This window comes from Achromobacter sp. ISS7, assembly GCF_056523125.1.
The window spans coordinates 2,421,547-2,476,450 of record NZ_JAWRZD010000001.1 but is presented as its reverse complement, the minus strand read 5'-3'; the positions used below and the strand labels follow the sequence as shown (position 1 = coordinate 2,476,450).

Genomic DNA, 54,904 nt, shown 5'->3' with positions numbered 1-54,904 from the left:
TGACCGCGCCGGCGGCGGAGAATGCTGGCAATCCGGTGCTGGCCGAGGTGATGAATCGCTATATGCGGCGCGAGTTCACCGTGCTGCAGATTGGCACGGCGCGCTGATCGGACCCCGCTTGGGGGAGCGCGCCGTGCGTCGCGATCAGGCGGTCGTGGCGTTCGCCAATTCCCCCACCGCAATCGCGATCTTCCCCCGCAACCCATTGTTCGCGCTCTCCAGCCGCGCGTGCGCCGCCGGAATATCGGCAAGCGAATACACCGCGCCTACATGCGGCCGCAGTTGACCGCGCTCCACCAACGCGCTCAGCTCATCCAGCTTGCCGCGATTCTGCCGCGTGAACACGAAGTGGAAGCTGGCGTTCTTGCCCCATGCCTGGATCAGGTTCTGCGGCTGGGCGATATCGACAATCGAAACCACGCGCCCTAGCTGCGCCAGCACGTCGGGGCTGCGCGACAGCGTGTTGCCGCCGATGGTGTCGAACACAACGTCGACGCCGCGCCCGCCGGTCTCGCGCAGGATCGCGTCGACGTAGTCTTCCTTTTCGTAGTCGATGGTGACGTCGGCGCCCAGGCCGCGCACGAATTCGGCATTGTCGTCGCGCACGGTCGTGAAGACCCGGGCGCCGATGGCCTTGGCGAGCTGGATCGCTACATGGCCGACGCCGCCGGCGCCGCCATGCACCAGGATGCTTTCGCCGACGCGCAGCCCGGCGCGCACGATCAGGGCTTCCCAGGCGGTGCCGCCGACCAGCGTCAGGCTGGCCGCTTCCAGATGGCTCAGGGAGGCGGGCTTCTTGCCGACGATGCTTTCGGCGGCGACGTGGTATTCGGCGTAGCTGCCGGGGCCGTCGAAGATCTGCGGGGTGTACCAGACCTCATCACCGGGGGCGAAGGCGGTCACGCCCGGCCCGACAGCTTCGACCACGCCGGAGACGTCGTGGCCGGTGATGGCGGGCAGGGGCACCAGGTCGGGGTAGTCGCCGCGGCGGACCTGGTAGTCGAGCGGGTTGATGGAGGTGGCGTGGACGCGGACCAGGACCTGGCCCGGTTGCGGCACGGGCTTGGGCACGTCGCGCAGTTCAAAGGATTCAGGGCCGCCGAAGGCGGTGAGGACGATGGCTTTCATTGAGGAGTTCCTTATTTCGATAAAACGGGATATCGGGAAATGCCGATGTCAAAGGGCAAAAAAAAGGCAACGGTAGGGCAAAGCCACGACACCCTACAGCTCTTTTCCGATGATCTCGGCCAGGGCGCTGATGGTGGCTTCGTTGCGCTTGTAATACGTCCACGAGCCGATGCGCGTGGCTTCGACCAGGCCGGCGCGTTGCAGCGTGGCCAGGTAGTCGGAGACGGTGGACTGGGACAGCCCGACGCCTTCCTGGATGCTGCTGACGCAGACGCCGACCGTATGCACGTCCCCTTCGTCCTGCGGCGGGAAGCTGTTCGCGGGATCCTTCAATCCCTTCAGGATTTCAAGGCGCGTGCGGTTCGAGAGGGCTTTGAAGACGTCGAGCAGGTCCATGGATTGGCATGATATCGGAAATTCCCGATATGTCAATATGAAGATCCGGCGCGACCGGATCTTCGTACGTGACGGGGCAGGGCGATGGCCAGCCACGTCCGCAAAACCCGTCGGCCCATCAGCCCATCAGCCCGGATTCATCGCCGCGAAAATGGCGTCGTACGTGCCATCGCGTTCCGCCCAGCGCCGGGCCTGATCGCGTTCAAGCAGCAGTTCGCCGTTGGGATGCTCGCCGCGCTCGAGCCGCTGCATCACTTGTTGGATGTAGTCGTGGATCGGCATGGCGCGGGGATCGGTGGCCTGCCGGGCGCCCGTCAGGGCCGTCTGGACGTAGGGCGGGGACAGCTCCAGCACTTCCACCGGCACGTTGCGCAACTGGTGGCGCAGCGAGGTCAGCCACGAATGCAGGAATGCCTTGCTGGCGCAGTAGGTCGGGAAGCTGGCCAGGGGCAGGAAGGCCAGTGCCGAACTGGTGGCCATCAGGGTCGCGTTCGGCTGGCGCTTGAGTTGCGGCAGGAAGGCGGCGGTCGCGCGCAGCACGCCGAGGATGTTTGTGTCGACGATCTGTTCGGCGTCGGCGCCGTTCCAGTCGTCCTGGGTGACATCTTCGGGGCGCGAGATCCCGGCGTTGGCGATGAGCACGTTCAATTCGGGAAAGCGCGCGCGGACCTTGTCGGCCAGGCGCGCCAGCGAGGCGGGGTCGCCCAGGTCCAGCGGCAGGCCGATGAGGCCGGGGCGTTCGGTGGCCAGGGCGTCGAGCTGGCGCGGGTCGCGGCCGGTGACGATGACGCGGTTGCCGCGCTCGTGGAAGGCTTCGGCGAGCGCGCGGCCGATGCCGCGGGTGCCGCCGGTGATCAGGATGGTGTTGCCAGTCATCTTCATGGGGTTGCCTTTTCAGCAGGATGTTCGAGGAACAAGGCTGCTGCGGCGCGACGTCTGTGCGCGCGGGCGCCGCGAGGCGCGCGCGTGGTCAGGCCCGTCGCGTGTCGGGCGAGCGGGCAGGAACGAAGCGGGGAGTGCATTGCCGCAGCACTTGTGCTCCGGGTTTCCTCTGCTGAGGCCCTCCCGGTCGTGGGCGCGTTGGATGACGATAACGCCTGCGGCGAAGCCATGGACATGGCTGCAGGCGGACTTTAACCGCGCGGCCCGCCAGCGTCAACGGGTGGCCGGGCGCGCCAAGGCGCGGGATCTAACGTGGCAAGCGGTAGATGCGCCCGGAGGATCCCGACACGGAGGTCACGTAGATTTCCGGTTTTCCCGTGACCGAGACCGCCAGGTTGGAGTGATGGTCGCCGGGCACGTCGACCGACTTCAACAACGTCCCGCGCGCGTCCAGCACCCAATACCCGCCACCGTTGAACAAGGCGATGTACATCGATCCGTCCGCTCCGATGCGCACGCCGTCGGGCGTATGGCGGCCACGGGACGTGGCGGGCGCCAGGGCATCGAGGCGCGCGAAGATCTCGGGAGGGTTCAGCGACCCGCTGGCGGCGATGCGGTAGCGCAGGATGCTGTCCGTGCCGCTTTCGCCGACATACAGGAGCTGTTCATCGGGCGATAGCGCGATGCCGTTGGCGTTGTCCAGGCCGCTGGCGACTTCCTCGGCGACGTCGCCGCCGGCGCGCGCGAGGAATACCTTGCCTTGGCCGGGGCGGTCGCCCGACGCGGTGAAGTAGAGGTCGCCGCGACGGTTGGCGACGAGGTCGTTGGGCCGGCTGAATCCTTCGCCGCCTGCGTGGCGGATCGTGCCGAGACGGGCGCCATCGAGCGCGAGTTTCTCGACCACGCCGCCGTCATAGCAGGCGACCCACAGCGTGCCGTTGGCGGCGGCCAGGCCGTTGGCGCCGCAGCCGGGTAGGCGGGCGACCACCTTGTAGCCGCCGGCAGCGAGCTTGTTCACGGTCGAGGCCTGGTAGTCGACGAAGTAGAGGGTCTGGTCGACGAGGATGGTGCCTTCGGGAAAGCCGAGGCCGTCGGCGGCGACGTTCGGCGCCGTGGATTGGGCGCAGGCGCTGGCGGTCAGCGTCGCGGCGAGAAGCAGGCTGGAGAGCAGTCGGGACATGGGGGAATTTCGCAACGTGGGGTGAGGAGGACCGGCCGGCGGCCGGGCGAGGCCGCCAGCCGGGTGGCTCATGGCCGCATGATGACGCGACCGAAGGCCTGTCGCGACATGACGTAGGCGTGCGCGGCCTGCGCATCCCGCAAGGCAAACGTCCTGTCGATCACGACTCGCAGTTCGCCGCTGGCGACGCGTTCCAGCAGCGTCTGCACGCTGGCATGGACGCGGGCATGTTCGCGGTCGAGCAGCGTGGGGAAGAAGACCCCATGCAGGCTGAGGTTGCCGCGCCACAGGCTCACCGGATCCAGTTTGTCCTGGTCGCGTCCGGAGACGCCCACCGTGACTAGCTTGCCCTTGTAGGCGAGCGCCTGGACGCCTCGCGCCAGGGTGCTGCCGGCGATGCTGTCGATGATGAGGTCGACGCCGCGGCCATGGGTCAGCGTAGCGACTTCCTGGACGAAATCCTGGCGGGCGTAGTTGATGCCGGCTGTCATGCCGTAGTCGGTGAGCCGCGTCAGGCGGGTGTCGTCGGAGGCGGTGGCGTACACCGTCGCGCCGGCGCGATGCGCCAGTTGTATCGCGGCCAGGCCGAGCGCGCCCGCTCCGGCGTGGATCAGGACGGATTGCCGGGCCGTGAGGCCGCCCGCCGCGAACAGGCACTCGTGGGCGGTGCCCCAGGCGACGGGCACGGCGGCGGCCACGCTCAGGTCCAGCGCGTCCGGAATGATCCAGGTGTCGGCGGCGGGTGCGGCCACGCGTTGCGCATGCGAGCCCCAGCCGAGCACCGCCACCACGCGGTCGCCGGGCTTGCGGTCGCGCACGTCGGCGCCCACGGCAATGACGGTCCCGGCGCATTGATAGCCGACGATGTGCGGCACGCGCGCCAGGGGGCGGATTTCGCGGTTGATGAGGTCGCCGCCCTCCACCGAGATCGCCGCGATGTCGATCAGCACGTCGGCGGGGCCGCACAGCGGGTCATCGACGGTTTCATAGCGGAACACGTCCGGGGGACCATTCTCGTAGTAGACAGCTGCTTTCATGGAGATGCTTCCTTTTATGGGGATGGCTATTGCGCGGCGATGGGCACGATCGCGCCGATGCGCCAGCCCGCTGGCGTGCGCACCGCGACTTCGTACACCAGGTAGGTGGCGGTGCGCGCGTCGGCGGGAGATTGCCCCAGGGTGATCCGCGTGGGGGCGTAGAGCTGGGCCACGTCGGCCGTCAGGGGAATGACGCGTAGCTGCGCCAGGTCGGGCTCGAATTTCCACACCCCTTTGAAGGTCTCGCGGAAATGCTCGATCACGGCGGGCTTGTTCCAGAACTGGTAGGGCCGCGCCACGAAGGTTACGGGGTCGCCAAATTCACCCGGCGCCACGAAGACCGCGCTGAAGGCGTCGAGGTCGTGCGCGGTGGCCGCCTCGGCCTGCCGCTCGAAGACCGCCCGGACCTGCTGCCGGTCCGTCTCGGAAAAGGTGCCTGCCGCCGCGCCGGCGGTGGCGCTGGACAACGCGGCGCTTGTGAGGCCTGCCAGCAGCACGGCCCTGAGTGTCGTTTTCATACGGGTTCCTCGTTATTGCGCGGGCACGGGCAGGATGGCGGTGAAACGCCAGCCCTGCGCGGTGCGCACGGCGAACTGGTTGATGAGATAGGAAGCGGTGGTCGCCGCTTTGCCGGGCGCGCCGAGCGTGACCCGGGTGGGCACATAGATCTGCATCGTGTCATCGCTCAGCGCGACGATGCGGCTGCGCGACATGTCGGGATCGAGATGCCAGGTGCCTTTGAAGGTCTCGACAAAATGCGCCATGACCGCGCGTTTGCCCCAGAACTCGTAGGCGCGGGCCACGAAGGAGACCGGCGATGACGCGTCGTCCGGGCTGTCGGCCAGGACGGCGTCGAGCCTGGCGAGGTCGTGCGCGTTTTCCGCGTCGACCTGTTGCAGGAACAGCGCGCGGACGGCCGCGCTGTCGGGGGCGGGAGCCGCGTGGGCGTATGCGCTGGCGCCCAAGGCGGCGCCAATGACCGCGGTCGCCGCCAGTCGGATCACGAGGAATCTGCTGAACATAAATGGCCTTATATGCCCATATTGAGAAGATCGCGAGGACGTGGGCGCGCCGCGCGAAGGGGTCGGTATCGTGGTGGGGAGGAGAACTAGCCGGGGACGTCCAGGTCGAGGGTGGTGATGCGATGCATGATCCGGCGCATGGCCAGCGCGTCCTCTTTGCCGAACGCGGCTTCGAATTGCTGCTGGGCGCGTTGCCAGGCCATCCGGCCGGCGGTCTCGGCGTCGCGCCCGGCGTCGGTCAGGGCGATCTCCCGTTCGCGGCGGTCCTGCTTGCCGATGGCAATGCGGACCAGTCCATCGCGTTCCAGGGGGCGCAGGTTGTGGCCCATGGTCGCCCGATCGGTGACCAGGGATTCGGCCAGTTCGGCGATGGTGAGCGGGCCGCGCATGGCAAGCAGGTTCAGGACCGCGTACTGGGTGTTGCGCAGGTCGACCTGCGCCAGGCACGCGTCATAGAACCGTCCCAAGTGACGCGCCGCCTTGCGGATGGCGGTGCTGTTGCAGATGCCGGGGGGAAGGTCTTTGGGGCTCATGGATCAAATCGGTTGCGGTGTGCGGAAATATTATGGGCATATAAGTCTATTTGTCAACGCACGGCGGTCGCGGCGCGGCATAGTGGCAGGCAGCAGGGTACAGTTGCACTAGACTATCGCGACATTGAACCGCCGGCCGACGTTGTGACCGGCTCCCAAATACATTGCCGAGATGATGCCTTCCCTGTTCCGTACCAGCGTTCTCCTTGCCGGCCTCCTGATGAGCGCGTCGGCCCTCGCGCAGCAGCCGGCGGTCGGCGCCTGGCGCAAGGTCTCCGATGCCCAGCTCGACAAGCAATTCCATTTCTCCATGCTGCCCGCCGCGGCGCCGGTGGCCAGCAAATGGGCGGTCTATGACGCCAAGGCCGGCAAGGTGGTGTGCTGCCTGATCGTGCAGGGCGAAGCGCTCACCGAGGCCGAGCTGGAAAGCCGCTACGACATTCCCGGTCCGTGGATCACCGACCTGACCAACGGCTGGAACCTCGATGCCGCGCCGTACCGGCCGCGCGTGCAGCTGCTGCGCGCCGAGGGGGCGTTGGGCGCATATGAATTCGAGGAGATGGCGGATGCGCTGGGCGGCCTGCTGATCCCCACTGATGCGCGCGCGGTCGCGGCGCATGCGCTGGAGATCGGCGGCCAGCGCTACAACGTGGCGCGCAAGAATGCCTCGCTGGCCGACGACGATGGCGGCGTGACGACGTATACCCTGCGTCCGGCCGCCGGCGGCGGCGAGGCATTGAAGGTGGAAGTGCCATTCGCGACGTATTGAGCGAGCATGACCGATACCCCGCGGATCGAAACAGCCCCCCTGACCGATGACGACATCGCGTTGCTGCGCCGATGCAGCCGCGGCAAGGCGCTATCCGCGGTCTTCGGCGCGTTCGCCTTCCTGCTGCTGGTCTGCGTCTTGCTGACCATCGCGGTCCTGATCGTGTCTGAATGGCGCTCGCTGCGCGGCGGTGACAGCGTGATGGTGCTGTTGACCGGCGCCGGCGCGGGGGCGGCGGCCGTTTTCTTCGGGCGCCGGCTGCTGCGGACGCCGCGCGCCTGGCGCAGCGTCGATCGTGCGCTCAAAGGGCGTGTGCCCAAGCAGATCGTGTCTGGCCATTTGACGGCATTCGGACCGGGCCAGCTGTCGGGCGTCAGTTATGCGTTTGGCGAGCATCGCGTGGATGTGGCGGTGCCGTTCTGGAACGAGGTGACGAGCGATACCCGCAGTGGCGCTCGGCCGGTCAGCGCGGTGGCGTTGACGGATCTGCCGGTGCGGGTGCATGTATTGCCGCTGCTGCCCGACGCGCCGGGCCTGTTGCTGCGGGTGGATTACCCGATGAGCGGGCAGGCCTGGACGTCGGTCGAGGAGATCAGCGACGCCGACCGCGCAAGCGTGCGGCGCGAAGAGCGGGGCGTGCGGAAGTTCTTTTTCCTGGCCGCGCTGGTGCCGCTGGCCGCCAGCCTGTTCTTCGGGCCCCTGCTGTTGTTGGCGGCGGTGCTCGCGCTCCTGGGACTGCTGCTGGGCATGCGAAGTCCGCGCTTGAAACGCGCGCACTACAAGCACGGGGTTCGCGGCGTGGTGGAAGAGGCCGTGACGTATCGCCGCCATACGCCGAATTCACCCACCGTGACGCCGGTCCACCATTATCGCGTGGGGGGCGTGATGTACCAGGTCGAGCACTTCGGCGAGGTCGCGTTGCCGGGGCAGCGCGTCGAGTTCGAGTACGTGGACGCCGGCCTGCTCGGGCGCCGTGAATTGTCCTTCCGCATTGAAGACCAGCCCACCATGACGTTGTGATGCCGCGCCTTGCGGGCGCGGCGAGTCCAGATAAACAAAGGGAGTACTGCGTGTCCGAACCGATCGATGTGTCCGGCGAACCCGCGGGTTCGGTGATTCGCGATGGCCGTTTCCTGTTGAGCTTGACCGGACCGGGCAGCCACGTGCTGGTCACGGAGCCGGGGCGCGGCAACGTGATCATCGGACCGGCCAGCATGGGCAAGAAAGCCGACCTGCGGGCGGGGTCCGACGACACCGTGCATTGGCCGGCGTTCGATCCGTTCGCCACGCCGGCCGGGTCGCCGTGGCCGCGCCACATCGACTATCACGGCAATGACAGCGGCTTTTTGCGCTGGTCCGAGCAGCGTCCGATCGAACAGTTCACCTGGGCGCCGGCCTTTGCCGACGCGCGCCGCGTCGAGGCCGGCGCGGCGCGGATCCAGACCTTGCAGATCCGGCTCGATGCGGTGGCGGGGCATCTGGGCATCGCGGTGCCGGCGGACATGGATCTGGGGCTGTTTGGCGATCTTTCCCGGATCACGGTCACGGGGGCCGTGCCGTCCTTGTTGGCGCTGCATCCCGCATTGGGGCGACGGGCCGGGCAGACGCCCTATGTCCTGCCCGAGCTGGGCGTGCTGCAAGGCGTCACGACGCTGGCCCTGTACGGAGAGCCGTTGGCCCAGCCCATCTCGCTGCGGGGCCTCGAACGCTTTCCCGCGTTGACGCATTTGTCGTTGTGGGGCGGCTTTGCCGATTGGGACGCGCTGGCGCGGCTGCCGCGTCTGCAGAGCCTGGAGATCCGCTTCACGCCCGATCTGGCGGGCCTGCCGCCGCTGGATACGTGGCCGCTGCTGGAGCGGTTCATCGGCTTCAACGTCGATGACGGCGCCGGCAAGCGATTGAAGGCGCAACTGAAGGCGCGCGAGAAGGTGCGGGCGTGGACGGGCTACACCTCGGTCACCAAGTTGCGCAAGCCAGAATGGTGGCAAAGCGAGTACGGACGGCCGTTCTCCGCTTGGAACAGCCGCATGGCGAAGTCGGCGAATGCGGCCTATGACGTTGCCCGCGAGGCGCTGGCGGGCGCCCACGACGGCGCCGCGGTCGAGGCGGCCCTCAAGGCTTTCGCCAGCCATTTCAACGACATGAAGGGCATCGAGACCGCCGAGCGCGAAGACATCGGCGAAGCGGTGTGGCAGTTCAGCCAGATCGGGCGGGTGGTGGAACTGGGGGTGACGGAAGAACAGGCGCAGCGTTGGTTCGATGAGGTGCGGGACTATTGAGGCGGATCGGCGCTTGCCTCAATGGGGCGCCGCCAACCCTTCCAGCCGCGCCGCCGGCAACAGCGAGAACACCGCCTTCATTTCGCGCGCCTCCTCGCCGGGGCTGCGGCCGAAAAACCGCTTGAACTCACGGTTGAACTGCGACGCGCTTTCGTAGCCTACGCGCGCCGAGGCCGCGGCGGCGGTCAGGTTGTCGCGGATCATCAGCAGGCGGGCCTGGTGCAGCCGGATGGACTTGATGTACTGGATGGGCGAGGTGCCGGCGATGGTCTTGAAGTGCGCGTGGAAGGCCGGCGCGCTCAGGCCGGCCTCGCGCGCCAGCGTCGCCACCTCCATGGGCTGGGCATAGTCATCGTGGATGCGCCGCAGCACCCTTGAGATGCGGCCGAAGTTGCCCTGGCTGGCCAGCGCCGCGCGGATCGCGCCGCCTTGTTCGCCGACCAGCACCCGGAAGCACAATTCACGCACGATGCCGGGCCCGAGCACCTGGGCCTCCAGTGGCGAGGCCAGCGCCTGCAGCAGGCGCATGGTGATGTCCTGCAGCGGCGCGTCCAGCGGCGTGGACGCGATGCCCTGCGGCGCGGGCGCGGCCTGCGCGCCGTGGCTGTCCAGCGCGATGACCAGGTCGGCGAGGGTGGTCGGGTCCAGCCGGATCTGTATCGCCAGCAGCGGCTCTTCGGGGCTGGCCTCGGTTTCCGTCGAGAACGGCAGCGGCACCGACAGCACCAGGTAGTGCTGGGCGTCGTAGTGGTAGACCCGGTCCGCCAGGTAGCCGCGCTTGCTGCCCTGGCAGACGATGACGATGCTCGGCTCGTACAGCACCGGCGTGCGTCCCAGAGGGTGGTTGGCGCGCATGAAGCGCACGCCGTCCAGCAGCGACCGGGTGTAGCCCTCGTGGGGCGCGAGCCGGCCCATCAGGGCGGCCATCGGATGCGGCGGGTGGGTCATGGTGCGATCCCCGAGGAAAGAGTCTTGGGCATCATTTTGCCCGCTATCCGGAAAAAATAAAGAGGTGAAAAGAGTAATAGGCAATCATCGGATAGCTGTGTGCCTATCGGGCGACGGCCGGCGCGCCTAGCATTCGATCCTGCAATCCGCCCAACCAAGGAGCACAGGAAAATGCAAGACACTCGTGATATTCAAGACAGCAAGACGTGGTTCATCACCGGCGCGGCGCGCGGCATCGGCCTGTCGCTGGCCCGCCAGCTGCTGGCGCGCGGCGACCGGGTGGCCGCCACCTCGCGCATGCTGGCCAGCCTGCACAAGGCATTGGGCGCGGACCAGCCGCGCCTGCTGGCGCTGGAAGTGGACCTGGTGAGCGAAGCCAGCGTCCAGGCCGCCATCGAACAGACCATCGCGGCCTTCGGCCGGATCGACTACGTGGTCAACAATGCCGGCTACGGCCAGCAGGGCACGTTCGAGGCGCTGGACGACGACGAGGTGCGCCGCAACTTCGACGTCAACGTGTTCGCGCCTTTGCACGTGCTGCGCCATGTGTTGCCGCAGTTGCGCAAGCAGCGCGGCGGCCATGTCTTCAACGTCGCGTCGATCGCCGGGTTCGGCGGCGGCTACGCGGGGTGGGGCTGCTACGTGGCCACCAAGTTCGCGCTGGCCGGCCTGACCGAGACCCTGGCCGCCGAGGGGGCGGAACTGGGCATCAAGGCCACGGTGGTGTATCCGGGCCCGGTGCGCACCGACTTCCTGAACGACAACAGCCTGGTGATCGCCAAGCGCACCATCGCCGATTACACCGCCGCGCAGGCGTCGCTGGACCTGCACCAGAAGGGCATGGCGGGCAAACAGGCCGGCGATCCGGAGAAGCTGGCCGCGCTGATCGTGCAGGTGGCCGACCTGGACGAACCGCCGCTGCATCTGTTCGTGGGCCAGATCGCGACCGAGCTGGCGGCGCAGAAGCTGGAGACGGTGCGCGCGGACTTCGAGGCGTGGCAGTCGCGGGCAGGGGCGGCGACGGACTTCGCCTGATCGGGCGGGTGGTCCGCGGCGCGGGAGCCGCTTGGGCGCGTTGCCGGGTATGCTGCGGATTCCCTTCCAATTCGTGAATGCCTGCCCAGCGTGAGTCCCGCAATGCCGCAAGACCACCGAGGCCGGGAGTGGCGGCGTATCGAGACGTCGCCGCTCAAGCGGCTGCCCCGGCGCGTGTACTTCCGCGCCTACCGCATCGAGGCCGGAACCTGTGTCCAGTCGCACCGCCACACCTGGTGGCAGTTCCTGTTCGCTCGCGACGGCCTGATGCAGGTCCAGGCGGGCGAGATCACCATCACCCTGCCGCCGGAATACGGCATGTGGATCCCGCCGCATTGCGCGCACACGCTCTGGCTGGGCGAGGAGGCGGAGGTGGAAAGCCTGTATATCGAGCCGGCGGCGATCACCATGCCGGATCAGAGCCTGCGCGTGGTGATGGTGAGCGAGTTCGTGCGCGCCTTCATCCACCACGGTTGCACGTCGGTCGCCGAGAAATACGACGAGACCGGGCCGGAAGGTCGCAAGGTCGAGGTGCTGCTGGACCTGATCCAGGCGCTGCCGGCCGCGGCCTTCAACCTGCCATTTCCGACCGAAGAGCGGCTGTTGCGCGTATGCCTGGCGATCCAGGCGGCTCCGGACCAGCCGCATACCCTGGATGATGCGGCGGCGATGGCCCATGTGTCGCCTCGCACCTTTTCGCGGCATTTCCTCAGGGCGACCGGTTTGCCTTTCCATACCTGGCGCCAGCGCATGCGGCTGCTGGGTTCGCTGGAAATGCTGCGCGCCGGCACATCGGTGACCACGGTGGCGCTGACGATCGGCTACGCCACGCCCTCGGCATTCATCCACGCCTTCAAGCAACTTTTCGGCTTGCCGCCCAGCCGTTTTGCGACCTCGAGCCATTGAGTCCGGGAACCGGACGGCGGCACTGAAGCCGGGGTTAAAGGCCGGAACATCAGTAAAAATCCAATTGGCAGCTATTCGACATATTAAGGAATTTTGTCGAAAGCGCTAATCTGCCGCGCTGCCTACGCTGGAGTCCTTCTCGCACGATTTGACGAAAGGAACTCCGATGAAAACGAAACGATGGCTTCCGTGGCTGATGATATTCGGCGCCGGGCTTTGCCTGCGCACGGGCATCTCCTCGATCTCCCCCTTGCTCGATACGATCCAGGCAGCGCTGGGCATCAGCGGCAGCGCCCTGGGCCTGCTGACAGCGGTTCCCGTGGTCTGCATGGGGGTGTTGTCCCCGCTGGGCCACGCGTTCGACCGGCGCCTGGGCATGAAGCGCGCCATGATCGCGGCGCTCGTCATCCTGACGCTCGGCCTGGCGCTGCGCCTGCGCGCCGACGGGTTTGGCCTGCTGCTGGCCACCGCGGCCCTGGTGGGCATTGGCGACGCGATCATCCGGCCGCTGTTGAGCGGCTTCATCAAGGAGACGTTCCACGACCGGACCCATGCGGCCATGGGGCTCTATGCCACCGCGATGGGGGTGGGCTCCGCGGCCGCGGCCTACGCGACGCCCATGTTGTCGTCCGGCGCCATGGGTTGGCAGGGCGGCCTTGCGTTCTGGGCGATTCCCGCGGTGGTCGCCGCGGCGCTCTGGGCCGTGTGGCCCGGCCCGGCGCAGGAGGCGGCGCAGACGGCGCACCGGACCGGGCGCGGGTTGCGCGGGTTGGAGGTGGTGGCGTTGACGCTGTTCTTCGGCCTGCAGGCCGGCATGAACTACACCGCCGTCGCATGGCTGCCGAGCCTGTACCAGGCGGCCGGCTTCACCCAGCATGCCAGCGGCGCGCTGATCGCGCTGTTCCTGATCCTGCAAACGGCGACCAGCCTGTTCTTTCCCGCCATCATGCGCGCCTTGCGCCTGGGGATCGTGGGCGCGATGGGGCTCTTCACGGTCATGGCCATTGCCGGAGCCGTCATGTTGTGGTGGCTGCCACTGACGGCGTGGGGCGCGGCGGTGCTGCTGGGCGTGGCGACGGGCGCCTTGTTTCCCATCGCCTTGCTGCTGCCGCTCGAATTCTCGGCGTCGCGCGCCGAGGCGACCCGCCTGAGCGGCCTGACGCAATCCGGCGGCTATCTGCTGGGCGGCGTCATGCCGTGGATCGCCGGTGTCGCGGCGGATCAGGTTGGCGCCGTTGAGGGAATTGGGGGGGTGAGCCTGCTGATGGCGGTCGCGCTGTTCGCCGTGATTGTGCAGGTGGGGGCGAGTTATCGCCGCCATGTCCGGCAGGCTGGGGGAAAGCGTTAGCGGCGCCGCCCGCGCGTGGCCGGCGCCGTGACCTCCTGCGCGATCTCCAGCAGCGGCATATCCCCGAACGCCGCCATCAACGCCGCCTCCGCCGACGCCAGCGCCGCATTGATCCGCCGGTTCACCGCTGCCTCCACCGGGCAGGCGTCATTGTCCTGGGCCGGCCCCACGGCGAACAAGGTGGCGTGGGCGATGGCTTCGCACACGTCGCGCACCGTCAGCCGCGCCAGGTCGCAAGCCAGCGTCCACCCGCCGCCCGGCCCGCCGGTGGAGGTGACGAAGCCGGCGTCGCGCAGCGCGCCCATCGTGCGGCGCACGACGACGGGATTGGTGTGCAGCATCAGCGCGATGGTCTGCGACGTGGTGGCGCCGCCGCGCAGGTGCATGTGGATCAGGACGTGCAGCAGCCGCGCCAGGCGGGTGTCTCGTTGCATGGATCTGGGGATTTGAAAATGTGCAACTTTTGATGTTACTCTTTTGGCGGACGTTTGTGTCATTCCCTTTATCGAGAGCCCACATGCCTGCTTCCCGCCATCGCCATATCGAGACCAACGGCATCCGCCTGCACATCGCGGAGCAGGGCGAAGGGCCCTTGGTCATCCTCTGCCACGGCTTTCCGGAGACCTCGCATGCCTGGCGGCACCAGCTGGACGCGCTCGGACAGGCGGGGTTTCATGCGGTCGCGCCGGACTTGCGTGGGTACGGCGATAGCGACTGTCCGCCGGACGTCGCGCAGTACTCCGCGCTCGATGTGATCGGCGACCTGGTCGGGTTGGTCGATGCCCTGGGGCAGCGCCAGGCAGTGCTGGTCGGCAACGACTGGGGCGCGTCCATCGCCTGGCAGACGGCGCAATTGCGGCCGGATCGCTTCCGGGCCGTGGCGGCGTTGGGCGTGCCGATGATGGGCCGCGCGCCGATGGCGCCGAGCCGGTTGTTTCCGCAGAACGAGCAGGCATGGTTCTACACGCATTACTTTTCCGCGCCGGGGTTGGCCGAAAGGGAGTTCGAGCGGGACGCCGAGGCCGCTTTGCGCAAGATCTATTTCTGCGCGTCGGGCGCCCTGGGGCCGCGCGATGTGACGACGCCCAATCCCTTCGGCATGGTGCCGCGCGATGGGGGGCTGCTGGACGCGCTGACCGATCCGCAGGCGCTTCCCGCGTGGCTGCCGTCCGCCGACCTGGCCGAGTTCGCGCGGGCATTTGGCGTGTCCGGTTTTCGCGGCGGCCTGAACTACTACCGCAACCTGGACCGCAATTGGGCCGCGCAGGCGGCCTTCGAGGGGTTGCGGGTCGAGGTGCCGGCGCTATACCTGGTCGGCGAGCGCGATACGGGCCTGGCGATTCCTGGCATGCGCCAGATCATCGATGCCATGCCCGCGCTGGCGCCGGACCTGCGCGCCAGCGAGGTGCTGCCGGGTGCGGGCCATTGGCCGCCGCAAGAGGCGCCCCAAGCCGTCAATGCCGCGCTGCTGACGTTCCTGCGAGGCCTGTAGGCCGGGCGCTCAGCGCCGCATGCGCAGCATTGCGCGCATGCCCTGCAGGAAGCCTTCATCGGTCTGGGTCCAACGCGCGTTCGCCAGTTGCGCGCTGTCGGGGCCGGCGGGAAAGCGCAGGCGGTCGCTGTCGTCGGTGGCGGCCGCGTGGATGGCGTGCGCGACCTCGTCGGCCGTCGTGATGGCGGCAGGCTGCGCGAACGACGTCATCAGCTGTTCGGCGTAGCCCTGGTAGGCCGGCGGCAGCAGGCCATCCATCCGAGCCTGGCCGTTGGCGGTGAAACGCGTGCCGGGCCCGTAGCCGGGCTCGACCAGTTTGACGCGCACGCCGAAAGGTTCGAGTTCGAAGAACAGGGCCTCGGTGAATCCCTCGATGGCCCATTTGCTGGCGGCGTAGGGCGCCACCAGCGGCATGCCGGCGAAGCAGACGCTGGAGGTGACGTTGACGATGGCGCCCTGGCCGGCTTCGCGCAGGTGCGGGATCAGGGCGCGGGTCATGGCCATGGTGCCGAAGGTATTGGTCTCGAACAGCTCGCGGGTGATGGCCGGGGGCGTGGCTTCGAATGCCGAGAGCAGGCCGATGCCGGCGTTGTTGACCAGCACGTCGATGCCGCCGAAGGCCTCGATGCCCTGGTCGATGGCGCGGGCGATGCTGGTCTCATCGGTGACGTCGAGGGCCAGGACGCGCAACTGCCCGGATGGGCGAAAAAGCCGCGGGTCGGGCGTGCGCATGGTCGCGATGACGCGCCATCCCTGCCGCAGGAAGTGTTCGACGGCGGCAAGGCCGTAGCCGGAAGACGTGCCGGTGATGAGGACGGTGGGCATGCGAAGCTCCAAAATGAGGGTGAGCGCTATGCTGCGGCATGCTGGCAAGACGGCCAATAGCGTATAGTCTTTGAATCATGCGAGATCGTCTGAATAACGACCCCCTGGCGGCCGTGGTGGCGCTGCTGCGGCCACGTACGGTGCTGTCGAAATTCGTCAGCGGATCGGGCCGCTGGGCGGTGCGCTATCCGAGCCACGGCCACCCGAGCTTCTGCCTGATGACGGCGGGCGAGTGCTGGCTGGCGGTGGCGCAGGTGCCGCCGTTCCTGATGCGGGCGGGGGACTTCGTGCTGCTGCCGGCCACGCCGGCGTTCCGCATGGGCAGCGACCTGGAATCGTTGAAGCGCCCGACGCCCCGCATCGCCAAGGACGGCGAGACCGATGAAGTGCGCCATGGCGTGTCGCGGGACGAGCCGGCGGTGCGCATGCTGGGCGGCTATTTCCTGTTCGATCCGCTCAATGCGCCGTTGCTGGTGGGCATGCTGCCGGCCGTCATGCACATCCAGGCGAGCGACCCGGGCAGCGCCCGGCTGGGCTGGATCGCCCGCGCGATCGGCGAGGAAACGGCCGCACAGCAGCCCGGCGCGGATGCCATCCTGGCGCGCCTGGTCGAGGTGATGCTGATCGAGGCGCTGCGCTGGAAGCCGGCGGCGGACAGGGCGCCGGTGGCGGGCCTGTTGGCGGGGTTGGCCGATGCGCGGCTGGCGCGGGCGTTGCGGCGCATCCATGACGACGTGTCGCGGCGCTGGACCATCGCGGACCTGGGCGCCGAGGCCGGGCTGTCGCGCGCGGCGTTCGCGGCGCGCTTTACCCAGGTGCTGGGCGTGCCGCCGATGGAATATGTGTCGCGCTGGCGCATGACGCTGGCCAGGGATCTGCTATGGCACGACGGGCTGTCCCTGGGCGAGGTGGCGCACGCGATTGGCTACCAGTCCGCCAGCGCGTTCAGCGCCGCGTTCAGCCGGTCCATGGGAATGGCGCCGGGGGCGTTCGCGCGGCGGGCCAGGGCCGGTTGAGCACCGCGGGCATCCGCTACGCTTGCGCGCAGATCTCCGTGCAGAAATCCAGGAACGCCTCCACCGCCGCCGGCGCCAGGCGCCGCGATGGCCGGGTGATGTACAGCGGGTAGGTTTCGCCATTCCACTCCGGAAACAGTTCGACCAGCTTGCCGTCGGCCAGCAGCTCCCGCACGTTCAGCGCCAGCACCTGCGCGACCCCGGCGCCATTCAGGCACGCCTGCACCATCATGTCCACGTCCGTCGTCGTCAGCGCGCCTTGCGTGTCCACGCGCAGCACCTCTCTTGCCCGATGAAACTCCCAGACGAAAGGCCGGCCGCGCCGTGGATCGATGTACTGGATGCAGTCGTGCCCGGCCAGCTTCTCGGGCCGCTTGGGCCGGCCGTGCCGGGCCAGATAGGCGGGTGACGCCACCGTCAGGACGCGCGTCTCCAGCAGCAGGCGCGAGGTCATGGTGGACGGCGGTTGCGGACCGAAGCGCACCGCGACGTCGATGCCCTCGGTGACCAGGTCGCCGATGTCCGGCGCCTGCACCACCGTCAAGGCCAGGCCGGGATGGCGCTGGCGCAGCAGCGGCAGGTTGGGCGCCAGCACGTAGCGGGCGAAGATCGGGTTGAGGCTGACCCGCAGGGTGCCGCGCACGGTCACGGCGGCCCCCGAGACGTAGCTGGCGGCTTCCTCGATGCCTTCCAGGTGCGGCGCGGCGCGCTCGTACAGGTTGGCGCCGTCGCTGGTCAGGTGCAGGGTGCGGGTGGTGCGGTCGAGCAGGCGCACGCCCAGCCGTTGTTCCAGCCGCGAGATCGAGCGGCTGACGCCCGAGGCCGACAGGCCCAGCACTTCGCCCGCGCGGCTGAAGCTGCCCGCTTCGACCACGGCGGCCAGCACGCTCATTCCCGACAGCAGTCGTCCGTCGAAGCTCATGGCGTCTCCATCTTTGATTTTCAGCACAAATGATTTGATCGAATCTACCTTTATCAAAGATGACGCGCAACCTATCGTGGCATCCGTGACGGCGTGATGGGCGGATTTTCCAGGGCAGGTCCTCGAGAACCGCGATCGCGCCGACCGGTTCATTTCAATTTCACGGAGTCATTCCATGACTGCAACTCGCACGCTTTTCCAGGGCGGCACCATTCTGACGCTGGACGCCAAGGTTCCCAATCTCGCCACCGGCGACGTCCTGGTCGAAGGCGACCGCATCGTCGCGGTCGGACCGGCGCTGCCGGCCGATGGCGCGCAGGTCATCGACGCCGCCGGCCATATCGTCATGCCGGGGCTGGTCGACGCCCACCACCACATGTGGCTGGGCGCGATGCGCCGCATGCTGCCCAACGTGGATGACCTGTTCGCGTACATCGACGTGGTGGCGCAGCAGTTGGGCGCGCACTACCGCCCGCTGGACATGTACCTGAGCACCCGGCTGACGGCCGCCGCCTCGCTGGACGCGGGCATCACCACGGTGATCGACGCCTGCCACAGCTCGCGCAGCCCCGAACATACCGATGCGGCGCTCGACGCCTTGGCGGAAACGGGCATCCGCGCGCTGCACATGGTGGGGCCGGCGATGGACAAGGGCGCCTCCAGCGCGCACCTGCCAGGCGATCTGCGGCGCCTGGCGCACAAATGGAACACCGAGGGCAGCCGGGTGCGCGTGGGCCTGTTCGGGCAGCTCAACTTGCCCTGGTGGCAGGCCGCGCGCGAGCTCGACATGCGCATCCTGACCGAGTTCATCGGCGACCTGGCCAAGCTGTCGCCCGAGTTCGCGCAGCCGGGCGTCCTGGGGCCGCACAACATCTTCAATCACTGCACCCGCGTGCCGCGGGAGACGTGGAAGTTGCTGGCGGATGCCGGGGTGAACATCACGATCAACCCGCGCTCGGATGCGCTGTTCGGTTTCGACGACGACACGTTCGCGTACCAGCAAGCGGTGGACCACGGGCTGGCGCCGGCGCTTGGGATCGACCTGGACACGGCGTTCGGCAGCGACATGTTCGGCGAGATGCATGCGCTGTTCGGCCAGCAGCGTTCGGCGATGCGCTACCGGCGCTTCCGTGGCGAGGCCGGGGTGCCGGCGCCGATTTCGGTGGAGGCCGTGCTGCGCGCGGCCACAGTGAACGGGGCGCGCGCGGCCGGGCTGGAGGATCAGGCCGGCACGCTGACGCCGGGCAAGCAGGCCGACATCATCATGGTCCGCACCCAAGGGGTGGCGGTGTTCCCGGTGAGCAATGCGATCGGCACGATCGTGCAGGCGGTGGAACGCGCCGACGTGGACACGGTGATGGTGGCGGGCCAGCTGCGCAAGCGCGCGGGGCGGTTGCTGGGCATCGACCTGGCCAGGCTGAATGCCGAGGTCACGGCTTCGCGTGACTACCTGATCGAGGCCAGCGGCTACCGCAACGCGCTGTTCGGCGCCGCCGCGTGAAGGCGTGGGCGGCCTGGCATGCCAGGCCGCCGTTCTTCCCACATTCATCTCATACAGGAGGCTGCCATGCCAGCTCTTGTCTCGACGCGCGCCTCGCGGGTGGATCCCGCGGCCGCGCTGTTGTCCCGCCCGGCCCCGGGCATCATCGCCGCGTTGTTCTGCGGCTATCTGGCGGTCGGCCTGCCGCTGCCGGTCATTCCCTTGTTCGTGCACGCGCATCTCGGTTTCAGCAACCTGGTCGTGGGGCTGGTGATCGGCATCCAGTTCCTGGCCACGGTATTGACCCGCGGCTACGCGGGCCGGGTGACCGACCAGCAGGGCGGCAGGCGGTCGGCGCTGCAGGGCGCGTGGGTGATGGCTGTGGCCGGCCTGCTGTATCTCGTGGCCGCCATGCCGGGGCTGTCGTCCACCGCCAGTCTGGCCATCATCGTCGTCGGCCGGTTGGCGGCGGGCCTGGGTGAAAGCCAGTTCGTGACAGGCTGCGTGTCGTGGTCGATCGCGTCGGTCGGTCCGCAACGCGCGGGGCTGTCGATGTCGTGGACCGGCATCGCGATGTTCGCGGCGCTGTCGATCGGCGCCCCGGTGGGCATGGCGATGTACCAGGACCATGGACTGGCGGCCGCCATGGCGGCCTGCATTGCCGCGCCGTTGCTGGCCGCGGTGATCGCGCTGGGGTCGGTGGCATACCGGTCGCCCGGGGGCGAGCGGCTGCCGTTTCATCGCGTGGTCGGCCGCATCTGGCGCGAGGGGCTGGGGTTGATGCTGCAAGGCGTCGGCCTGTCGGGCCTGACGGCGTTCGCGTCGCTGTACTTCGCGGCGCGCCATTGGAACAGCGCGGGATGGGTGATGACGGCGTTCGGCGCCGGCTTCATCGCCGTGCGGATGCTGCTGGGCCATCTGCCGGACCGGCTGGGCGGTTATCGGGTGGCGGCATGGTCGCTGGCGGTCGTGGCAATCGGCCAGGCGTTGCTGTGGCTGGCGCCGGGCGTGGGCGTGGCGCTGGCCGGCGCGCTGGTCACGGGCCTGGGCTGCGCGCTGGTGTTCCCGGCGCTGGGCGTCGAGGCGCTCAAGCGCGTGCCGCCCGCCAACCGGGGCAGCGCCATGGGCGCGTTCGTGGCGTTTCTCGATATCGCCTATGGGCTGGCGGGGCCGGCGGCGGGCGTCATCGCCGGCCGCTTCGGCTATGCCGCCGTTTATCTGTTCGGCGCCGCGTGCGCGTTGCTGGGCGCCGCGCTGGCCCTGGCCTCGCGTGCCTCGCATGCTTGAACGTCACGGCCGGCGGCCGTGGGCGGCGCGCCGGTCTTTCTCAGGAGCAAACCATGTCTCGTATTTTCATTTCCGGCTCGTCGGCCGGCCTGGGCCTGATGGCCGCGGAATTACTGCTGCGGCAAGGGCACCGGGTGGTGCTGCATGCCCGCAACGGCGCGCGGGCGGATGACGCCCGGCGCCTGCTGCCGGCGGCGGAGCAGGTCGTCGTCGGCGACCTGGAGACCATCGCCGGCGCTCGCGACGTCGCGGCGCAGGTGAACGCGCTGGGCCGTTTCGACGCGGTGATTCACAACGCGGCGGTGGGGTATCGCGAACGCCATCGCCTGACGGCGGACGGCCTGCCGCATGTGTTCGCGATCAATACGTTGTCCGCCTATCTGCTGACGGCGCTGATCCATCGGCCGCAGCGGCTGGTCTACCTGAGCTCCGGCATGCATCACCACGCGCAGGCCAATCTGGCGGATCTGCTGTGGCGCGAACGGCGCTGGAACGGTTCCGAAGCGTATGCCGAGAGCAAGCTGCACGACGCCATGCTGGCCTTCGCGGTGGCGCGACGTTGGCCGCGGGTACGCGCCAATGCTTTGGAGCCGGGCTGGGTGCCGACCCGGATGGGAGGACCGGGCGCGCCGGATGACCTGGATCAGGCGCACCGCACCCAGGCGTGGCTGGCGGTGGGAGAGGACCGCCGGGCCGATGTGACGGGCGCGTACTTTTTTCACCTGAAACGCATGGCGCCGAATCCGCAGGCGCTGGAGGTGGCGTTGCAGGAGGATTTGCTCGCGCGCTGCGAGGCGCTGTCGGGGGTGGCAATGCCGCCCGGCGAGGTTGGCGGGGGAGACAGTGGCGATGAGTAAACAGCTGTAGACTTTCTGGGGAAAATGAAGTATACAGGTGTTTACTTGGCGTCCAAGGCGGGCGCCACCGCCGTTAAACGAATCCTAAAAAGCGCGCCGCACAATTCGCGGGGCCGCCGCCGGCCTGCCCGCAGGGCGGTGGGCCGGCGGCCGTGCCCAGCCGAAAAGGAAAGCCTCTTGAACCTGTTGCTTGTCGAAGACGATGCCTTGTTGGCGGACGCCATCTGCGACGGCGTGCGCCAGCAGGCGTGGGCCATCGAGCACGCGACCCATGCCGGCGCGGCCCGGGTCATGCTGCTGCAGCACGCGTATTCGGCCATTCTGTTGGACCTGGGGCTGCCGGGTGAGTCGGGCCTGTCGGTGCTGGCCTGGCTGCGCGAACGCTATGACTCGACGCCGGTGCTGATCATCACGGCGCGCGGGCAACTCAGCGAGCGCATCAAGGGGTTGGACAGCGGCGCCGACGATTACCTGATCAAGCCGTTCGAGCTCGACGAACTTCTGGCGCGGGTGCGGGCCTTGATCCGCCGCAGCCAGGGGCGGGTGCTGGGCGACATGGTCTGCGGCGACGTCAAGGTCGATCCGGAGCGGCGCGTCGTCACGCGGGCTGGCGAACGCGTGCTGCTGAGCGCCTATGAGTACCGCACCCTGCTGGCGCTGATCGAGCGCCCCGGACGCGTGGTGACGCGCGACTATCTGGAACAGGTGGTCTACGGCAACGACATCAACATCGGCAGCAACACCATTGCCGTATTCATCCACCAGTTGCGCCGCAAGCTGGGCGAGCACATCGTCGTGACGGTGCACGGCTACGGCTACAAGATCGGGGAGCCGCGAGCATGAGCGGGTCGCTCAGGGCCAGGATGTTCCGGGCGCTGGCGCTGTGGGTGCTGTTCGCCTGGAGCCTGTCTCTGGGCGCGATGTACATTTTCAGCACCAACAGCCAGACCAGCAATTGGGACGACAAGCTGCAATCCATCGCCATCAAGCTGTTGCAGATGACGCCCTCGGACCTGGATGCCGCGGGCCGGGCGGGTGCTGGCGCGCCGTTGTTGCAATCGGCGGGGGAGGCGCACAACAACGAGTTGACGTTCCAGGTATGGGGGCCGGGCAATCGCCTGCTCGCCAGCACGCCAGACGCGCCGCGGGCGCCGCTGCGGCCCGATTTCAAGCCGGGATTCACCAGCGTCGAGATCGATGGGCAATCCTGGCGGGTGTATTCGGCAACGGACCGAGACGGCCGTTTCCATGTCCAGGTCGGCAACGACCGGCGCATGATCAATGAGGATTTCCAGAAGCACTCGGCCAAGGCGGTGTCGCTGGCTGCGCTCGGCATGGCGCTGGCGGGGCTGATGATGGCCTGGTCGGTGGGCCGCGCACTCAGGCCCATCGCCACGGTCGAGCAGGCCACCCGCAACCGATCCAAGTTCGACCTGACGCCATTGCCGACCGCGGCGCTGCCGTCGGAACTGCTGCCGCTGGTGCATGCCTTCAACCACGTGCTGGCGCATCTGGACCAGGCGATCAAGGCGGAACGCCAGTTCATCAGCGACGCGGCGCACGAGTTGCGCACGCCGTTGTCGGTGCTGCAGGCGCAATTGGATGTGGCGTTGCGGGCCCGCACGGACGAGGAGCGGCGCCTGGCGCTTGGCAAGCTGCTGGTCGGCATCCAGCGCGGCAGCCGGCTGTCGGAGCAGTTGCTGGACATGGCGCGGCTGGAGGCGGGTATTCACGCGCCGGTGCGGCAGCACTACGACGTGCGCGACATCGTGCTGCACGTGGCCAGTGAATTCGACATGGTCGCCAACCGGCAGCAACGCGTCATTGAGTTGGAGGTGGCGTCCTGCGGCATGCGATGCGATGTCGACGAGATGGGAATCCTGGTGCGCAACCTGGTCGACAACGCCCTGCGCTACACCTGTCCGGGCGGGCGCGTGCGCATCCGCTGCGGCGGCCTGGATTCCGGCGCCGGCGTGAGGCCATTCCTGGAGGTGGCCGACGACGGTCCCGGGGTGCCGCCAGACCAGCGCGAGGCCATCTTCAATCGCTTCTACCGCGTGCCGGGCAGCGCCTCGGTGCGCGGCAGCGGCATCGGCCTGTCATTGGTGACGCGCATCGCGCAGACCCATGGCGCCACCATCGAGACCGGCGTCGGCATCGGCGCGCCCGGGCTCAGTGTGCGGCTGCTGTTTCCTGTTCAAACCCCAGAGGGAGTACGCAATGACGCTGATTGATCGGCATTACATCAATGGCCGTTTCCAGAATGCACATGGCACCGCGCTGCTGGACATCGTCGACCCGACCGAGCGGCGGGTGATCGGCCAGGTCAGGCTGGGCGACGCCCACGACGTGGACGACGCCGTCGCCGCCGCCCGCCTTGCCTTCAAGAGCTACTCGCAATCAACGCCGCTGCAGCGCGGCCAGTACCTGCTTGCGCTGCATGACGCGATCCTGGCGCGCGCCGACGAGCATGTCGCCGCGCGCACCCTCGAGTACGGCGGGGTGGCGCGGCACAATAAGTTCTCGATCGAGGGCGCGGCCAAGCTGTTCCTGAACATGAAGCGCACGCTGGACCAGGTGCCGTTCAAGCGCCGCATGGGCGAGGCCGAGGTATTCGGGCGTCCGGTAGGCGTGGCGGCGCTGATCACGCCGTGGAATTCCGCGTTGTTCGCGATCTGCAACAAGCTGGCGCCGGCGCTGGCGGCCGGCTGCACGGTGGTCATCAAGCCCAGCGAACTGAGCCCGTTGCAGACGGACCTGCTGGCCCAGTGCGTCGACGCCGCGGGACTGCCGCCGGGCGTGGTCAACATCGTCCATGGCGCCGGCGCCGTGGCCGGCGAGGCGCTGTGCACGCATCGCGATATCGCCAAGGTCTCGTTCACCGGATCGACCGCGGTCGGCAAGCACATCATGCGCCAGGCCGCCGAGACGATGAAGCGCGTCACGCTGGAATTGGGCGGCAAATCGGCCCATATCATCCTGGACGATGCCGACTTGCGCACGGCCATTCCGTTCGCGCTGGAGGCTTGCTTCCGGAACAACGGCCAAGCCTGCATCGCCGGCACGCGCCTGTTGGTGCCACGGTCGCGCCGCGCAGCGGTCGAGGCGGCGTTGCTGGACCAGGTCGGCAAGTGGGTGGTGGGCCGGCCACAGGACCCGGCGACGCAACTGGGACCGCTGGTGAGCGAAAAGCAGTACCACCGGGTGCAGGACTACATCCGCCAGGGCAGCGCCGAGGGCGCGCGCCTGCTGGCGGGCGGCGCCGGACAGCCGGCGGGCCTGGAGGGCGGCAACTTCGTCAAGCCGACGATCTTCGTTGACGTCACCAACGACATGACCATTGCCCGCGAGGAGATCTTCGGGCCGGTGTTGTCGGTGCTGACCTACGACAGCGAAGACGAGGCGATCGAGATCGCCAACGACTCCATCTACGGGCTGCAGGGCTGGATCAGCACGGGCGACCCCGCTCATGGGCGGGCGGTGGCGGATCGCATCGAGGCCGGCATCGTGATGGTCAACCGTACGTTCGACCTGCTCGACGAGGCCGGCGCGCCGGCGGGCGGCTTCAAGCAATCCGGCATCGGGCGCGAGCTGGGCCTGCATGGGGTAGAGGCTTACCTGGAGTGGCAGTCGGTATTTTCGTAGCGGTCGGCCCGGCGTTAAACCGACGTTAAAAACGCGTTCGCAGAATGGCTGCTCATTGCCAGATGAGGAGCCAGGGTGCCGAGCCGATACACACGTTTCTTGAAATATGGCCTGGTGGCCGCCGTCCTTGTGGCGGCGGTCGGCTGGGCATCGCATGCCGGGCGTGAGCGCGGCGGGGCGCGGGCAGGCCTGGTGGCGCCGCCGGCCATCGCGGTGGACGTGGCCGAGGTGCCGCGGCGAGAGGTACAGGTCTGGACCGAGTTCGCGGGCCGGATCGAGGCCGCGCAACGGATCGAACTGCGGTCGCGCGTGACCGGCCAGTTGCTCGTGGCGCATTTCGTCGAAGGGGCGCGGGTCGAGGCCGGGGACTTGCTGCTGTCGATCGACCCGGCGCCTTTCGAGGCCGAGGTGGATCGGGCCGAGGCCCAGGTGCTCGCCGCCCGGGCGCAGGCGGACTACCGGCGCAAGGAATGGCAGCGCGCGGCCCGCCTCTGGAGGGAGCATGCGATTGCGCAACGCGACCTGGAGGAGCGCCAGTTCGCGGCGGACGACGCGCAAGCCGGATTGCGCGCGGCGCAGGCGGCGTTGCGAGCCGCGCGCCTGAACCTGGACTACACGCAGATCCGCGCGCCGATCGCGGGCCGGGTCGGGCGCCTGGAGGTCAACGCCGGTAATCTGGTGGATGCCGGACCGGACGGTCCGGTCCTGACCACCCTGGTTTCCGTGAGTCCGGCGCGGGTCGCTTTCCAGGCGGACGAGGGGGCGGTGCAACGGGCGCTGGCGGACCTGGGTGTCGACGCGGCGGACCCGGCGCAATGGCGCCGGGTTCCAGTGCAGGTGGGGACGGGGGCGGCGCCGGACACGCTGCTTTCCGGCCACCTGCAACTGGTCGACACCCAGGTCGATGCGGGTAGCGGCACGGTACGCGTGCGGGCCGAGTTCGACAATGCCGATGACCGGCTCATGCCCGGGCAATTCGCCCGCGTACGCTTGGGACAGGCGGCGCGGCAAGCGCGGGTACTGGTCAGCGAGCGCGCCATCGGGGTCGACCAGGACAAGCGCTACGTGCTGGTGGTGGATGGCGCCGGCACCTTGGCGTACCGCAAGGTGCGGCTGGGCGGCAATGCCGACGGGCTGAGAGTCGTGCTCGGCGGGCTGGAAGCCGGCGAGCGGGTGGTGGTGAACGGCCTGCATCGGGTGCGCCCGGGCTTGCGTGTCGACCCCCGCCCCGTGGCGATGGAGGCGCGACTGCAATGAACCTGTCGCGTTTCTTTATCGACCGCCCGATTTTCGCGGGTGTGTTGTCCATGTTGATCCTGGTGGCGGGCCTGATCGCGCTGCCGCAATTGCCGATTTCGGAGTATCCGGAAGTGGCGCCGCCGCAGGTGGTGGTGCGTGCGCAATACCCGGGCGCCAGTCCGGCGGTGATCGCCGACGCCGTGGCCACGCCGCTGGAAGAAGCCATCAATGGCGTCGAGGATCTGCTGTACATGAGCAGCCAGGCCACCACCGATGGCCAGTTCACGCTCACCATCACGTTCAAGCTCGGCACCGATCCGGACAAGGCCCAGCAGCTGGTGCAGAACCGCATGGCGTCGGCGGTGCCGCGGCTGCCAGAAGAAGTCCGGCGCCTGGGCCTGACCACGGTGAAAAGCACGCCCGACCTGACCTTGCAGGTGCATCTGCTGTCGCGCAACGGGCAGTACGACATGGCCTACCTGCGCAACTATGCGGTGCTGAATGTGAAGGACCGCCTGGCGCGGATTCCCGGGGTGGGCCAGGTGCAGCTTTTCGGGTCGGGCGACTACGCCATGCGGGTCTGGCTCGATCCGCAGAAGGTGGCCGCGCACGGCCTGGCGGCCAGCGACGTGGTCGAGGCGATCCGGGAACAGAACGTGCAGGCGGCCGCCGGCGTGGTCGGTGCGGCGCCCAACGGCAGGGAGATCGAGCTGCAGTTGACGATCACGGCATCGGGCCGCCTGCGGGACGAAGCGGCGTTCGGCGACATCATCGTCAAATCCGAGCCTGGCGGCGCCGTGCTGCGCCTGCGCGACATCGCCCGGGTCGAACTGGGGGCGTCCGAGTATGCCTTGCGCGCGCTGCTGGACAATCAGCCGGCCGTGGCCGTGCCGGTGTTCCAGGCGCCGGGCTCGAATTCGCTGGAAATCGCCAATCAGGTCCACGCCGTCATGGCGGACCTGAAGCGGTCCATGCCGGATGGCGTGGACTACGAGATCGCCTTCGATCCGACGCAGTTCGTGCGCGCTTCGATCAAGGCAGTGGTGACCACGCTGCTGGAGGCGGTGGCGCTGGTGGTGCTGGTGGTCATCCTGTTCCTGCAGACCTGGCGCGCGTCCCTGATCGCGTTGCTGGCGGTGCCGGTGTCGATCATCGGCACGTTCGCGGTGATGCTGCTGTTCGGCTTCTCGATCAATGCGTTGTCGCTGTTCGGGCTGGTGCTGGCGATTGGCATCGTGGTTGACGACGCCATCGTGGTGGTCGAGAACGTCGAGCGCAACATCGAGGCCGGCCTGGCGCCGCGCGACGCCGCCATCCGCGCCATGCGCGAGGTATCGGGTCCGATCATTGCCATTGCGCTGGTGTTGGTGGCGGTGTTCGTGCCGCTGGCCTTCATCGGGGGGCTGACCGGGCAGTTCTACCGTCAGTTCGCGTTGACCATCGCCATCTCCACGGTGATTTCCGCCTTCAACTCGCTGACCCTGTCGCCGGCGCTGGCGGCGATTCTGCTCCAGGGGCGTGACGCGCCCAGGGACGGTTTGACTCGCCTGATCGACAGGACGTGCGGACGGTTCTTCGCGCGCTTCAATCAAGGTTTCGCGCGCGCCGGCGGACTGTACCGCCGGGGCGTCGGCGCGGGTATCGCCCGCAAGACGGCGGTGCTCGCCCTTTATGGCGGCCTGCTGGTGGTGACGGCGGGGTTGTTCAAGGCGGTGCCTGACGGCTTTGTGCCGGCGCAGGACAAGCAGGTCCTGATCGGCTTTGCACGCCTGCCGGCGGGCGCGACCCTTGACCGCACCGAAGAGGTGATACGCCGCATGAGCGATATCGCCATGCGCACACCAGGCGTCGAGCGCGCGCTGGGCTATCCGGGGCTGTCAATCAACGGCCTGACCAACAGTTCCAATGCCGGCCTGGTGTTCACGCCACTCAAGCCATTCTCGGAACGCGCGGGCAAGGGCCAGTCGGCCCAGGAGATCGCGGCCAGCCTGAATGCGCAATTCAGCGAGATCCAGGAGGCCTTCGTGGTGATGTTTCCGCCGCCGCCCGTGCGCGGACTGGGCACTACGGGCGGCTTCAAGTTGCAGCTCGAGGACCGGGGCGGACTGGGCTATGAGGCGCTTGATCGCGCCACCCGCGCGTTCCTGGCGCAGGCCGCGGCGGCGCCGGAACTGCGTTCGACATTCACCAGCTACCAGGTCGACGTGCCGCAACTGCACGCCGAGCTCGACCGCACCCGGGCGCACCAGCTCGGCGTCAAGGTGACAGATGTCTTTGACACCATGCAGACCTACCTTGGCAGCCTGTATGTCAACGACTTCAACAAGTTCGGCCGCACCTATACCGTACGGGTGCAGGCCGACGGCCCGTTCCGCGCCCGGGCGGAAGACATCGGCCGGCTTCAGGTGAAGTCGGCCAGCGGCGAGATGGTGCCGCTGGCGGTGCTGATGACGTTGCGCGAGAGTTTCGGCCCCGAGCGCGTCATGCGCTACAACGGCTACCTGTCGGCCGACATCAGCGGCACCGCGGCGCCCGGCTATTCCACCGGACAGGCGCAGGACGCGGTCGCACGGATCGCCGCGCAGACCCTGCCGCCAGGCATCGATTATGAATGGACCGAACTGACCTATCAGCAGATGCTGGCGGGCAATGCCGCATTGTGGCTATTCCCGCTGGCGGTGCTGCTGGTCTTCATGGTGCTGGCGGCGCAATACGAGAGTTTCGCGCTGCCGCTTTCGATCATCCTGATCGTGCCCATGGGCTTGCTGGCGGCGATGACGGGGGTCTGGCTCGGCCAGGGCGACAACAACGTCTTCACGCAGATCGGGCTGGTGGTGCTGGTGGGGCTGTCGGCCAAGAACGCCATTCTGATCGTGGAGTTCGCGCGTGAGATCGAGTTGTCCGGGCGCACGCCGGTACAGGCCGCCATCGAGGCGAGTCACCTGCGGCTGCGCCCGATTCTGATGACGTCGCTGGCGTTCGTGATGGGCGTGCTGCCGCTGGTGCTGGCCAGCGGCCCAGGCGCGGAAATGCGCAACGCCATGGGCGTGGCGGTGTTCTCGGGAATGATCGGCGTGACGTTTTTTGGTCTGTTCATGACGCCGGTGTTCTACGTGTTGGTGCGCAGGTTGGGCGGCAACCGTCCGCTGCGCCACCACGGCGACCCGGCGCCACTGACCGTGCCGGCAACGTCCGACCGAGGTTCCCATTAAAGAAATCCTAAATCGGACCCGCCACCATGCGTGTCGGCGGGCAGGAAATCTCCGCCGGTACCCGGTTTGGACCTATCGAAATGACTGAATTGATATCGCTTAACGATCGGCGGTGGGGCAGGCGCCTGCTGGCGGTGCTCACCGTGCTGGCGGGCGCCGGTTGCGCCACCCAGCCCGATTACCAGGCGCCGGCGTTGGCGACGGCGCCGGCGTGGTCCGAGGGCGCCGCGGCCGCGGGGGCATCGCAGGGACCGCAGGCCTGGTGGCGGCTGTTGCAGGACCCGGCGGTGGATACGTTGGTCGAGGCCGCGCTGAATGACAATCCGTCGCTGGCCGAAGCGATGGCGCGGGTCGACGAGGCTCGCGCCAGTCTGGGTATCGACAGCGCGGCGCGGTTGCCGTCGCTGACCGCCAACGCGGCGTTTTCGCGCGCCACGCAACTGCAATCGAATGGCGCGGCCGACGCCGTTACGCCGCTGGCCAGCGCCTCGTCGGCGGGGGCCAACCTGGCTTGGGAACTGGATTGGTCGGGGCGCGTCCGCAGCGCCGTCGAGGCGTCGCGGCGCCGGCTGGATGCGCGCGATGCCCAGGCGCAGGGCGTGCGGCTCGATCTGGTGGCGCAGGTGGCCACCACGGCGTTGGGCCTGCGCGCCTGCGGTTACGGGCTGGCGGTGCAGCGCGAAGATGTCCTGTCGCGCGAGCGGGTCCTGCAACTGACGCGGGCTCGGGTCGACGCCGGGAGCCTGGCCCCGGCCGAGGAGGCGCGAGCTCGCAGCAGCCTGGCACTGTCGCGGACCGTGGCGGCCGCACGCAAGGAAGAATGCGATCGACAGGTCAACGCCCTGGCGGTCTTGAGCGGCAGCCCTGCCGCCGAGGTGCGCGCGTTGTTGCCGGAGCCACGTGTGATGGTGGATGAGACCTTTGTCCTGGCCGCACCGCCCGAGGTCGGATTGGCGTTGCCCGCGACCGTGTTGCGTCAGCACCCCTCGGTCGTGGCGGCGGAGCGCGATGCGGCCGCCGCCTGGTCGGATATCGCTGTTGCCCGCGCCGAGCGCCTGCCGCGCCTGGACCTGGGCGCGGCGCTGGCCGGCCAATGGCTGCGCGTGGGGGGCACTGCGCTCGATTACACCAGCCGGCTGCTGACGGTGGGCCTGGCCGCGCCGCTGTTCGATGGCGGTCGCGGACGCGCGACGGTGGACGCCGCCGAGGCGCGCTATCGCGCCGCCACGGCGCGCTTGTCGCAGGCCGTGCGGCAGGGCTGGCGCGAGGTCGAGGATGCGCTGACGGGCATCGAGTCGTCGAAGGTCCGCGAGGCCAGCGCGGGCGAGTCGGTGCTGGCCTCGCGCCGCCTGCTCGCGGCGACCGAGGCGCAATGGCGCGCGGGATCGCTCAGCCTGTTCGAGCTGGAAGACGCGCGCCGCCTGTACTCCGAAGCCCGTAACAGCGAAGTCGCCGCTGGCCGCGATCGCGGACAGTCCTGGGTGGCCCTGGTACGGGCCGCCGGCAATGCCATTTCCCTGAACCCGAATACCCATGGCGACCCGCATGCCACCCCTCTCGACTAACCACTGGCGCCAGCGTGCGCCGGCCTGGATACTCGGCGGCGCCGCCGCCATCGGCCTGCTGGCGGCGCCGGCGCTGTTCCCGCGCGCCGTGGCCAGGACGCCGCCCGCCGTGCCCGCGGCCGTCGCAATGACGGTGACGGTGGCGTCGGCGCAAACCGTCGAATGGCCGGAAAGCCTGTCGGCCACGGGCGCCATCGAGCCCTGGCAGGAGGCCGTGATCAGTTCCCAGTCGACCGATCTGCGCCTGGTGGAGGTGAGGGTGAACGTGGGCGACGCGGTGCGCAAGGGCGACCTGCTGGCGCGTTTCGACGACCGCCGGCTGCGGGCGGAGGAAGCACAGTTGCAGGCCGCGCTGTCGCAAGCCGAGGCCTCCAGCGCGCAGGCCGAAGCCAACCGCCGTCGCGCCTTGCAGCAGCGCGCCGGTGGTGGCATCAGCGAACAGGACATCCTGGCGCACGTGACCCAGGCGCGGATCGCGATGGCGCAGGTCGCCGCCATTCGCGCCCAACTGGCCGCGAAACGGCTGCAATGGGAGGACAGCCAGGTGCGCGCGCCAGAGGATGGCATCGTGAGTGCGCGGCGCGCCGCGCTGGGCGCGGTCGCCAATCCGGGGCAGGAATTGTTCCGCGTGATCGTGCAGGGCCGCCTGGAATGGCGTGGCGAGCTGACCGCGGCACAGTTGGCCCAGGCGCGGCCGGGCCTGCCGGTTGAATTGACGCTGCCGGACGGACAGCTCGTGACCGGCACCGTGCGGCAGCAGGCGCCGGCGTTGGACAGCGCGCGCCGGCTGGGCATGGCCTATGTCGACCTGCCGCCCGGCAGCGCGGCGCGCGCGGGCATGTATGCCAAGGGCAATCTGCTGGCGGGCGCGAGCGCGGCCCTGGTGGTGCCGGCCGCCAGCGTGGTGATCCGCGACGGCCACAGCTACGTGTTCACGCTCGCCGGTGGCGGCGCCGAGCCATGGGTGGCGCGCATGACGCCGGTGGTCATCGGCCGCCGGCGTGGCGCCGAGGCCGAGGTGCGGGAGGGGCTCGCGGCGGGCGCGCAAGTGGTGGCGCAGGGCGCGGGCTTTCTCGACGAAGGCGACCGGGTGGCGCTGGCCGTCACCCCTGGCGCGGCGGGAGCGGCGCCATGAACATCGCCACCTGGTCGCTGCGCAATCCGGTGCCGGTGATCCTGCTGTTCCTGCTGCTGACGCTGGCGGGCCTGCGCAGTTTCCAGAAGCTGCCGGTGCAGGACTATCCCGATATCGAATTGCCCACCGTGCAGATCGCCCTGGCGCAGCCGGGCGCCGCGCCGACGCAGTTGGAAGCGGACGTGGCGCGCAAGGTCGAGGACTCGCTCGCGACCCTGGCCGGCTTGCAGCACCTGCGCACCTCGGTGAGCGACGGCCTGGTACGGATCCGGGTCGAGTTCAAGCTGGGCAAATCCTTGTCCGATGCGCTGATCGAGACCAAGGATGCGGTCGATCGCATCCGTGCCGACTTGCCGGCGGACTTGTTGTCGCCCACGGTCAGCGCCGTCACCACCGCGGTCAGCCCGATTCTGACCTACGCCATCTCGTCGCGGCGGATGGATGAGGAGGCCTTGTCGTGGTTCGTCGACGATCGCGTCAACCGCGCGTTGTTGGCGGTGCCGGGCGTGGGCCGGACCGAGCGCGTGGGCGGCGTGCGGCGCGAGGTGCGCGTCGAGGTGGATCCGGCGCGCCTGGCTTCGCTCGGCGTGACGGCGGCCGAGGTATCGCGCGCGCTGCAACGCAACCAGCAGCAGTCGTCCGGCGGCAGCGCCGAGATCAACCAGGGCCGGCAGTCGGTGCGCACCGTCGCCACGCTTGAGCAGGCCGGACAGTTGGCGGCCTTGCCGCTCGCCTTGACGGATGGACGCACGTTGCGCCTGGACCAGGTGGCCGAGGTGCGCGATTCACACGCCGAGCGCATGCAGGTGGCGCTGCTCGATGGCACGGCGGTGGTGGGCTTCCAGGTGTTCCGCGCCAGGGATGTCGACCAGCTGGGCATCGCCGCGGGCGTGGCGCGGGCCATCGAACGCCTGCGCGCCATCGATCCGGACATCGAGATCACGCTGGTTTCCAACCGCGTCGACTATACCCACGAGCAGTATCGCGGTTCGATGCAGATGCTGTGGGAAGGCGCGCTGCTGGCGGTGCTGGTGGTGTGGTGGTTCCTGCGCGACTGGCGTGCCACGGTGGTGGCCGCCACCGCCTTGCCGCTGTCGATCCTGCCGGCCTTCATCGGCATGGCATGGCTGGGCTACTCGCTCAATACGCTGACGTTGCTGGCGGTGGCGGTGATCGTCGGCATCCTGGTCGATGACGCCATCGTCGAGATCGAGAACATCCAGCGCCACCGCGACGCCGGCAAGCCGATCCGCGAGGCGACCGAGACCGCGGTCACCGAAATCGCGGTCGCGGTGCTCGCCACCACCTTGACGCTGGTGGTCGTGTTCCTGCCCACGGCCATGCTGGATGGCGCCGCCGGCCTGTTCTTCCGCCAGTTTGGCTGGACGACGGTCATCGCGGTGCTGTCCTCGCTGCTGGTGGCGCGCCTGTTGACGCCGGTCATGGCGGCCTGGCTGCTCAAGCCGGGCGTGCATCGCGTCAAGTCCGGCGGCCGCATGATGGCGGCGTATCTGCGTGCCGTGCGCTGGTGCCTGGCGCACCGCAAGCGCACCATCGGCGCGACCCTTGCGCTGTTCGCCGCTTCGCTGGCGCTGGTGCCACTGATTCCGACCGGCCTGGTGCCCGCCTCCGACCGTGGCTATACCTCCATCCAGGTCGAACTGCCGCCCGGCGCGGCGTTGGCCGACAGCGTGGCCGCCGCCGAGCGGGTACGGCAGGCGTTGCACGGCATGGCCGGGGTGAGCGGCGTGTTCGCCGCCGTCGGAATGGCGCCGGCCAACGCCGCCAGCAGCGGGCTGAACGATCCGCGTCGCGCCACCCTGACGCTGATGCTGGATCCGCGCGGTCATCGCGATTCGCAGGAACAGATCGAACGGCGGGTTCGCGCCGCGTTGGGCGGGCTGCCCGGCGCGCGTTTCGCGGTCGGGGCGGGCGGCCTGGGCGAGCGGCTTGAACTGATCGTGGCCAGCGACAACGCCCAGGCCCTGAACGCGGCCGCTCAGCAGTTGGCGCGCCAGCTACGCACGGTGTCCGGGTTGAGCAATATCCGTTCCACCGCCAGCCTGGACCGGCCGGAAGTCGTGATCCGGCCCGACGCGGCGCTGGCCGCCGAACGTGGCATCGCCGCGGCCGCCATTGGCGAGACGGTGCGTATCGCGGCCGGCGGAGATTTCGATGCGGACCTGTCCAAGCTGAACCTGGACAACCGCCAGGTCGCCATCCGGGTACGGGTCGCCGAAGGGGCGCTTTCTGATCTCGACGCCATTGGCGCGCTGCGGATGCCGGGGCGCGACGGGTTGGTGCCGTTGGCCAGCGTCGCGCAGATCAGCCTGGGCAGCGGGCCGTCGCAGATCGACCGCTACGACCGCATGCGCCAGGTGACCATTACCGCCGACCTGGGCGGCACGCCGCTGGGTCAGGCAATGAAGGCCGCGCTGGCGTTGCCGGCGGTGCAGGCCCTGCCGGCCGCCGTGCGGCTGCTGCCGTCCGGTGACGCCGAATGGGCAGGCGAACTGGCGGCCTCGTTCGGCTGGGCCTTGCTGCTGGCGCTGGTGTGCGTGTGCGGCGTGCTGGTCCTGCTGTTCAAGGACCTGCTGCAGCCACTCACGATCCTGTCGGCGATTCCGCTGTCGCTGGGCGGGGCTTTCGCGGCGTTGCTGCTGGTGCGGGCCGAGCTGGACGTGCCATCGATGATCGGTCTGGTGATGCTGATGGGTATCGTCACCAAGAACTCGATCCTGCTGGTCGAGTACGCGGAGACGGCGATCCAGCGCGGCGTGCCGTTGACCGAGGCGCTGGTCGACGCCTGCCGCACGCGGGCGCGGCCGATCCTGATGACGACGATCGCCATGATTGCCGGCATGCTGCCTATCGCAGCCGGCTTCGGCGCCGACGCCAGTTTCCGGCAGCCGATGGCCGTGGCGGTGATCGGTGGCCTGGTCACCTCGACCTTGTTGAGCCTGCTGGTGGTGCCGGTGGTGTTCGCCCTGATCGATGGCGCCGGACGGCGGCTATCGCGGCTGGCCGGCCTGGCCCGGTGGCCGTCATGAGGCGGCTGGCGGTGTCCGGACCCGTGTACGCCTCAAGCCGGCGCGGCGCCGGCGTGGCCGTCGATCAACTGCTGGAACAGCGGTTCGAGCAGACGCACCAGCGTGTCCGGGTCGGCGTCGGCCAGCGCGGGCAAGGCGATCATCTGCCGCATGACCTGGAAGCCCGCCACCAACGCCAGCACCAGCGCGGCGCGCTGGGCCGTGGCGTCGCCCGCAAGCGCATCGTTCAGGCTCTTCTGGTAGTGCCGTTCGATCTGCTCGCGGCCGATCTGCGCCGCCCGTTCGCTGGACGCCGAGCGCAGCATGATCTGGAAGCCGATCAGCGGCGTGGCCTGGGTCTGGGTGATATGGACCAGTCCGGCGACCATGTCCCGCGCCAGCGTGGGCGAACGCAGCGCTTCGGCGGTCAGCAGGGTGGGGCGCGACATGGTGTCGGCGATGACCTCGGCGAACAGGTTCTCTTTCGAGCCGAAATAGCGATTGACGAGCATGGCCGTTACCCCGGCGCCAGCGGCGATTTCCCGCACGCCGGCGCCGTCATAGCCGGATTGGGCGAAAGCAAGCCGCGCCGAGGCGAGGATCGCGTCGCGCGTGGCGGCGGCATTGCGGCGGCGGGGGGCAGGCGGGATGGTCATCGGGGGCTTGGCCTCATTAAATATACAACTGTAGACTTTGATTTGATTCCGCGTTAGTATACGCATGTAGACATCTGGCGGCAATCCGATCGCCGCCGGACGTCATTCGGGAGAGCCGGTTCTGATGGACATTTACGCTTATGTCTCTGATTTCATCCGCTTCGCGCGGTCATGGGTCGCTGATCCGCGGCGCGTCGCCGCGATCGCGCCGTCGAGCGAGGCGCTGGCGCGCCTGATCACCCGCGAGATCCTGCCGTCGCGCGGACCGGTGCTCGAATTGGGCGCGGGCACCGGCGTGTTCACGCGCGCCCTGCTGGCGCGCGGCGTGCGTGAAGACGATTTGACGCTGTTGGAATTCGGCGGCGACTTCTTTCGCACGCTGAGCGTCCGCTTTCCGCGCGCCCGGGTGCTGCAGATGGACGCCGCCCGCCTTGGCCGCCACGACCTGTACGCGCCGCAGGGGCTGGGCGCGGTGGTCAGCGGACTGCCGCTGCTGTCGATGCCGCCGCGCAAGGTGATGGCGATCCTGTCCGGCGCTTTCGACTATCTGCATCCGGCGGGCGGGTTCTACCAGTTCACCTATTTTCCGGGTTGCCCGGTGCCCCGGCGCGTGCTTGACCGGCTGGGGCTCAAGGCCACCCGTGTCGGCGCCACGGCGCGCAATCTGCCTCCCGCCGTGGTGTACCGCATCACTCGTCGCCAGCCCTTTGGCGCAGCCCGCCGTCCGGTCATACTGGCGGCGCGGGCCGGGGCGCATTCCAACATATTGGGTTTTGATAGTCAGGGAGTCGCACTATGAACAAGACGGTGCTGGTGACCGGCGGCGCGGGTTTCGTGGCCGGCTGGTGCATCGTGGAACTGTTGCGGCGCGGTTATCGCGTGCGCACCACATTGCGGGATCTGGCCAAGGCGCCGGCGGTGCGCACGGCCGTGGCCGGACAGATTTCGGCCGGCGACCGGCTGGCTTTCTTCGCCGCCGATCTCACCGCCGACGAAGGCTGGGCGGCGGCGATGGCCGATTGCGACTACGTGCTGCACGTGGCCTCGCCGCTGGGCGGGGGGCCTGAAAGCAAGGCCGACATGATCGCGCCGGCCCGCGACGGCACCATCCGGGTCCTGCGCGCGGCCTTGCAGGCCGGCGTGCAGCGCGTGGTGATGACGTCCGCGGCGGCGGTGGCGACGCCGCCCCTGCAGCAGGGCGACAGTTTCAGCGACGAGACGGTGTGGTTCGACCCGAACGAGCCCGACGTCGATGCCTACCGGCAGTCCAAGCGGCTGGCCGAGGAGGCCGCCTGGAATTTCATGCGCAACAACGGTGCGTCGCAGCGCCTGACGACCATCTTGCCGGGCGCCGTGTTCGGACCGGTGCTGTCGGCGGACAACCTGGGTTCGGTGCAGATCATCAAGCGCCTGCTGGATGGCCGCCTGCCCGCCAATCCGCGGTTGGGCTTCGAGGTCGTGGACGTGCGCGACCTGGCCGATGCGCACATCCGCGCCATGGAGTCGGAACAGGCCGGCGGCGAGCGCTTCCTGGCGGTGGGGGAGTTCATGTGGATGAGCGAGATCTCGCGCACGTTGCGGGCCATGCTGGGCGGCGCGGCGCGCAAGGTGCCGACCCGCAACCTGCCGAACTTCGTGTTCCGTCTGGTCGCGCGTTCCGATCCTGGCATGCGCGCCATGGTGCCGCGGCTGGGTCGCAAGATCCTTCACAGTTCGTCCAAGGCTCGCCGGCAGTTGGGATGGCAGTCCCGGCCGGCGCTGACGACGTTGGTGGATTGTGCCCGCAGTCTGCCGTCCGGAGAGCCGTCATGAAGCTCTTGCTGACCGGCGCGACCGGTTTTGCCGGCGGCGAAGTGCTGCGGCAGGCGCTGGCCGATCCCGCCATCACCCAGCTGACGCTGCTGACCCGGCGCAAGACCGGCATATCCCATCCGAAGCTGGGCGAGGTGATCATCGACGATTTTCTGGATTACTCGCGGCTGGATTTCAGCGACTACACCGCCTGCATCTGGTGCCTGGGGGTATCGCAGACCCAGGTGGGCAAGGACGAATACGTCCGCATCACGCTGGACTACACGCTGGCCGCCGCCCGCGCGATGTACGCCGCCAATCCGCATCTGCGGTTCTGCTTCCTGAGCGGGCGCGGCGCCGATCCCACCGAGCAACGGTCCACGCTGTTTGCGCGCATCAAGGGGCGCACCGAACGCGAGTTGGCGCAGTTGCAGCGGCCGCTGTTCGTGTTCAGGCCCGGCTACATCCGACCGACCGCGCGCAGCGGCCCGCGCAAGGACTTCGCGCGCTTTTTCGCGCCCGTCGGCACCGTGCTGTCGTGGCTGAGCCGCGACTTCAGCGTGGATTGCGACCAGTTGGCGTCTTGTCTGCTGGATGTGGCCAAACATGGCGCCGGGCAGGGGCTGTTGACCAATCACGAGATCCGGAACTGGCCCGCATCGCGGCGCTAGGGCGGGTCGATGCGGCTTCGCTTCCTGGTGGCGGGCGGCGGGGTTTGAGGAAAACCATGGACAAGCAATTACGTCACCGGCGCGGCCGGTGGCTGGCGTGGCTGGGAGGCAGCGTGGCGTTGATGGTCGTGGCGGCGGTGGTTGCCGCGGTTCTGATCACCCGGGGCGAGCCGTTCGGCGCCGCTCCGGCCGGTGAGCGGCTGGCGCGCGCGCAGCAGTCGCCGCAATGGCAGCACGGCAAGTTCGACAATCCCCAGCCGATGTGGGCCGACAGTGGCGCGGCCTGGCGCGCCTTCCTGTTCGATCCGGCGATTCCGGGCAGCGCGCCCGACGCGCCCATTCCGGTGGTGCGCAACGCCCCCGATGCCTACGCCCGGCCGCCCGCGGACGGTTTGCGGCTGACCTGGTTCGGCCATTCCTCGGTCCTGCTGGAACTGGACGGCACCACCGTGCTGATCGATCCGTTGTGGAGCGAGCGGGCTTCGCCGCTGTCGTGGATCGGACCCAGGCGCTGGTACCCGCCGCCGATGGCGCTCAACGACCTGCCCAAGGTGGACGTCGTGCTGATCTCGCACGATCACGTCGATCACCTCGATTACCAGACCATCGTGGCGATGCGGGCGTGGCGCAATGTATTCGTCGTGCCGCTGGGGATCGGCGCGCACCTGGCGCGCTGGGGCATCCCGGAATCGCGCATCGTCGAACTCGACTGGTGGCAGTCGACCCGCGTCGGCGCGGTCGAGCTGGCGGCGACGCCGGCGCGTCACGCCTCCGGCCGGTTGCAGAGCAAATCCAACCAGACCCTGTGGGCCGGTTGGGCCGTGCTGGGCCCGCGCCATCGCGCCTGGTATTCGGGCGATACCGGTTTTCACCAGGACCTGGCGGCCATTGGCGAACGCTATGGCCCGTTCGACCTGACCTTGATCGAGGCCGGACAGTACGACGCCCACTGGCCCGATACGCACCTGGGACCTGAACAGGCGGTCGAGGCGCACCAGCGGGTGCGCGGCAAGGTCATGGTGCCGGTGCATTGGGCCCTGATCCAGCAGGCGCCGCACGCGTGGACGGAACCGGTCGAACGGGTCATGGCGGCCGCGCGTTGCCGTGGGGTGCCGGTGCTGGCGCCGCGTCCGGGCGAGATGGTCGAGTCGTTCGACGTGTCGGGCAGGCAACCCTGGTGGCCGCGCCAGTCATGGCGGACGGCGGGGCAGTACCCGGTGCGGGCCACGCAGGATGGGGATCCGGCGCACCGCGTCTCGATTGCCGCGTGCCCGGCGCCCGCCTCGGGGGCTCAGGCCGCCATGCTCCGTTCCGCCATGTAGCGCCCCGGCGACGTCCCCAGCGCCTTGCGGAACATCGTGACAAAGCCGCCGGCGCTCTCGTAGCCCAGTTCATCGGCCACCTGCTGCACCGAAGCGCCGGTGCCGAGCCACTTCACCGCCAACATCAGATGCAGTTGCTGGCGCCAGCGACCGAAGCTCATGCCGGTCTGCTGCGTCAGCAGGCGCGCCAGGGTGCGCTCGCTCAGGCCCACGCGCCGCGCCCAGCTCTGCATGGTGCCGCGGTCGGCGGGTTGGTCCATGATGGCCTGCGCGATCTTGCGCAGGCGAGTGTCGGACGGCATCGGCAGGTGCAGGGTGCCGAGCGGGGCCGACGCCAGTTCGTGCAGCAGCAGCGAGACCAGGTGCATGGCGGGGCCGTCTTCGGGATACAGCAGCGGCAGCTGGGCCGAGCGGATCACCAGTTCGCGCAGCAGCGCCGTGGTCGACACCGCGCAGCAGGCCGCGGGCAGGTCGGCCGCGACCGCGGGATCGACGAAGGCGACGTAGACCTCGATGGTGCCGGCGGCGGTGATCTTGTGCAGCACGTCCCCGGGCACCCACAGCGCGCTCTGCGGCGGGACCAGCCACAGGGCGCCCTCGAGCTCGCAGGTGAGCACGCCGCGCAGCAGCAGCATCAGTTGCGCCTTGCGATGGCGGTGGAAGTCCTTTTCGAGCCGGTCCAGTCCGTGCAGGTCCAGGCTGGCCACGTCGATGCCGGTGGTGCCCATGGTCACGACAGGGCGCGGCACCAGGTCGGGATCGATCCATTCCGGCGCGTCGGCGAGGTTGGTCAGGACGGGCATGGCGGCGGTTGCGTGGATTGGCAGGAATTCGGAATTTGTTGGCGTAGTTTACCAATGCTGCCAGATCCAAGGCTTCCTACCATGGCGGCACGGCGGCGCGATTTGCCACCGTTCATTGCCAAAGGAAGCAATCATGGATTCACTGAGCAGCGGGCGCGTCGCCCAAACCCTGCAACGCCTGTTGGCCGAGGCGGAGATCGCCGACAAGGGCCTGATGGACCAGTTCGAAGGCGGCATTGCCGCCATTTCCGAGCAGGCCTATGCCGACATCATCGCCGACATGGTGGCCGAGGAACGGCGCGATCTACGTGGGGTGTATCGCGGCTATGTCGACAATTTCCTCAACGTCGCGCCGCGATACGGCCGCTTCCTCTACCAGTGCGCGCGGGCGCGGCGGGCCACGCGCATCGTCGAGTTCGGCACGTCGATGGGCATCTCCACGATCTACCTGGCCGCGGCGTTGCGCGACATGGGCGGCGGGCAGGTGATCGGCACCGAGCTGGAGCCGGAAAAGGCGGCGCGGGCCCGCGCCAACCTGGAGGCCGCCGGCCTGGCGGACCTGGTGGATATCCGCGTCGGCGACGCCCGCGAGACGCTGGCGCACCTGGATGGCGAGATCGACCTGGTGCTGCTGGACGGCGCCTTCAGCCTCTACCTGCCAGTGCTCAAGCTGCTCGAGCCGCACTTGCGCGGCGGCACGCCGATCCTGGCGGAGAATGCCTGGGAACACGGCAACGACTACCTCGATTACGTGCGCGATCCGGCCAACGGCTATCTGTCCCAGCCGCTGCCGGTCACCGAGGGCCGCGGCAATGAATTCACGATCGTGACGCGATGAACGGGGAGCGCACGGAGATGATGAATCCCCCTCAAGGCCGGATGAGCCGCGCCTTCACCCGGCTGTTCATGAAGCCGACGCGCATCATGGCGGCCGAGACCCTGGCGGGCGGCATGCGCCTGCTGACGCTGCAAAGCCCGGCGTTCCGCGAGGCGCGTTGGGTGCCGGGGCAGAAGGTGCAGATCGCGATGGGATCGGCCTTCGTCGCCAGGACCTATACGCCGATCGACTGGGACGTGGCGCGGGGGCGCACCCGCATCGTGACGTATTCGCATGGCGGCGGCCCGGGCAGCGCCTGGGCCGAACGCGCCGAGCCGGGAGAGGAATGCGATGTGCTCGGTCCGCGCGCATCGCTCAACCTGGGCCGCATCGAGGGAGGCCGCGTGTTGCTGGGCGACGAGACCTCGGTGGGCGTCGCCTGCGCCCTTGGCCATGGCGCAGGCGATGCCATGCATTGCCTGCTCGAGGTCCACGCGGTGGCTGCCGTCCGCGACGTGCTGGCGCGGCTCGGGCGGGATGACGTCGAGCTGTTCGGCCGCCAGGCCGGCGACGCGCATCTCGACGAGATCGAGCGGCGCCTGCCGGCGCTGGCGGCGGCGGGCGCGACCTTCATCCTGACGGGCCGGGCCTCGACCATCCAGCGCCAGCGGCGGGCATTGAAGGCGCTGGGCGTGGCCTCGGGACGCGTCATGGCCAAGGCCTACTGGGCGCCGGGCAAGACAGGGCTGGACTGACGCGGCGGCGTCACCGGACTTGCCTATACTTTGCTTTTTGGCGGTTCGATATGGCGTTGTTGCGTTTCCTGCTGCTGGCCTTGGCGCTGTCGCTGGCCGCGCCCGCCGCGGCGCTTGCCGGCGCGGCGGACAAGCCCGTGCGCGTCGCCGTGTATCGCGGGCCGGCTTCCTGCGACCACTGCGCGACGGCGGCGCGGCGCGCGATCGAGAAGACCGACGCGCGTTATCAGGTCGACTTCGTCGGCCCCGATGAGCCGATCGACATCTCCGACGCCAGCCTGGCGCGCTACGACGTGTACGTGCAGCCGGGCGGCGGGCAGGACATCCCGGGGGCGCTGGACAGCCTGGGCCAGGCGCGGGTGGACGCGATCCGGCGCTTTGTCGCGCGCGGCGGGCGCTATCTCGGGTTGTGCATGGGCGCCTATCTGGCCGACGCGTCCAACCTGGGCCTGATCGCGCAGGACCTGGATTCGGAAGTCGGACGTCCCGGCTTTCCGGTCAAGACCATCGAGGACGCGGCCGTCGCCGTGCGCTGGGCGGGGGCGCCAGACAGTGTCTTCTTCCAGGATGGCCCCTATCTGCGGCCGCAGCCCGGCGATCCGCGCTTTCACGCCATCGCCAGCTACGAGAACGGCGACCTGGCCGCGGCCCGCTATTCGTTCGAGCGCGGCCTGGTGGTGCTGAGCGGCCCGCATCCCGAAGCCGCGAAATCCTGGTTCGTGGACGCGGGCATCCCGTTGGACGAGATGCCTGAGCGCGACCTGTTCAAGGACCTGCTGGACCAGCTCGACCTGTAAGGCCACTGCGTGTCAGGCGCCGTCATCCGAGCGGCGCAGCACGAAGCCGTCGGGGCGCACCAGCACCGTGCCGGTGTCCGCCAGCCCCGTCAGGCCACGCCAATCGTCATCGACGAACGCGAAGTCGCGGCCTGCGGCCAGCACGCGGGGCGTGGCCGGATCGAGGCTGGCGCCGTTCGAAGCCGCTACCGAGGTCGCTACCGGGGCCGCCACCGGGGCCGCCGGACCCGCCAGCAGGACGAAGCTGTCGCCGAACAGGTCGAGCGTGGAGAGCCGTTCGGCGCCGCGCTGGATCCAGGCGTGCGGGAAACGCGTCCCGGTCTGGGCCCGTAGGGTATCGACAGCGGCCGGCGGTTCCGCATGGGCCGGCGCGCCGGCTTGCGGATAGCGGTGCCGCAGGATCAGGGCGGCCGGGTCGATCAGGTCCGGGAAGAGGTCGCGGTTGCGATCGGTCTGGATGCCGAAGCGGGCGTCGAAATCGGTGCGCAGCAGCGCCTGGCGGCCATTGCGCAACGCCAGCGGACGCCGCTCGGCGTCGTAGCTGTCCAGCAGCGTCGGCGGGGCTTCGCCGCGCGCGACGGCGGCGAGTTTCCAGGCCAGGTTGTGGGCGTCGGCGATGCCGGTGGTGGCGTTGAAGCCGCCCCAGGGCGGCATCAGGTGGGCCGCGTCGCCGCACAGGAAGGCGCGTCCCGAGCGGTAGGCGTTGGCGACGGATACGCCGGTGTTCCAGGCGCCATGCTGCAGGATCCGGACCTCGAGATCGTCCAGCCCGATCGCCGCGCGCACCAATCCCGGCAAGGCGTCGTCGGCGGGTGGGCCCCGGGCCGGATCGTATTCCAGGTGGAACGACCACCTGTCGGTGTTGTTCATCGCCAGGAACAGGCCGCGCACCGTGTCGTTGGCGATTTCGCATTGGCTGAAGGTGCGGCCTTCGACGACGCGGGCCAGGTCGGCCGCGAAGAAGATGTTGACCAGGTGCTGGGGCGCGGGCGTTTCGGTCCGGCCGATGCCCAGTTGCCGGCGGATGGCGCTGCGGCCGCCGTCGGCGCCGATCAGCCAGTCCGCCTCGATCGCCGCTTCATGGCCGTCCGGGCCGCGCACGCGGGCGCCGACGCTGGCGTCAGAGGCGTCGAACGCCACCAGTTCATGGCCAAAGCGCACGTCGGCACCACGCGCTTGCAGGGCCTGGCGCAGCACGGGTTCGATCCAGGTCTGCGGGCAGGCGACGAAGCCGGTGGGCGAGGCGCCGGCAGCGGCCATTTTCGCGCGCATGGCCGGGATGTCGATGATGGCCTGCGCATCCACCAGGGTGGCGCCGCGGCGCGCGCCGCCGAACGCCCCTTGCTTCCAGGCGCCGTCGGCCGCCGCGCGCACGGCGTCCTCCAGGCCGACCTGGCGGAACAGTTCCATGGTGCGGGTGTGGATGCCGCGGGCGCGGGGCAGGGGCGAGACGCCCTGTTGCTTTTCGACGAGGATGAACGGCACGCCCAGCCGTTGCAGGAACAGGCCGGCGCTGAGGCCGACCAGCCCGCCGCCCACGATCAGGACGGCGGTGCGCGAGGGGGAAGCACGCATGGAACACCTTTCTTGGGTAAAATCTATCACTGATAATTTAATCTATCACTGTTAGAGAAATCAACCATGGCGAAAATCCGCAGGGAACAGGTGGTGGAGGTGGCGCTCGATCTGCTGGACGAGGTGGGCCTGGACGGCCTCTCGACCCGGCGACTGGCGCAGCAGCTGGGGGTCGAGTCGGCGACGCTCTACTGGCACTTTCGCGACAAGTCGGTGCTGCTGGGCGAGATGGCATCGGCCGTGCTGGCGCGGCATCACACGCTGGCGGTGCCTGCCGACTCGGTGCAGTGGCCCGCCTGGTTCGCCGACAACATGCGCAGCTTGCGCCGCGCCTTGCTGGCCTATCGGGATGGCGCGCGGCTGCACGCCGGCACGGTGCCGGGGCCGGGCGATCGGGCGGGCATCGAGCGCAAGGTTGCCTACCTGGTCGGCGCCGGCTTCACTCGGGAGCAGGCGGGCATGGCCTTGTTCGCCGCCGGGCAGTACACGCTGGGCTGCGTGCTCGAGGAACAGGCGCGCAGCGTGGTTACGGCCGGCGCCCTGGATGCCGAGGCGGCCTTCGAATTCGGACTCGGCGTGATCGTCGACGGCCTGCGCGGCCGGTTGGGCGCTGCCGGCCAAGGCGCGGCCGGTTAGGACGCTGCAGCCCAAGACGCGGCTAGCGAGGCACGCCCCGCCAGGCGCGGCGGACCCGGTCGCGTTTGTGCGCCCCCCGCCGTCAGTGCTACATTCGCCCCGTCGAAAAAGGCAGGCTTGGTTCGGGTGGGCCCAAGCCCTTCCGCTTGCGGAAGTTCTTATCCTTGCTTCTTTGCAATGAGATACCTCGACGTTCCCGGCGCTTTGGCGTCTCGGGTTCGTCCGAGTGTGTTCGTTGTTCGACGGCTCCGGCGAATCCTGTTCGGAGCCATTCCATGATTCATGATGTGTTGATCGCTGGCGCCGGTCCGGTGGGCCTGTGGCTGGCCTGCGAGCTGCGCCTGGCGGGCGTCGGCGTGCTTGTGCTGGAGCAGGCGCAGGACCCGGATTCGCCGTTGAAGCACGCGCCGTTCGGCCTGCGCGGGCTGTCGGTGCCCACGGTGGAAGCGCTGTACCGGCGTGGCCTGCTGGATGCCGTCGCGCAGGCGGCGGGGCCAGGCCCCGCGCCGGGTCGGCAGGGCGGTCATTTCGCCGGCATCGCCTTCGATCCGGCCGACGTCGATCGCGCGCGCTGGCCCTATCGGCTGGCCAACCCGGCCGATGCCACGCTGCCGGTCACCATGGCCTCGCTGGAAACCGTGTTGGCGGCGCGCGCCCGCACGCTGGGCGCCGGGATCCTGCGCGGCCGGCGGGTCCATGGCCTGCTGCAATCGGACGAGGGCGTCAGCGTGCAGGCGGGCGGCGAGACCTTCCGTGGCCGCTGGCTGGTCGGCTGTGACGGCGGCCGCAGCCAGGTGCGCAAGCTCGCGGGCATGGCGTTCGAGGGCACCGAGCCCGAGTTCACCGGTTATTCGATCCAGGTCGACATCGCCGAGGCGGACGGGCTGGGCCTCGGTCGTCACTACACGCCCGCGGGGATGTATTTCCAATCCCGGCCCGGCACCATCGCGATGGCCTGGTTCGATGGCGGCGCCAGCCATCGGACGCGGCCGCTCACGCTCGAGCATGTGCAGGCGGTGCTGCGCCAGGTCTCCGGCACCGGCGTGACGTTGCGGGCGCTGCATCAGGTCGCGACCTGGACGGATCGCGCGCGCCAGGCGCCGTCCTACCGGCAAGGCCGGGTACTGCTGGCCGGAGACGCCGCGCACGTGCATTCGCCGCTGGGCGGCCAGGGCCTCAATCTGGGCCTGGGCGATGCGATGAACCTGGGCTGGAAACTGGGCGCCACGATTCGCGGCGATGCGCCGCCGGATTTGCTCGACAGCTATACGATCGAACGGCATCCGCCGGGCGCGCAGGTGCTGGCGTGGTCGCGCGCGCAGGTCGCCTTGATGCGGCCGGAGCCAGCGTCGCGCGCGCTCGCGGCGATCATGCGCGACCTGCTCGCCACCCGCGATGGCGCGACCCATTTCGCCGAACGCCTGTGGGGCGTGACGCAACGCTGCGTGCTCGACGGGCATCCGCTGGCCGGCCGCAGCGCGCCGGACTTCTCCTGGCCCGATGGCACGCGGCTCGGCGCGCGCATGCATGACGGCGCGGGATGGCTGCTGGATTTCTCCGCAAGCGCAACGTTGCGGGCGACGGCCGCGCGCTGGCGCGGCCGGATCCGCTATGTGGCGGGCGCACCCACGGAATCGCTGGGCTTGCGCGCGGTGCTGGTGCGACCCGATGGCGTGGTGGCGTGGGCGGCAGAAGATGAGTCCGATTTCGCCGAGCTGGCCGCGTGCGCTGGCCGATGGTTCGGCAGGCCCGACGACGCATCATCGCGCGGTGGCGGCGATACGCAGTGATGCAACGCGGGGCGCGCGGGTCCTGCGCCGCGGCCCGGCTGCCTGGTTGACAACGCCGGGCGAGGCCAGATAATCGAGACCGGTTTTCATTATTCGTTGTAGGTTGTCTTCGCATGCATGCATTCGTGGCCGTGATCGGGCAAGGGTCTTCAATCATCGAGACGCGGTCCGCCGATGCGCCGCGCAAGTCCGGCAAGGCCGCGCGCGCGGGCTGTTTCCCGCGTTTCCTTTTCTGGAGCATGCAATGAAGAAGACCCTATCCCTCGCGATCGCGGCGCTGTCCCTGACCGCCACCGCGCAAGCCCACCAGGTCTGGATCGAGCAGCCGGCTGGCAAGCCTCCCGTCATCCGCTTCGGCGAATTCGCCGAGAACCTGCGCGAGGCGTCGCCGGGCTACCTGGACAGCTTCGGCAAGATGTCGGCGATCTTGATCACCGCCAAGGGCGAGGCGCCTTTGACGGTGACCAAGGCGGCCGATGGTTTCACGCTGTCGGGCAAGGTGGACAAGAAGGACGGCCTGGTGGCCGAAAACCCCATGAGCGCGCTGCGCAAGTTCAAGCAGGGCGGCGGCGAAGCCCTCGAGACCTGGTTCCAGATGAGCGCGCGCTATGTGCCCACCACCGCCGCCGCGGTGGCCCCCAAGCTGGTCATGGATATCGTGCCGACCGGCCAGGCCGGCGAATTCCAGGTGGTGCTCAAGGGCCAGCCGCTGCCCAAGGCCAAGCTGGTCGCGATGGTGGATTCCGGCTGGGAGCAGACCGCCTACACCGATGCGCAGGGCAAGGCCCGCTTCGTCCTGCCCTGGAAAACGCAATACGTGCTGCGCGCCATGCATATCGACCGCACGCCGGGCGAGCGTCCGGCCGCCAATGGCCCCGAGCACTACGACGCCATCGGCTACGTGTCGACCTTGACCTTCGTGAAGCCGGATGGCGTCGCGCCGCTGCCGGCCGCGCCCGTGCGTCCGCCCAACAAGTTGCCTGCCGCCGCAGCGCCCGCTGCTCCCGCCGCCGCCGCGCCGGCCAAGTAAGCCTGCCCGTTCGGCCGCCCGGGGGCGTTGCACGCCGTGGCGGGCGGCCGAACGGAACGGGGGATGTGACAGCCGGCATATCGCCGGTTTTTTGACAGGACAGGAATGAATATCGGGGAATTGGCCAAACGCACCGGACTGACCCCGTCGCGGATCCGCTTCTACGAAAGCGCCGGCCTGCTCAAGGCGGCGGCGCGCCGGCTCGATGGCCATTGCAGGTATGCGCCCGAGGCGCTGCTGGCGGTGGCGCTCATCACCTCGGCGCAGCAGGTCGGCTTCAGCCTTGACGAAATCCGGCCGCTGTTGCCATCGGGGCAGGAGACCTGGGATCACGCCAGGCTGTTGGCGGGGCTGCGGCACAAGGTGGCCGAGATCGAATCGCTGGAGGCGCGGCTGGCCCACAGCAAGGTGCAACTGATGGCGTTGATGCGGGACGTGGGCACGCGTCCCGATGGCACCGGCCGCGAAGTCAGCGCGCAGCGCGTGCTGGCGCGCGTGATGGGCCGACGCGCGTAGCAGTCGCGCGGCGCTCAAGCGTCCGCGGGCCCACCGTCGCGCGGCAATCCCGCGGTGGCCTGGGCGAAGCGCGCCACCAGGAAATCCAGCAGCCGCCGCACCCGCGGCGCCATGTAGCGGGTGCCGTGGAAGACGGCGTGCACGCCTGCCTCGTCCACGCGGTACTCGGGCAGCACGGCAACCAGGCGCCCCGCTTGCAGGTCGTCGATGACATCCCAGATGGTCTTGCGGGCGATGCCGCGACCGGCCAGCGCCCAGCGGCGCGCCAAGGCGCCGTCGTTGGTCTCCCAGGCCTGCTCCAACGGCACCGTGTAGCTTTCCGGATGGCCGTCCCGGGCGAAATGGAAGGTGTTCAACGGGCCGGCCGTGGTGACCAGCACGATGAAGGCGTGCTGTGCCAGATCGGCGGGCGTGCGCGGCACGCCGTGTCGCGCCAGATAGTCGGGCGCGGCGCACAGCACGCGCCAGTTGGGCGCCAGTTGGCGGGCGACGAGCGTGCCGTCCTGCGGGCGGCCAAAGCGGATCGCCAGGTCGATGTCGTCCTGCAGCAGGTTCGACAGCGAGTCCGAGAGCGTCAGCGCGATTTTCAGATCGGGATGCGCGGCGCTGAATTCGTCCAGCCATTGGCTCAGCAGGTTGCGGCCGAAGTCGGCCGAGGCCGATATCCGCAGTTTGCCGCGCACGGCGTTCTGACCGGCCAGCAGGGCAGCCTCGGCATCGTCCACGGCGCGCAGCGCGATCTCGCAATGCGCCAGGTACAGGCGGCCTTCCTCGGTCAGCTGCAGATGGCGGGTGCTGCGATGGAACAGGCGCGTGTGCAACGCGGCCTCCAGCTTGAGCAGCCGCGCGCTGGCGGCGGCTGCCGAGAGGCCCAGCTTGCGGCCGGCCGCGGACAGGCTGCCTAGCGCCGCCGCTTCCGCGAATAAGCGCATGTCGCCCAGTTTGTCGGTTGCCATTTCAAATCCAGATTTGAAAGTAATTCAAATTCGTCGCCAATTATCAAACAAAACCGTAAGACGCACACTGGCGCTTCTTCAATCGGGCTGGGCCCATGCAAGGAGTGCGAAAGATGAGCGGGATTTCCGGGATGGCGGCGGACGGCGGCGGGACGAGCGCAGCGCCGCGCGCGTTGCCAGTGGCCGCGTTGCTGGCGCTGACGATGTGCAGTTTCATCGCCACCGCCAATGAAACCGTGGCCGCCGGCCTGTTGCCGCAGATCGCGCGTGAATTCGGCGTGTCGCAAGGGTGGGCGGGGCAATGGGTGACCGCGTGCGCGTTGGGATCGGGGCTGGCGGCCATGCCCTTGACCATCGCGTTGCGCGGCTGGCGGCGCCGCGCCGCGCTGTTGCTGGCGGTGGCGGGGTTCTGTGGCGGCAACGCGGTCACCGCGCTGTCGCCGTACTTTGGCCTGACGCTGGCGGCGCGGCTGCTGGCGGGCGTCGCCACCGGGCTGGCCTGGAGCCTGCTGGCTGGCTATGCGCGGCGCATGGTGGCGACGACCTCGCAGGGACGCGCGGTGGCCGTGGCGATGATGGGCATTCCGCTGGCGCTGGCGTTCGGCGTGCCATTGGGCGCGTGGCTGGGCGAGCTGGCGGGGTGGCGCGCGGTGTTCGGCGGGCTGTCCGGGTTGAGCCTGGCGCTGGCCGCGTGGGTAGTGCGCCGGGTGCCCGATTATCCGGGCCAGGCCGCCGGCCATCGCGTGCCGTTGCGGCAGGTCTGGGCGACGCCCGGCGTGCGGCCGGTGCTGGGCGTGATCCTGCTGTGGATCCTGGCGCACTACACCTTGTACACCTACATCGCGCCGTTTATGGCCTCGCTGGGACGGGCCGCGCAGGTCGACGCGGCGCTGCTGGTGTTTGGCGTGGCTGCGCTGTGCGGCATCTGGATCACCGGCGCGCTGGTGGATCGCGGCCTGCGGGCCCTGGTGCTGGCCAGCCTGGGCGCGTTTGCGCTGGTGGCGCTGGCATGGGGCTTCGGTGCGGTGCCCGTGGCGGCCATCTACGTTCCCATCGCGGTGTGGGGCCTGAGTTTCGGCGGCGCGCCGACGCTGCTGCAGACGGCGCTGGCCGATGCCGCGGGCGAAGGCGCCGACGTGGCGCAGTCGATGCTGGTGACGGTGTTCAACCTGGCCTTCGCCGCGGGCGGGGCCCTGGGCGGCGTGCTGCTGGAAACGGCGGGCGCGGCGGCGTTGCCGCGCGGCATCCTGGGGCTGTTGTTGCTCGCCATGGGCATCGCCTGGCAGGCCCGCGGCCATGGATTTCGGGCCGGCCGGCGATTGGCGGCGGCATGAGCCAGGCCGCGCGGGGCGACAGCCGCCGGGTCAGTCCGCGGGCGTCAGCGCGGCGAAGGTCTCGCGCACGCAATCGGCCATGCGCCGCGCCAGCGTGTTGACCGGGTAATGCTCGGACGTGACGGCGTAGCTGTGGAACTCCACGTTTTCCGAGAACGGGATTTCGCATAGCTCGGCGATGCCGAGCGCGCGCGGCACCACCGGGTTGACGATGGACACGCCCAGCCCCTTGCCGACCATGCTGCAGATGGTGGTGGCGTAGGGCGTTTCGATCGACAGCACGCGGGTGTCGTCGGGGAAGTGGCGGTCGATGGCGGCGCGGTTGAAGCTGCCGGCCGGCAGCGAGATGAAGTCCTGGTCGCGGAAGTCGGCGGGCGTCAGCGCGGCCTTGGCCGCCAGGGGATGCGCGCGCGGCACGATGCCGACGCCCTGGGCGGTGTTGATGCGTTCGTAGCGCAGCCCCGGCAGGTCGGTGTGCAGCGAGCAGAAGCCGATGTCGCACACGCCCGTGGCCAGCCACTTGGCGACCACGTCGGAGCCGCCCGTGTTGACCACCACCGGGATGTCCGAGTGCTTCTGGCGGAACAGCAGGATCGCGTCCGGCAGGACGCATTGGGTGATCGAGCCGACCGCGCCGACCCGCAGCAGGCCGGTGCCGCGCCGGCGGATCGAGCTGGCGCTGTCGTTGAGCGATTCCAGGCCGATGAAGGCGCGCTCGACGTCGGCGTAGAAGGCCTCGGCCTCGGGGGTGGGAATGATGCGGGTGCCGACGCGCTGGAACAGCACGAATCCCAACGCCTTCTCCAGCAACGCGATCCAGCGGCTGACGTTGGGCTGCGAGGTATGCAGCAGGCCGGCCGCGGTGGTCATGGAGCGCGTCATCATGACGGCGCGGAAGGCCTCGACTTGTTTGAAGTTCATGCGTTGGGACGATCCGGAGACGAGCGGATAAATCATATCATTTTTGTATCAGAAGCCGTAAGAATCTGATTTGACGTATGAGTTGGCCCGGCCGGAGACTACGGTTTTCCTTGTTTCCTTCCGGACCGATATGGAATCCAAAGTCAGTGCCCGTCTCAAGCAACCCCTGGCCAAGGAGGTGCTCGAGCATCTTTTCCTGCCGCGCCTGAACCGCGAGTTCTTCGCCAACTTCGACATGCTCACGCAGATCAACCTGGCGCATCTGCTGATGCTGCGCGAGCGTGGCATCCTCGATCACGACGCCGCGCGGCGGCTGGCGCGGGCGCTGCTGCAAATGCAGGCCGACGGTCCGCACGCGGTGGAACTGGACCCGGCGCGCGAAGAGGCCTACTTCAACTACGAGGCCCACCTGATCAAGGCGGTGGGGCAGGAGCTGGGCGGCCGCCTGCATACCGCCCGCAGCCGCAACGACATCGGCGCGACCATCGACCGCATGCGGGCGCGCGATTTCACGGCGCGCATCGGCAGCGCGCTGATCGGCGTGTCGCGCGCCGCGCTGGCGCAGGCCGAGCGCTATGCCGATTGCGTGATGCCGGGCTACACCCACATGCAGGCGGCGCAGCCGATCACCTACGGCTATTACCTGTCGGCGCTGGTGGATGCGTGGTCGCGCGACATCGGCCGGCTGGCGCACGTGCTGGAGACGGCGGATGCCTCGCCGCTGGGCGCCTGCGCGCTGGCCGGCACCTCGTTCCCGATCGATCGCGACAGCACCAGCGCCATGCTGGGCTTCAGCGGCCCGCTGGCCAATGCGCTGGACAGCGTGGCGTCGCGCGATTTCGCGCTGGAGCTGAGCGCGACGCTGTCGATCATGATGGTCACCTGCAGCCGCATGGTGCAGGATTTCTACATCTGGTCGACGCCGGAGTTCGGCTATCTGTCGTTTCCGGACAGCATCGCCAGCACCTCCAGCATCATGCCGCAGAAGAAGAATCCGGCGGTGCTGGAATACCTGCGCGGCAAGACCGGCCACCTGATCGGCCTGACCAGCGCGGCGCTGTCGACGGTGAAGTCGACCCACTTCACCCACTCGGGCGACAGCAGCCGCGAAAGCACCCGAACCTGCTGGGAAGCCTGCGAGGAAGCGCTGAAGGCGCTGGAGCTGGTGCAACTGCTGGTGGAGCAGGTCGCGCCGAACCGCGAACGCATGGTGGCGCGCGCGGCGGATGATTTCTCGACCGTGACCGACCTGGCGGACCTGCTGGTGCGCAAGGCCGACGCCTCGTTCCGCGACGCGCACCACATCATCGGCGCGGTGGTGCGCCAGGCGCTGGGGCAGGGCCTGCCGGCGCGCGCGATTGCCCCGGCGATGATCGCGACCGCGGCGCAGGAGCAACTGGGCCGGCCGGTGGCGCTGGCGGCCGACGACATCGCCGCCTGCCTCGATCCGGAGCGCAACGTGGCCGCGCGCCTGTCGCTGGGCGGCCCGGCGCCGCAATCGGTGCGGACGCACCTGCGCGAGCAGCACGCCATCCTCGACGCGCGCCAGGCGGCCATCGACGCCGCGCGGCAGCGCGCCGCCGACGCCCGCGAGACGTTGCAGGGACGCGTCAACGCGCTGGTCCATCAGGAAAACGGCATGGCCACCGCCTGAGCGTGCGCCGTATAAATCAAACCAGGCAAGGGGAATTCCATCATGTTCAAAGCACTGCCCAAACTCGCCGTGGCGCTGGCCGCGGCCCTGAGCATCATTCCGGCGGCCCAGGCGGCGTCGGCCTATCCCAACAAGCCGATCACGCTGGTGGTGCCGTTCGCGCCGGGCGGCACCGTCAACCTGATGGGGCGCCTGCTGGCCAACCGCATGTCCGAGGCATTGGGGCAGACGGTGATCGTCGAGAACAAGCCGGGCGGCGGCGGCAGCATCGGCGCCAACTTCGTGGCCAAGGCGGCGCCGGACGGCTACACGCTGCTGCTGGCGACGATGGGGCAGCAGTCGATCCTGCCGCTGATATCGAAAAACCTGCCCTACAACGCCGACAAGGACTTCGCGCCGGTGGCGCTGTTCTCGACGGTGCCGAACGTGCTGGCGGTGTCCAGGGACGCGCCGGCCAAGACGGTGGGCGAGCTGGTGGCGTACGGCAAGGCCAATCCGGGCAAGCTGAACATGGCCTCGGCGGGCATCGGCTCGGTGAACCACCTGACCGGCGAACTGTTCATGTTCCGTTCGGGCGCCCGCTTCGAGCACGTGCCATACCGGGGCGCGGGGCCGGCCACGTCAGACCTGCTGTCGGGCCAGGTGCAGGTGCTGTTCGCCAACCTGCCGAACGTGCTGGCGTACGTCAAATCGGGGCAGGTGCGGGTGCTGGCGGTGGCCAGCGACAAGCGCAGCGAGTCGATCCCCGACATTCCGACGCTGGCCGAGGCCGGCGTCAAGGATGCGGTGGTCGAATCCTGGTACGGCGTGATGGCGCCGAGCGGCACGGACCCGCAGGTCATCCGCAAGCTGCAGGACACGGTGATCGCCATCGCCAACGACAAGGCGCTGGTGGGGCAGCTGGCGGAGCAGGGGGCGGTGCCGTTCCCCGGCGGCAGCGAAGACCTGGCCAAGCTGTCGGCCGAGGAAACGCGGCGCTGGAAGCAGATCATCGATAGCGCCAGGATCCAGCTGGATTGAGGCGGGGCGCCTGGGCGCCGCGTGGCACGGCCGGTTGCGCGCAACCGGCCGTTTTGCTGTCTACAGCGCCATCACCATTTCATGCCAGGCCATGCCGCCATGGTCGGACGGCGACGGCCGCACGTACTGGTAGCCGACCTTGCGGTACAGCGCGACGTGGCGCTCCTTGCACATCAGGTGGATGGTCTGCTTGCCGAGTCCGCGGGCCTGCTCGACGAAGGCATTCATCAGCCGCGTGGAATATCCCTTGCCCTGGTGGGCGGGATCCACCACCACCGACATGATCACCACGTTGGGGGCGTCCGGATCGTGGCCGACCAGTTCCTTGAAGGCCTCGTCGGCCATCACCACCTCGTGGGCGCAGCCGCTGTTGATGAAGCCGACGATGACGCCGTCTTCCTCCAGCAGCAGGAAGCCCCGCGGATACTGGGCGATGCGGGTGGCGATCTTGGCGTGGGTGGCGGCTTCGTCGCCTTCGTAGGCGGTGCTTTCGATCTCGAAGCAGCGGTCGGTGTCGGCGGGGGTGGGGGCGCGGAAAGTCAGGGAAGGCATCGGCGTGGCAGGAAGGCGGACCGCTCGGGATGACGGCAAAGCGGGTATGGTAGCGGCTCTATAAAATGCATGTACTGCATTGTTTTCAATATGGAGTGCATGATATGCATGAAGCGCTGCGCCGCCTCGATATGAATCTGC

At 68.9% G+C, this 54,904-nt stretch carries 53 protein-coding genes (2 of these 53 running past the window's edge); 35 read left to right on the top strand and 18 right to left on the bottom strand.

The features are described from left to right. Positions 1 to 107 carry the end of a hypothetical protein gene (locus tag AC1HFW_RS11210; RefSeq protein WP_479283315.1) on the top strand. Its footprint begins 1,030 nt before the window's first position, so the window shows 107 of its 1,137 coding nt (coding positions 1,031-1,137); its start codon lies off the left edge, out of view; its stop codon occupies positions 105 to 107. Positions 108 to 144: 37 nt separating this feature from the next. Here the strand turns inward: AC1HFW_RS11210 and AC1HFW_RS11205 are convergent, their stop codons facing one another. The 8 genes from AC1HFW_RS11205 to AC1HFW_RS11170 form a co-directional block, all read right to left on the bottom strand. After that, positions 145 to 1,128, bottom strand: coding sequence for a zinc-dependent alcohol dehydrogenase family protein (locus AC1HFW_RS11205; RefSeq protein ID WP_479283313.1), 984 nt, complete (start codon positions 1,126 to 1,128; stop codon positions 145 to 147). 93 nt (positions 1,129 to 1,221) lie between these two features. Next, on the bottom strand, positions 1,222 to 1,524 hold the full coding sequence (locus tag AC1HFW_RS11200; protein ID WP_054434467.1) for an ArsR/SmtB family transcription factor: 303 nt from the start codon (positions 1,522 to 1,524) through the stop codon (positions 1,222 to 1,224). Positions 1,525 to 1,650: 126 nt separating this feature from the next. Next, the gene (locus tag AC1HFW_RS11195) at positions 1,651 to 2,406 is read right to left on the bottom strand and encodes an SDR family oxidoreductase (protein WP_479283310.1); all 756 of its coding nucleotides are present in this window, start codon (positions 2,404 to 2,406) and stop codon (positions 1,651 to 1,653) included. 307 nt (positions 2,407 to 2,713) lie between these two features. After that, positions 2,714 to 3,586 (bottom strand): SMP-30/gluconolactonase/LRE family protein, encoded by an 873-nt coding sequence (locus AC1HFW_RS11190; protein ID WP_479283308.1) that lies wholly within the window; start codon positions 3,584 to 3,586, stop codon positions 2,714 to 2,716. 68 nt (positions 3,587 to 3,654) lie between these two features. Then, positions 3,655 to 4,623 carry a quinone oxidoreductase family protein gene (locus tag AC1HFW_RS11185; protein WP_479283306.1) on the bottom strand — a complete coding sequence of 323 codons (969 nt, stop codon included), beginning with the start codon at positions 4,621 to 4,623 and terminating at the stop codon, positions 3,655 to 3,657. A gap of 26 nt (positions 4,624 to 4,649) precedes the next feature. After that, positions 4,650 to 5,141: a YybH family protein gene (locus tag AC1HFW_RS11180; protein ID WP_479283304.1), complete on the bottom strand. Its 492-nt coding sequence runs from the start codon at positions 5,139 to 5,141 to the stop codon at positions 4,650 to 4,652. 12 nt (positions 5,142 to 5,153) lie between these two features. Then, entirely contained in the window at positions 5,154 to 5,645 is a 492-nt protein-coding gene (locus AC1HFW_RS11175; protein WP_061070889.1) for a Cif family virulence factor, read from the bottom strand. Between the two features lie 86 nt (positions 5,646 to 5,731). Next, positions 5,732 to 6,178 carry a MarR family winged helix-turn-helix transcriptional regulator gene (locus AC1HFW_RS11170; RefSeq protein WP_061070890.1) on the bottom strand — a complete coding sequence of 149 codons (447 nt, stop codon included), beginning with the start codon at positions 6,176 to 6,178 and terminating at the stop codon, positions 5,732 to 5,734. 220 nt (positions 6,179 to 6,398) lie between these two features. Between AC1HFW_RS11170 and AC1HFW_RS11165 the strand changes: the two genes are divergently transcribed. From AC1HFW_RS11165 to AC1HFW_RS11155, 3 genes are read left to right on the top strand one after another with little or no spacing between them, the layout of a single operon-like run. After that, entirely contained in the window at positions 6,399 to 6,947 is a 549-nt protein-coding gene (locus tag AC1HFW_RS11165; protein WP_479283301.1) for a hypothetical protein, read from the top strand. A gap of 6 nt (positions 6,948 to 6,953) precedes the next feature. Next, positions 6,954 to 7,967 carry a hypothetical protein gene (locus AC1HFW_RS11160; RefSeq protein ID WP_479283299.1) on the top strand — a complete coding sequence of 338 codons (1,014 nt, stop codon included), beginning with the start codon at positions 6,954 to 6,956 and terminating at the stop codon, positions 7,965 to 7,967. Continuing rightward, the gene (locus tag AC1HFW_RS11155; protein ID WP_479283297.1) at positions 7,967 to 9,226 is read left to right on the top strand and encodes a hypothetical protein; all 1,260 of its coding nucleotides are present in this window, start codon (positions 7,967 to 7,969) and stop codon (positions 9,224 to 9,226) included. The genes AC1HFW_RS11160 and AC1HFW_RS11155 overlap by 1 nt, the downstream gene beginning before the upstream one ends. Before the next feature lie 18 nt (positions 9,227 to 9,244). Here the strand turns inward: AC1HFW_RS11155 and AC1HFW_RS11150 are convergent, their stop codons facing one another. Then, positions 9,245 to 10,174 carry an AraC family transcriptional regulator gene (locus tag AC1HFW_RS11150; protein ID WP_061070893.1) on the bottom strand — a complete coding sequence of 310 codons (930 nt, stop codon included), beginning with the start codon at positions 10,172 to 10,174 and terminating at the stop codon, positions 9,245 to 9,247. A gap of 171 nt (positions 10,175 to 10,345) precedes the next feature. Here AC1HFW_RS11150 and AC1HFW_RS11145 point away from each other — a divergent pair, with 171 nt between their 5' ends. From AC1HFW_RS11145 to AC1HFW_RS11135, 3 genes are all read left to right on the top strand, one after another. After that, the gene (locus AC1HFW_RS11145) at positions 10,346 to 11,209 is read left to right on the top strand and encodes an SDR family oxidoreductase (protein WP_479283294.1); all 864 of its coding nucleotides are present in this window, start codon (positions 10,346 to 10,348) and stop codon (positions 11,207 to 11,209) included. A 102-nt stretch (positions 11,210 to 11,311) separates the two neighbouring features. After that, positions 11,312 to 12,115, top strand: coding sequence for an AraC family ligand binding domain-containing protein (locus AC1HFW_RS11140; protein WP_479283291.1), 804 nt, complete (start codon positions 11,312 to 11,314; stop codon positions 12,113 to 12,115). A gap of 166 nt (positions 12,116 to 12,281) precedes the next feature. Next, a complete protein-coding gene (locus tag AC1HFW_RS11135; protein WP_479283289.1) occupies positions 12,282 to 13,463 on the top strand; it encodes an MFS transporter in 1,182 nt (393 codons plus the stop codon). On the opposite strand, the gene AC1HFW_RS11130 is transcribed toward AC1HFW_RS11135, so the two are convergent. Next, positions 13,460 to 13,897: an RrF2 family transcriptional regulator gene (locus tag AC1HFW_RS11130; protein WP_116521772.1), complete on the bottom strand. Its 438-nt coding sequence runs from the start codon at positions 13,895 to 13,897 to the stop codon at positions 13,460 to 13,462. The two genes, AC1HFW_RS11135 and AC1HFW_RS11130, sit on opposite strands and share 4 nt — an antisense overlap. 83 nt (positions 13,898 to 13,980) lie before the next feature. Between AC1HFW_RS11130 and AC1HFW_RS11125 the strand changes: the two genes are divergently transcribed. Continuing rightward, entirely contained in the window at positions 13,981 to 14,955 is a 975-nt protein-coding gene (locus tag AC1HFW_RS11125) for an alpha/beta fold hydrolase (RefSeq protein WP_479283286.1), read from the top strand. A gap of 9 nt (positions 14,956 to 14,964) precedes the next feature. Here AC1HFW_RS11125 and AC1HFW_RS11120 read toward each other — a convergent pair whose 3' ends face one another. Next, the gene (locus AC1HFW_RS11120) at positions 14,965 to 15,780 is read right to left on the bottom strand and encodes an SDR family oxidoreductase (RefSeq protein ID WP_479283284.1); all 816 of its coding nucleotides are present in this window, start codon (positions 15,778 to 15,780) and stop codon (positions 14,965 to 14,967) included. A 77-nt stretch (positions 15,781 to 15,857) separates the two neighbouring features. On the opposite strand from AC1HFW_RS11120, the gene AC1HFW_RS11115 reads away from it, so the two are divergent. Next, positions 15,858 to 16,796: an AraC family transcriptional regulator gene (locus AC1HFW_RS11115; protein ID WP_479283282.1), complete on the top strand. Its 939-nt coding sequence runs from the start codon at positions 15,858 to 15,860 to the stop codon at positions 16,794 to 16,796. Between the two features lie 16 nt (positions 16,797 to 16,812). Here AC1HFW_RS11115 and AC1HFW_RS11110 read toward each other — a convergent pair whose 3' ends face one another. Continuing rightward, positions 16,813 to 17,718 carry a LysR family transcriptional regulator gene (locus tag AC1HFW_RS11110; protein ID WP_479283280.1) on the bottom strand — a complete coding sequence of 302 codons (906 nt, stop codon included), beginning with the start codon at positions 17,716 to 17,718 and terminating at the stop codon, positions 16,813 to 16,815. Between the two features lie 175 nt (positions 17,719 to 17,893). Between AC1HFW_RS11110 and AC1HFW_RS11105 the strand changes: the two genes are divergently transcribed. The 11 genes from AC1HFW_RS11105 (at position 17,894) to AC1HFW_RS11055 (ending at position 35,188) form a co-directional block, all read left to right on the top strand. Further along, positions 17,894 to 19,219 carry an amidohydrolase family protein gene (locus AC1HFW_RS11105; RefSeq protein ID WP_061070901.1) on the top strand — a complete coding sequence of 442 codons (1,326 nt, stop codon included), beginning with the start codon at positions 17,894 to 17,896 and terminating at the stop codon, positions 19,217 to 19,219. A 66-nt stretch (positions 19,220 to 19,285) separates the two neighbouring features. Then, complete coding sequence (locus AC1HFW_RS11100) at positions 19,286 to 20,485, top strand: arabinose transporter (protein WP_479283277.1); 1,200 nt, start codon at positions 19,286 to 19,288, stop codon at positions 20,483 to 20,485. Between the two features lie 53 nt (positions 20,486 to 20,538). After that, positions 20,539 to 21,342, top strand: a complete 804-nt coding sequence (locus AC1HFW_RS11095; protein WP_479286490.1) for an SDR family oxidoreductase — start codon at positions 20,539 to 20,541, stop codon at positions 21,340 to 21,342. A gap of 177 nt (positions 21,343 to 21,519) precedes the next feature. Next, complete coding sequence (locus tag AC1HFW_RS11090) at positions 21,520 to 22,185, top strand: response regulator transcription factor (protein ID WP_479283275.1); 666 nt, start codon at positions 21,520 to 21,522, stop codon at positions 22,183 to 22,185. Then, entirely contained in the window at positions 22,182 to 23,576 is a 1,395-nt protein-coding gene (locus AC1HFW_RS11085; protein WP_479283274.1) for an ATP-binding protein, read from the top strand. Before AC1HFW_RS11090 ends, AC1HFW_RS11085 begins: the two co-directional genes overlap by 4 nt. Beyond that, on the top strand, positions 23,563 to 24,987 hold the full coding sequence (locus AC1HFW_RS11080; RefSeq protein ID WP_479283272.1) for an aldehyde dehydrogenase family protein: 1,425 nt from the start codon (positions 23,563 to 23,565) through the stop codon (positions 24,985 to 24,987). The genes AC1HFW_RS11085 and AC1HFW_RS11080 overlap by 14 nt, the downstream gene beginning before the upstream one ends. A 99-nt stretch (positions 24,988 to 25,086) precedes the next feature. Beyond that, on the top strand, positions 25,087 to 26,244 hold the full coding sequence (locus tag AC1HFW_RS11075) for an efflux RND transporter periplasmic adaptor subunit (protein ID WP_479283270.1): 1,158 nt from the start codon (positions 25,087 to 25,089) through the stop codon (positions 26,242 to 26,244). Next, entirely contained in the window at positions 26,241 to 29,438 is a 3,198-nt protein-coding gene (locus AC1HFW_RS11070) for an efflux RND transporter permease subunit (protein ID WP_479283268.1), read from the top strand. Before AC1HFW_RS11075 ends, AC1HFW_RS11070 begins: the two co-directional genes overlap by 4 nt. An 80-nt stretch (positions 29,439 to 29,518) precedes the next feature. Further along, positions 29,519 to 31,003, top strand: a complete 1,485-nt coding sequence (locus AC1HFW_RS11065) for an efflux transporter outer membrane subunit (RefSeq protein ID WP_479283266.1) — start codon at positions 29,519 to 29,521, stop codon at positions 31,001 to 31,003. Then, positions 30,984 to 32,138 (top strand): efflux RND transporter periplasmic adaptor subunit, encoded by a 1,155-nt coding sequence (locus AC1HFW_RS11060; RefSeq protein ID WP_479283264.1) that lies wholly within the window; start codon positions 30,984 to 30,986, stop codon positions 32,136 to 32,138. The genes AC1HFW_RS11065 and AC1HFW_RS11060 overlap by 20 nt, the downstream gene beginning before the upstream one ends. Continuing rightward, positions 32,135 to 35,188: an efflux RND transporter permease subunit gene (locus tag AC1HFW_RS11055; protein ID WP_479283263.1), complete on the top strand. Its 3,054-nt coding sequence runs from the start codon at positions 32,135 to 32,137 to the stop codon at positions 35,186 to 35,188. The genes AC1HFW_RS11060 and AC1HFW_RS11055 overlap by 4 nt, the downstream gene beginning before the upstream one ends. Before the next feature lie 32 nt (positions 35,189 to 35,220). On the opposite strand, the gene AC1HFW_RS11050 is transcribed toward AC1HFW_RS11055, so the two are convergent. Next, on the bottom strand, positions 35,221 to 35,823 hold the full coding sequence (locus AC1HFW_RS11050) for a TetR/AcrR family transcriptional regulator (RefSeq protein WP_479283260.1): 603 nt from the start codon (positions 35,821 to 35,823) through the stop codon (positions 35,221 to 35,223). Between the two features lie 124 nt (positions 35,824 to 35,947). Here AC1HFW_RS11050 and AC1HFW_RS11045 point away from each other — a divergent pair, with 124 nt between their 5' ends. Genes AC1HFW_RS11045 through AC1HFW_RS11030 form a run of 4 tightly spaced genes read left to right on the top strand, consistent with a single transcriptional unit; the run spans position 35,948 to position 39,607 of the window. Then, positions 35,948 to 36,622: a class I SAM-dependent methyltransferase gene (locus AC1HFW_RS11045; protein ID WP_479283258.1), complete on the top strand. Its 675-nt coding sequence runs from the start codon at positions 35,948 to 35,950 to the stop codon at positions 36,620 to 36,622. Further along, entirely contained in the window at positions 36,619 to 37,635 is a 1,017-nt protein-coding gene (locus tag AC1HFW_RS11040) for an SDR family oxidoreductase (RefSeq protein WP_479283256.1), read from the top strand. The genes AC1HFW_RS11045 and AC1HFW_RS11040 overlap by 4 nt, the downstream gene beginning before the upstream one ends. Further along, positions 37,632 to 38,285 carry a Rossmann-fold NAD(P)-binding domain-containing protein gene (locus tag AC1HFW_RS11035; protein WP_479283254.1) on the top strand — a complete coding sequence of 218 codons (654 nt, stop codon included), beginning with the start codon at positions 37,632 to 37,634 and terminating at the stop codon, positions 38,283 to 38,285. Before AC1HFW_RS11040 ends, AC1HFW_RS11035 begins: the two co-directional genes overlap by 4 nt. 56 nt (positions 38,286 to 38,341) lie before the next feature. Next, complete coding sequence (locus AC1HFW_RS11030; protein ID WP_479283252.1) at positions 38,342 to 39,607, top strand: MBL fold metallo-hydrolase; 1,266 nt, start codon at positions 38,342 to 38,344, stop codon at positions 39,605 to 39,607. Here the strand turns inward: AC1HFW_RS11030 and AC1HFW_RS11025 are convergent. Next, positions 39,577 to 40,410 (bottom strand): AraC family transcriptional regulator, encoded by an 834-nt coding sequence (locus AC1HFW_RS11025; protein ID WP_479283250.1) that lies wholly within the window; start codon positions 40,408 to 40,410, stop codon positions 39,577 to 39,579. The genes AC1HFW_RS11030 and AC1HFW_RS11025 overlap by 31 nt on opposite strands. A gap of 133 nt (positions 40,411 to 40,543) precedes the next feature. On the opposite strand from AC1HFW_RS11025, the gene AC1HFW_RS11020 reads away from it, so the two are divergent. The 3 genes from AC1HFW_RS11020 to AC1HFW_RS11010 are packed head-to-tail and all read left to right on the top strand — an operon-like array spanning position 40,544 to position 42,779. Then, positions 40,544 to 41,248 carry an O-methyltransferase gene (locus AC1HFW_RS11020; protein ID WP_238889991.1) on the top strand — a complete coding sequence of 235 codons (705 nt, stop codon included), beginning with the start codon at positions 40,544 to 40,546 and terminating at the stop codon, positions 41,246 to 41,248. 17 nt (positions 41,249 to 41,265) lie between these two features. Beyond that, positions 41,266 to 41,982, top strand: a complete 717-nt coding sequence (locus tag AC1HFW_RS11015; RefSeq protein WP_479283246.1) for a siderophore-interacting protein — start codon at positions 41,266 to 41,268, stop codon at positions 41,980 to 41,982. A gap of 50 nt (positions 41,983 to 42,032) precedes the next feature. After that, positions 42,033 to 42,779, top strand: coding sequence for a BPL-N domain-containing protein (locus AC1HFW_RS11010; RefSeq protein WP_479283244.1), 747 nt, complete (start codon positions 42,033 to 42,035; stop codon positions 42,777 to 42,779). 12 nt (positions 42,780 to 42,791) lie between these two features. On the opposite strand, the gene AC1HFW_RS11005 is transcribed toward AC1HFW_RS11010, so the two are convergent. Continuing rightward, positions 42,792 to 44,354, bottom strand: coding sequence for an FAD-dependent monooxygenase (locus AC1HFW_RS11005; RefSeq protein WP_479283242.1), 1,563 nt, complete (start codon positions 44,352 to 44,354; stop codon positions 42,792 to 42,794). A 66-nt stretch (positions 44,355 to 44,420) separates the two neighbouring features. Between AC1HFW_RS11005 and AC1HFW_RS11000 the strand changes: the two genes are divergently transcribed. From AC1HFW_RS11000 to AC1HFW_RS10985, 4 genes are all read left to right on the top strand, one after another. Continuing rightward, complete coding sequence (locus AC1HFW_RS11000; protein WP_479283240.1) at positions 44,421 to 44,990, top strand: TetR/AcrR family transcriptional regulator C-terminal domain-containing protein; 570 nt, start codon at positions 44,421 to 44,423, stop codon at positions 44,988 to 44,990. A 275-nt stretch (positions 44,991 to 45,265) separates the two neighbouring features. Further along, a complete protein-coding gene (locus AC1HFW_RS10995) occupies positions 45,266 to 46,780 on the top strand; it encodes an FAD-dependent monooxygenase (protein ID WP_479283238.1) in 1,515 nt (504 codons plus the stop codon). Between the two features lie 244 nt (positions 46,781 to 47,024). After that, positions 47,025 to 47,810, top strand: a complete 786-nt coding sequence (locus tag AC1HFW_RS10990; RefSeq protein WP_479283237.1) for a cobalt ABC transporter substrate-binding protein — start codon at positions 47,025 to 47,027, stop codon at positions 47,808 to 47,810. Positions 47,811 to 47,915: 105 nt separating this feature from the next. Next, positions 47,916 to 48,326 (top strand): MerR family transcriptional regulator, encoded by a 411-nt coding sequence (locus tag AC1HFW_RS10985; RefSeq protein ID WP_061070914.1) that lies wholly within the window; start codon positions 47,916 to 47,918, stop codon positions 48,324 to 48,326. 14 nt (positions 48,327 to 48,340) lie between these two features. On the opposite strand, the gene AC1HFW_RS10980 is transcribed toward AC1HFW_RS10985, so the two are convergent. After that, on the bottom strand, positions 48,341 to 49,282 hold the full coding sequence (locus AC1HFW_RS10980) for a LysR family transcriptional regulator (RefSeq protein WP_479283234.1): 942 nt from the start codon (positions 49,280 to 49,282) through the stop codon (positions 48,341 to 48,343). A 113-nt stretch (positions 49,283 to 49,395) separates the two neighbouring features. On the opposite strand from AC1HFW_RS10980, the gene AC1HFW_RS10975 reads away from it, so the two are divergent. After that, a complete protein-coding gene (locus AC1HFW_RS10975) occupies positions 49,396 to 50,616 on the top strand; it encodes an MFS transporter (protein WP_035360480.1) in 1,221 nt (406 codons plus the stop codon). Between the two features lie 30 nt (positions 50,617 to 50,646). On the opposite strand, the gene AC1HFW_RS10970 is transcribed toward AC1HFW_RS10975, so the two are convergent. Continuing rightward, positions 50,647 to 51,537, bottom strand: a complete 891-nt coding sequence (locus AC1HFW_RS10970; RefSeq protein WP_006395528.1) for a LysR substrate-binding domain-containing protein — start codon at positions 51,535 to 51,537, stop codon at positions 50,647 to 50,649. Between the two features lie 130 nt (positions 51,538 to 51,667). On the opposite strand from AC1HFW_RS10970, the gene argH reads away from it, so the two are divergent. Together argH and AC1HFW_RS10960 are read left to right on the top strand one after the other, a co-directional pair. After that, entirely contained in the window at positions 51,668 to 53,191 is a 1,524-nt protein-coding gene (gene argH, locus AC1HFW_RS10965; RefSeq protein WP_479283231.1) for an argininosuccinate lyase, read from the top strand. 42 nt (positions 53,192 to 53,233) lie between these two features. Then, positions 53,234 to 54,211, top strand: a complete 978-nt coding sequence (locus AC1HFW_RS10960; RefSeq protein ID WP_241067937.1) for a Bug family tripartite tricarboxylate transporter substrate binding protein — start codon at positions 53,234 to 53,236, stop codon at positions 54,209 to 54,211. Between the two features lie 60 nt (positions 54,212 to 54,271). On the opposite strand, the gene AC1HFW_RS10955 is transcribed toward AC1HFW_RS10960, so the two are convergent. Then, positions 54,272 to 54,763: a GNAT family N-acetyltransferase gene (locus AC1HFW_RS10955; protein ID WP_479283228.1), complete on the bottom strand. Its 492-nt coding sequence runs from the start codon at positions 54,761 to 54,763 to the stop codon at positions 54,272 to 54,274. A 104-nt stretch (positions 54,764 to 54,867) separates the two neighbouring features. Between AC1HFW_RS10955 and AC1HFW_RS10950 the strand changes: the two genes are divergently transcribed. Then, a protein-coding gene (locus tag AC1HFW_RS10950; RefSeq protein ID WP_479283227.1) for a LysR family transcriptional regulator crosses the window boundary here: on the top strand, positions 54,868 to 54,904 show its start. Its footprint extends 890 nt past the window's final position; 37 of the gene's 927 nt are visible here — the first part of the coding sequence; the start codon lies at positions 54,868 to 54,870; its stop codon lies off the right edge, out of view.

Bases quoted from the DNA above. Each gene is read 5' to 3' on its own strand.
- AC1HFW_RS11205 (WP_479283313.1), bottom strand. From the start codon at position 1,128: ATGAAAGCCATCGTCCTCACCGCCTTCGGCGGCCCTGAATCCTTTGAA.
- AC1HFW_RS11200 (WP_054434467.1), bottom strand. From the start codon at position 1,524: ATGGACCTGCTCGACGTCTTCAAAGCCCTCTCGAACCGCACGCGCCTT.
- AC1HFW_RS11195 (WP_479283310.1), bottom strand. From the start codon at position 2,406: ATGAAGATGACTGGCAACACCATCCTGATCACCGGCGGCACCCGCGGC.
- AC1HFW_RS11190 (WP_479283308.1), bottom strand. From the start codon at position 3,586: ATGTCCCGACTGCTCTCCAGCCTGCTTCTCGCCGCGACGCTGACCGCC.
- AC1HFW_RS11185 (WP_479283306.1), bottom strand. From the start codon at position 4,623: ATGAAAGCAGCTGTCTACTACGAGAATGGTCCCCCGGACGTGTTCCGC.
- AC1HFW_RS11180 (WP_479283304.1), bottom strand. From the start codon at position 5,141: ATGAAAACGACACTCAGGGCCGTGCTGCTGGCAGGCCTCACAAGCGCC.
- AC1HFW_RS11175 (WP_061070889.1), bottom strand. From the start codon at position 5,645: ATGTTCAGCAGATTCCTCGTGATCCGACTGGCGGCGACCGCGGTCATT.
- AC1HFW_RS11170 (WP_061070890.1), bottom strand. From the start codon at position 6,178: ATGAGCCCCAAAGACCTTCCCCCCGGCATCTGCAACAGCACCGCCATC.
- AC1HFW_RS11165 (WP_479283301.1), top strand. From the start codon at position 6,399: ATGAGCGCGTCGGCCCTCGCGCAGCAGCCGGCGGTCGGCGCCTGGCGC.
- AC1HFW_RS11160 (WP_479283299.1), top strand. From the start codon at position 6,954: ATGACCGATACCCCGCGGATCGAAACAGCCCCCCTGACCGATGACGAC.
- AC1HFW_RS11155 (WP_479283297.1), top strand. From the start codon at position 7,967: ATGCCGCGCCTTGCGGGCGCGGCGAGTCCAGATAAACAAAGGGAGTAC.
- AC1HFW_RS11150 (WP_061070893.1), bottom strand. From the start codon at position 10,174: ATGACCCACCCGCCGCATCCGATGGCCGCCCTGATGGGCCGGCTCGCG.
- AC1HFW_RS11145 (WP_479283294.1), top strand. From the start codon at position 10,346: ATGCAAGACACTCGTGATATTCAAGACAGCAAGACGTGGTTCATCACC.
- AC1HFW_RS11140 (WP_479283291.1), top strand. From the start codon at position 11,312: ATGCCGCAAGACCACCGAGGCCGGGAGTGGCGGCGTATCGAGACGTCG.
- AC1HFW_RS11135 (WP_479283289.1), top strand. From the start codon at position 12,282: ATGAAAACGAAACGATGGCTTCCGTGGCTGATGATATTCGGCGCCGGG.
- AC1HFW_RS11130 (WP_116521772.1), bottom strand. From the start codon at position 13,897: ATGCAACGAGACACCCGCCTGGCGCGGCTGCTGCACGTCCTGATCCAC.
- AC1HFW_RS11125 (WP_479283286.1), top strand. From the start codon at position 13,981: ATGCCTGCTTCCCGCCATCGCCATATCGAGACCAACGGCATCCGCCTG.
- AC1HFW_RS11120 (WP_479283284.1), bottom strand. From the start codon at position 15,780: ATGCCCACCGTCCTCATCACCGGCACGTCTTCCGGCTACGGCCTTGCC.
- AC1HFW_RS11115 (WP_479283282.1), top strand. From the start codon at position 15,858: ATGCGAGATCGTCTGAATAACGACCCCCTGGCGGCCGTGGTGGCGCTG.
- AC1HFW_RS11110 (WP_479283280.1), bottom strand. From the start codon at position 17,718: ATGAGCTTCGACGGACGACTGCTGTCGGGAATGAGCGTGCTGGCCGCC.
- AC1HFW_RS11105 (WP_061070901.1), top strand. From the start codon at position 17,894: ATGACTGCAACTCGCACGCTTTTCCAGGGCGGCACCATTCTGACGCTG.
- AC1HFW_RS11100 (WP_479283277.1), top strand. From the start codon at position 19,286: ATGCCAGCTCTTGTCTCGACGCGCGCCTCGCGGGTGGATCCCGCGGCC.
- AC1HFW_RS11095 (WP_479286490.1), top strand. From the start codon at position 20,539: ATGTCTCGTATTTTCATTTCCGGCTCGTCGGCCGGCCTGGGCCTGATG.
- AC1HFW_RS11085 (WP_479283274.1), top strand. From the start codon at position 22,182: ATGAGCGGGTCGCTCAGGGCCAGGATGTTCCGGGCGCTGGCGCTGTGG.
- AC1HFW_RS11080 (WP_479283272.1), top strand. From the start codon at position 23,563: ATGACGCTGATTGATCGGCATTACATCAATGGCCGTTTCCAGAATGCA.
- AC1HFW_RS11070 (WP_479283268.1), top strand. From the start codon at position 26,241: ATGAACCTGTCGCGTTTCTTTATCGACCGCCCGATTTTCGCGGGTGTG.
- AC1HFW_RS11065 (WP_479283266.1), top strand. From the start codon at position 29,519: ATGACTGAATTGATATCGCTTAACGATCGGCGGTGGGGCAGGCGCCTG.
- AC1HFW_RS11060 (WP_479283264.1), top strand. From the start codon at position 30,984: ATGCCACCCCTCTCGACTAACCACTGGCGCCAGCGTGCGCCGGCCTGG.
- AC1HFW_RS11055 (WP_479283263.1), top strand. From the start codon at position 32,135: ATGAACATCGCCACCTGGTCGCTGCGCAATCCGGTGCCGGTGATCCTG.
- AC1HFW_RS11050 (WP_479283260.1), bottom strand. From the start codon at position 35,823: ATGACCATCCCGCCTGCCCCCCGCCGCCGCAATGCCGCCGCCACGCGC.
- AC1HFW_RS11045 (WP_479283258.1), top strand. From the start codon at position 35,948: ATGGACATTTACGCTTATGTCTCTGATTTCATCCGCTTCGCGCGGTCA.
- AC1HFW_RS11040 (WP_479283256.1), top strand. From the start codon at position 36,619: ATGAACAAGACGGTGCTGGTGACCGGCGGCGCGGGTTTCGTGGCCGGC.
- AC1HFW_RS11035 (WP_479283254.1), top strand. From the start codon at position 37,632: ATGAAGCTCTTGCTGACCGGCGCGACCGGTTTTGCCGGCGGCGAAGTG.
- AC1HFW_RS11030 (WP_479283252.1), top strand. From the start codon at position 38,342: ATGGACAAGCAATTACGTCACCGGCGCGGCCGGTGGCTGGCGTGGCTG.
- AC1HFW_RS11025 (WP_479283250.1), bottom strand. From the start codon at position 40,410: ATGCCCGTCCTGACCAACCTCGCCGACGCGCCGGAATGGATCGATCCC.
- AC1HFW_RS11020 (WP_238889991.1), top strand. From the start codon at position 40,544: ATGGATTCACTGAGCAGCGGGCGCGTCGCCCAAACCCTGCAACGCCTG.
- AC1HFW_RS11015 (WP_479283246.1), top strand. From the start codon at position 41,266: ATGATGAATCCCCCTCAAGGCCGGATGAGCCGCGCCTTCACCCGGCTG.
- AC1HFW_RS11010 (WP_479283244.1), top strand. From the start codon at position 42,033: ATGGCGTTGTTGCGTTTCCTGCTGCTGGCCTTGGCGCTGTCGCTGGCC.
- AC1HFW_RS11005 (WP_479283242.1), bottom strand. From the start codon at position 44,354: ATGCGTGCTTCCCCCTCGCGCACCGCCGTCCTGATCGTGGGCGGCGGG.
- AC1HFW_RS11000 (WP_479283240.1), top strand. From the start codon at position 44,421: ATGGCGAAAATCCGCAGGGAACAGGTGGTGGAGGTGGCGCTCGATCTG.
- AC1HFW_RS10995 (WP_479283238.1), top strand. From the start codon at position 45,266: ATGATTCATGATGTGTTGATCGCTGGCGCCGGTCCGGTGGGCCTGTGG.
- AC1HFW_RS10990 (WP_479283237.1), top strand. From the start codon at position 47,025: ATGAAGAAGACCCTATCCCTCGCGATCGCGGCGCTGTCCCTGACCGCC.
- AC1HFW_RS10985 (WP_061070914.1), top strand. From the start codon at position 47,916: ATGAATATCGGGGAATTGGCCAAACGCACCGGACTGACCCCGTCGCGG.
- AC1HFW_RS10980 (WP_479283234.1), bottom strand. From the start codon at position 49,282: ATGGCAACCGACAAACTGGGCGACATGCGCTTATTCGCGGAAGCGGCG.
- AC1HFW_RS10975 (WP_035360480.1), top strand. From the start codon at position 49,396: ATGAGCGGGATTTCCGGGATGGCGGCGGACGGCGGCGGGACGAGCGCA.
- AC1HFW_RS10970 (WP_006395528.1), bottom strand. From the start codon at position 51,537: ATGAACTTCAAACAAGTCGAGGCCTTCCGCGCCGTCATGATGACGCGC.
- argH (WP_479283231.1), top strand. From the start codon at position 51,668: ATGGAATCCAAAGTCAGTGCCCGTCTCAAGCAACCCCTGGCCAAGGAG.
- AC1HFW_RS10960 (WP_241067937.1), top strand. From the start codon at position 53,234: ATGTTCAAAGCACTGCCCAAACTCGCCGTGGCGCTGGCCGCGGCCCTG.
- AC1HFW_RS10955 (WP_479283228.1), bottom strand. From the start codon at position 54,763: ATGCCTTCCCTGACTTTCCGCGCCCCCACCCCCGCCGACACCGACCGC.